The 48,831-nt window shown below is 71.9% G+C and carries 48 protein-coding genes and 1 pseudogene; 24 read left to right on the top strand and 25 right to left on the bottom strand.

All coding sequences use genetic code 11. The annotated features are described in order from the left end of the window. Positions 1-209, top strand: a pseudogene (locus ABFX51_RS37190) (histidine kinase); the annotation flags it as partial. Positions 210-227: 18 nt separating this feature from the next. Here ABFX51_RS37190 and ABFX51_RS37185 read toward each other — a convergent pair. The 3 genes from ABFX51_RS37185 to ABFX51_RS37175 all read right to left on the bottom strand — a co-directional run bounded on the left by ABFX51_RS37185 (position 228) and on the right by ABFX51_RS37175 (position 2,992). Then, positions 228-1,124, bottom strand: coding sequence for a universal stress protein (locus ABFX51_RS37185; protein WP_346056607.1), 897 nt, complete (start codon positions 1,122-1,124; stop codon positions 228-230). A gap of 91 nt (positions 1,125-1,215) precedes the next feature. Beyond that, entirely contained in the window at positions 1,216-2,055 is an 840-nt protein-coding gene (locus tag ABFX51_RS37180; RefSeq protein WP_346056606.1) for a universal stress protein, read from the bottom strand. Next, complete coding sequence (locus ABFX51_RS37175; RefSeq protein ID WP_346056605.1) at positions 2,045-2,992, bottom strand: Acg family FMN-binding oxidoreductase; 948 nt, start codon at positions 2,990-2,992, stop codon at positions 2,045-2,047. The genes ABFX51_RS37180 and ABFX51_RS37175 overlap by 11 nt, the downstream gene beginning before the upstream one ends. A gap of 179 nt (positions 2,993-3,171) precedes the next feature. Between ABFX51_RS37175 and ABFX51_RS37170 the strand changes: the two genes are divergently transcribed. From ABFX51_RS37170 to ABFX51_RS37155, 4 genes are all read left to right on the top strand, one after another. Further along, positions 3,172-4,161, top strand: a complete 990-nt coding sequence (locus tag ABFX51_RS37170; protein WP_346056611.1) for a zinc-binding alcohol dehydrogenase family protein — start codon at positions 3,172-3,174, stop codon at positions 4,159-4,161. Positions 4,162-4,268: 107 nt separating this feature from the next. Beyond that, positions 4,269-4,925, top strand: a complete 657-nt coding sequence (locus ABFX51_RS37165; protein WP_346056610.1) for a response regulator — start codon at positions 4,269-4,271, stop codon at positions 4,923-4,925. Positions 4,926-5,117: 192 nt separating this feature from the next. Next, the gene (locus tag ABFX51_RS37160; protein ID WP_346056604.1) at positions 5,118-5,717 is read left to right on the top strand and encodes a hypothetical protein; all 600 of its coding nucleotides are present in this window, start codon (positions 5,118-5,120) and stop codon (positions 5,715-5,717) included. Between the two features lie 110 nt (positions 5,718-5,827). After that, positions 5,828-6,220 carry a YkvA family protein gene (locus tag ABFX51_RS37155; RefSeq protein ID WP_091503866.1) on the top strand — a complete coding sequence of 131 codons (393 nt, stop codon included), beginning with the start codon at positions 5,828-5,830 and terminating at the stop codon, positions 6,218-6,220. On the opposite strand, the gene ABFX51_RS37150 is transcribed toward ABFX51_RS37155, so the two are convergent. Genes ABFX51_RS37150 through ABFX51_RS37140 form a run of 3 tightly spaced genes read right to left on the bottom strand, consistent with a single transcriptional unit; the run spans position 6,217 to position 8,110 of the window. Then, complete coding sequence (locus tag ABFX51_RS37150; RefSeq protein ID WP_346056603.1) at positions 6,217-7,218, bottom strand: SDR family oxidoreductase; 1,002 nt, start codon at positions 7,216-7,218, stop codon at positions 6,217-6,219. The two genes, ABFX51_RS37155 and ABFX51_RS37150, sit on opposite strands and share 4 nt — an antisense overlap. 15 nt (positions 7,219-7,233) lie before the next feature. After that, positions 7,234-7,677, bottom strand: a complete 444-nt coding sequence (locus tag ABFX51_RS37145; RefSeq protein WP_346056602.1) for a MerR family transcriptional regulator — start codon at positions 7,675-7,677, stop codon at positions 7,234-7,236. 40 nt (positions 7,678-7,717) lie between these two features. Further along, positions 7,718-8,110: a DUF5313 domain-containing protein gene (locus tag ABFX51_RS37140; RefSeq protein ID WP_425425782.1), complete on the bottom strand. Its 393-nt coding sequence runs from the start codon at positions 8,108-8,110 to the stop codon at positions 7,718-7,720. Positions 8,111-8,164: 54 nt separating this feature from the next. On the opposite strand from ABFX51_RS37140, the gene ABFX51_RS37135 reads away from it, so the two are divergent. Beyond that, entirely contained in the window at positions 8,165-8,623 is a 459-nt protein-coding gene (locus ABFX51_RS37135; RefSeq protein WP_346056601.1) for a MarR family winged helix-turn-helix transcriptional regulator, read from the top strand. Between the two features lie 66 nt (positions 8,624-8,689). Here ABFX51_RS37135 and ABFX51_RS37130 read toward each other — a convergent pair whose 3' ends face one another. Further along, positions 8,690-9,673, bottom strand: a complete 984-nt coding sequence (locus tag ABFX51_RS37130) for an aldo/keto reductase (RefSeq protein ID WP_346056600.1) — start codon at positions 9,671-9,673, stop codon at positions 8,690-8,692. A 193-nt stretch (positions 9,674-9,866) separates the two neighbouring features. After that, positions 9,867-10,472, bottom strand: a complete 606-nt coding sequence (locus tag ABFX51_RS37125; RefSeq protein WP_346056599.1) for a histone deacetylase — start codon at positions 10,470-10,472, stop codon at positions 9,867-9,869. 54 nt (positions 10,473-10,526) lie between these two features. Between ABFX51_RS37125 and ABFX51_RS37120 the strand changes: the two genes are divergently transcribed. The 7 genes from ABFX51_RS37120 to ABFX51_RS37090 all read left to right on the top strand — a co-directional run bounded on the left by ABFX51_RS37120 (position 10,527) and on the right by ABFX51_RS37090 (position 17,064). Then, on the top strand, positions 10,527-11,171 hold the full coding sequence (locus ABFX51_RS37120; protein ID WP_346056598.1) for a DUF998 domain-containing protein: 645 nt from the start codon (positions 10,527-10,529) through the stop codon (positions 11,169-11,171). Positions 11,172-11,268: 97 nt separating this feature from the next. Beyond that, positions 11,269-12,030, top strand: a complete 762-nt coding sequence (gene fabG / locus ABFX51_RS37115) for a 3-oxoacyl-ACP reductase FabG (protein WP_346056597.1) — start codon at positions 11,269-11,271, stop codon at positions 12,028-12,030. A 2-nt stretch (positions 12,031-12,032) separates the two neighbouring features. Then, positions 12,033-12,485: a MaoC family dehydratase gene (locus tag ABFX51_RS37110; protein WP_091503852.1), complete on the top strand. Its 453-nt coding sequence runs from the start codon at positions 12,033-12,035 to the stop codon at positions 12,483-12,485. Between the two features lie 71 nt (positions 12,486-12,556). Continuing rightward, entirely contained in the window at positions 12,557-13,576 is a 1,020-nt protein-coding gene (locus ABFX51_RS37105) for a phosphotransferase family protein (RefSeq protein WP_346056596.1), read from the top strand. A gap of 1 nt (position 13,577) precedes the next feature. Next, positions 13,578-14,786 carry an acyl-CoA dehydrogenase family protein gene (locus ABFX51_RS37100; protein ID WP_346056595.1) on the top strand — a complete coding sequence of 403 codons (1,209 nt, stop codon included), beginning with the start codon at positions 13,578-13,580 and terminating at the stop codon, positions 14,784-14,786. Continuing rightward, a complete protein-coding gene (locus ABFX51_RS37095; RefSeq protein ID WP_346056594.1) occupies positions 14,783-15,964 on the top strand; it encodes an acyl-CoA dehydrogenase family protein in 1,182 nt (393 codons plus the stop codon). The genes ABFX51_RS37100 and ABFX51_RS37095 overlap by 4 nt, the downstream gene beginning before the upstream one ends. Then, positions 15,961-17,064, top strand: coding sequence for an acyl-CoA dehydrogenase family protein (locus ABFX51_RS37090; protein ID WP_346056593.1), 1,104 nt, complete (start codon positions 15,961-15,963; stop codon positions 17,062-17,064). Before ABFX51_RS37095 ends, ABFX51_RS37090 begins: the two co-directional genes overlap by 4 nt. A gap of 4 nt (positions 17,065-17,068) precedes the next feature. On the opposite strand, the gene ABFX51_RS37085 is transcribed toward ABFX51_RS37090, so the two are convergent. Together ABFX51_RS37085 and ABFX51_RS37080 are read right to left on the bottom strand one after the other, a co-directional pair. Further along, complete coding sequence (locus ABFX51_RS37085) at positions 17,069-17,659, bottom strand: TetR/AcrR family transcriptional regulator (protein WP_091503844.1); 591 nt, start codon at positions 17,657-17,659, stop codon at positions 17,069-17,071. A gap of 9 nt (positions 17,660-17,668) precedes the next feature. Then, positions 17,669-18,571, bottom strand: a complete 903-nt coding sequence (locus ABFX51_RS37080) for a LysR family transcriptional regulator (protein WP_346056592.1) — start codon at positions 18,569-18,571, stop codon at positions 17,669-17,671. 61 nt (positions 18,572-18,632) lie between these two features. On the opposite strand from ABFX51_RS37080, the gene ABFX51_RS37075 reads away from it, so the two are divergent. After that, positions 18,633-19,457, top strand: a complete 825-nt coding sequence (locus ABFX51_RS37075; RefSeq protein WP_346056591.1) for a TIGR03619 family F420-dependent LLM class oxidoreductase — start codon at positions 18,633-18,635, stop codon at positions 19,455-19,457. A 7-nt stretch (positions 19,458-19,464) separates the two neighbouring features. Here ABFX51_RS37075 and ABFX51_RS37070 read toward each other — a convergent pair whose 3' ends face one another. After that, positions 19,465-20,250, bottom strand: a complete 786-nt coding sequence (locus tag ABFX51_RS37070; RefSeq protein ID WP_346056590.1) for an SDR family oxidoreductase — start codon at positions 20,248-20,250, stop codon at positions 19,465-19,467. Further along, the gene (locus ABFX51_RS37065; protein WP_346056589.1) at positions 20,247-20,999 is read right to left on the bottom strand and encodes an SDR family oxidoreductase; all 753 of its coding nucleotides are present in this window, start codon (positions 20,997-20,999) and stop codon (positions 20,247-20,249) included. The genes ABFX51_RS37070 and ABFX51_RS37065 overlap by 4 nt, the downstream gene beginning before the upstream one ends. 80 nt (positions 21,000-21,079) lie before the next feature. On the opposite strand from ABFX51_RS37065, the gene ABFX51_RS37060 reads away from it, so the two are divergent. The 5 genes from ABFX51_RS37060 to ABFX51_RS37040 all read left to right on the top strand — a co-directional run bounded on the left by ABFX51_RS37060 (position 21,080) and on the right by ABFX51_RS37040 (position 25,741). Further along, positions 21,080-21,691 (top strand): TetR/AcrR family transcriptional regulator, encoded by a 612-nt coding sequence (locus ABFX51_RS37060; protein WP_091503836.1) that lies wholly within the window; start codon positions 21,080-21,082, stop codon positions 21,689-21,691. Between the two features lie 102 nt (positions 21,692-21,793). Continuing rightward, on the top strand, positions 21,794-22,879 hold the full coding sequence (locus ABFX51_RS37055; protein ID WP_346056588.1) for an epoxide hydrolase family protein: 1,086 nt from the start codon (positions 21,794-21,796) through the stop codon (positions 22,877-22,879). A gap of 9 nt (positions 22,880-22,888) precedes the next feature. Further along, positions 22,889-23,341 carry a nucleoside deaminase gene (locus ABFX51_RS37050; protein WP_091503833.1) on the top strand — a complete coding sequence of 151 codons (453 nt, stop codon included), beginning with the start codon at positions 22,889-22,891 and terminating at the stop codon, positions 23,339-23,341. Between the two features lie 9 nt (positions 23,342-23,350). Continuing rightward, complete coding sequence (locus ABFX51_RS37045; RefSeq protein ID WP_346056587.1) at positions 23,351-24,304, top strand: isopenicillin N synthase family dioxygenase; 954 nt, start codon at positions 23,351-23,353, stop codon at positions 24,302-24,304. Between the two features lie 45 nt (positions 24,305-24,349). Next, positions 24,350-25,741 carry a purine-cytosine permease family protein gene (locus tag ABFX51_RS37040; RefSeq protein WP_346056586.1) on the top strand — a complete coding sequence of 464 codons (1,392 nt, stop codon included), beginning with the start codon at positions 24,350-24,352 and terminating at the stop codon, positions 25,739-25,741. 7 nt (positions 25,742-25,748) lie between these two features. Here ABFX51_RS37040 and ABFX51_RS37035 read toward each other — a convergent pair whose 3' ends face one another. The 8 genes from ABFX51_RS37035 to ABFX51_RS37000 all read right to left on the bottom strand — a co-directional run bounded on the left by ABFX51_RS37035 (position 25,749) and on the right by ABFX51_RS37000 (position 34,942). Then, positions 25,749-25,952, bottom strand: coding sequence for a hypothetical protein (locus tag ABFX51_RS37035; RefSeq protein ID WP_346056609.1), 204 nt, complete (start codon positions 25,950-25,952; stop codon positions 25,749-25,751). Between the two features lie 99 nt (positions 25,953-26,051). Beyond that, positions 26,052-26,714 carry a TetR/AcrR family transcriptional regulator gene (locus ABFX51_RS37030; protein ID WP_346056585.1) on the bottom strand — a complete coding sequence of 221 codons (663 nt, stop codon included), beginning with the start codon at positions 26,712-26,714 and terminating at the stop codon, positions 26,052-26,054. Between the two features lie 4 nt (positions 26,715-26,718). After that, entirely contained in the window at positions 26,719-27,876 is a 1,158-nt protein-coding gene (locus ABFX51_RS37025) for an acyl-CoA dehydrogenase family protein (protein ID WP_346056584.1), read from the bottom strand. Continuing rightward, positions 27,873-29,750: an acetyl/propionyl/methylcrotonyl-CoA carboxylase subunit alpha gene (locus tag ABFX51_RS37020; RefSeq protein WP_346056583.1), complete on the bottom strand. Its 1,878-nt coding sequence runs from the start codon at positions 29,748-29,750 to the stop codon at positions 27,873-27,875. The genes ABFX51_RS37025 and ABFX51_RS37020 overlap by 4 nt, the downstream gene beginning before the upstream one ends. A gap of 5 nt (positions 29,751-29,755) precedes the next feature. After that, the gene (locus tag ABFX51_RS37015) at positions 29,756-31,354 is read right to left on the bottom strand and encodes an acyl-CoA carboxylase subunit beta (protein WP_346056582.1); all 1,599 of its coding nucleotides are present in this window, start codon (positions 31,352-31,354) and stop codon (positions 29,756-29,758) included. Beyond that, a complete protein-coding gene (locus tag ABFX51_RS37010; protein ID WP_346056581.1) occupies positions 31,351-32,490 on the bottom strand; it encodes an acyl-CoA dehydrogenase family protein in 1,140 nt (379 codons plus the stop codon). The genes ABFX51_RS37015 and ABFX51_RS37010 overlap by 4 nt, the downstream gene beginning before the upstream one ends. After that, positions 32,487-34,163 carry an acyclic terpene utilization AtuA family protein gene (locus ABFX51_RS37005; RefSeq protein ID WP_346056580.1) on the bottom strand — a complete coding sequence of 559 codons (1,677 nt, stop codon included), beginning with the start codon at positions 34,161-34,163 and terminating at the stop codon, positions 32,487-32,489. Before ABFX51_RS37005 ends, ABFX51_RS37010 begins: the two co-directional genes overlap by 4 nt. Next, positions 34,160-34,942, bottom strand: a complete 783-nt coding sequence (locus ABFX51_RS37000; RefSeq protein ID WP_346056579.1) for a TIGR03084 family metal-binding protein — start codon at positions 34,940-34,942, stop codon at positions 34,160-34,162. The genes ABFX51_RS37005 and ABFX51_RS37000 overlap by 4 nt, the downstream gene beginning before the upstream one ends. 271 nt (positions 34,943-35,213) lie before the next feature. On the opposite strand from ABFX51_RS37000, the gene ABFX51_RS36995 reads away from it, so the two are divergent. From ABFX51_RS36995 to ABFX51_RS36985, 3 genes are all read left to right on the top strand, one after another. Continuing rightward, positions 35,214-39,014, top strand: coding sequence for a ribonucleoside-diphosphate reductase subunit alpha (locus ABFX51_RS36995; RefSeq protein WP_346056578.1), 3,801 nt, complete (start codon positions 35,214-35,216; stop codon positions 39,012-39,014). 5 nt (positions 39,015-39,019) lie between these two features. After that, positions 39,020-40,042, top strand: coding sequence for a ribonucleotide-diphosphate reductase subunit beta (locus ABFX51_RS36990; protein ID WP_428832536.1), 1,023 nt, complete (start codon positions 39,020-39,022; stop codon positions 40,040-40,042). Positions 40,043-40,111: 69 nt separating this feature from the next. After that, positions 40,112-41,536 (top strand): cytochrome P450, encoded by a 1,425-nt coding sequence (locus ABFX51_RS36985; protein WP_346056577.1) that lies wholly within the window; start codon positions 40,112-40,114, stop codon positions 41,534-41,536. On the opposite strand, the gene ABFX51_RS36980 is transcribed toward ABFX51_RS36985, so the two are convergent. Both ABFX51_RS36980 and ABFX51_RS36975 read right to left on the bottom strand, forming a co-directional pair. After that, positions 41,479-41,967 (bottom strand): WapI family immunity protein, encoded by a 489-nt coding sequence (locus tag ABFX51_RS36980; protein ID WP_346056576.1) that lies wholly within the window; start codon positions 41,965-41,967, stop codon positions 41,479-41,481. The two genes, ABFX51_RS36985 and ABFX51_RS36980, sit on opposite strands and share 58 nt — an antisense overlap. Before the next feature lie 11 nt (positions 41,968-41,978). Next, the gene (locus ABFX51_RS36975; protein ID WP_346056575.1) at positions 41,979-42,866 is read right to left on the bottom strand and encodes a LysR family transcriptional regulator; all 888 of its coding nucleotides are present in this window, start codon (positions 42,864-42,866) and stop codon (positions 41,979-41,981) included. A gap of 98 nt (positions 42,867-42,964) precedes the next feature. On the opposite strand from ABFX51_RS36975, the gene ABFX51_RS36970 reads away from it, so the two are divergent. Further along, positions 42,965-43,849, top strand: coding sequence for an NAD(P)H-binding protein (locus tag ABFX51_RS36970; protein WP_346056574.1), 885 nt, complete (start codon positions 42,965-42,967; stop codon positions 43,847-43,849). Positions 43,850-43,864: 15 nt separating this feature from the next. On the opposite strand, the gene ABFX51_RS36965 is transcribed toward ABFX51_RS36970, so the two are convergent. The 3 genes from ABFX51_RS36965 to ABFX51_RS36955 are packed head-to-tail and all read right to left on the bottom strand — an operon-like array spanning position 43,865 to position 47,777. After that, the gene (locus ABFX51_RS36965) at positions 43,865-45,403 is read right to left on the bottom strand and encodes a glycerol-3-phosphate dehydrogenase/oxidase (RefSeq protein WP_346056573.1); all 1,539 of its coding nucleotides are present in this window, start codon (positions 45,401-45,403) and stop codon (positions 43,865-43,867) included. 23 nt (positions 45,404-45,426) lie between these two features. Then, entirely contained in the window at positions 45,427-46,944 is a 1,518-nt protein-coding gene (gene glpK / locus ABFX51_RS36960) for a glycerol kinase GlpK (protein WP_091503811.1), read from the bottom strand. Between the two features lie 17 nt (positions 46,945-46,961). Next, positions 46,962-47,777 carry an MIP/aquaporin family protein gene (locus ABFX51_RS36955; protein ID WP_346056572.1) on the bottom strand — a complete coding sequence of 272 codons (816 nt, stop codon included), beginning with the start codon at positions 47,775-47,777 and terminating at the stop codon, positions 46,962-46,964. A 202-nt stretch (positions 47,778-47,979) separates the two neighbouring features. On the opposite strand from ABFX51_RS36955, the gene ABFX51_RS36950 reads away from it, so the two are divergent. Beyond that, complete coding sequence (locus ABFX51_RS36950; protein ID WP_091503808.1) at positions 47,980-48,744, top strand: IclR family transcriptional regulator; 765 nt, start codon at positions 47,980-47,982, stop codon at positions 48,742-48,744. Positions 48,745-48,831: the final 87 nt, after the last annotated feature.

Genomic DNA, 48,831 nt, shown 5'->3' with positions numbered 1-48,831 from the left:
CACGGGCGAACACGGTGACCATCACCATCTCCGTCGGCGACGACCTCGTCATCGACGTCACCGACGACGGCAGGGGCATGCCCGCCACGGTCGCCCGCAGCGGGCTGCACAACCTCGCCGCGCGTGCCGAGGAGGCCGGGGGCCGTTTCGAGATGTCGGCGGCCGAGACCGGCGGCACCAAGGTCGTGTGGAGCGCGCCGGTCTCCTGACGGCGAGTCCACTGTGGACTACGACGGCCGCACGACGGCGACCGGGCATTCGCTGTGGTGCAGCAGCGCCTGGCTCGTCGAGCCCAGCCCCATCCCGCTGAGCACGTGCCTGCCGCGGGAGCCGACGACGATCAGCTGGGCACCTTCGGCCCTGGCCAGCAGCCCGCGCACCGGCCGGTCGCGCACGACCTCCTGCCGGACCTCGACGTCCGGGTACTTCTCCCGCCAGCCCGCCATGCGCTCGGCCAGCAGCCTGCGCTCGTCCTGCTCGACGGCCTCCCAGTCGACGTCGAACGGCAACGCGGACCACGTCTCGGCGACGGACACGTCCACCCACGTGTGCACCGCGACGAGCGGTACCCCGCGCAACGCGGCTTCCTCGAACGCGAACGCGACGGCGGCTTCGCTGACCTCGGACCCGTCCACGCCGACGACCACCGGGCCGCTCTCGGGCGGCGGGTCCGCGGGCATCCGGCCCCGCACGACCACGACGGGGCTGTGCCCGTGCGCCGCGACGGCGGAGGACACCGAACCGACGAGCATGCCGCGGAACCCGCCGAGCCCCCGCGAACCCAGCACGACCATCAGCGCGTGCGCGGACTCGTCGATCAGCTCCCCCGCGGCGGGGCCGACGCGCAGCTCCGTCTGCAGCTCGACGCCGCCGTCGGCCTCCCACGCCTCGGCCCGCGCCTGCCGCAGCCAGCGGTGCCCCTGCTCGATCAGCGCCTCCAGGATCCCCGCCTCGGCCGAGCCTGCCACGTGCGGGCCGAGCGCGGGCAGGACGCACGCGTTGAACAGGTGCAGCGGGACGTGGCGGCGGACCGCCTCCCGCGCCGCCCACCGGGTCGCGTGCAGCGCCGGTTCGGACCCGTCGACACCGACGACGACCGCTTGCCGTGCTTTCGTCTCCACCATGGGTCCCAGCCTCCCGGGGCGCCGGTCACCCGGCACAGGGCCGCCCGTCCCCGCACGCGGGGCCGAAGGGCCTCAAGGGGTTCGCAGCGGCTCAGCCCCGCACGACGGCGACCGGGTACGGGGCGTGGCGCAGCACCCCGTGGCTGGTCGAACCGAGCGCCAGGCCCGCGAACCCGCCGCGCCCGCGGGAGCCGACCACGACGAGCCGCGCGTCCGCGGCCACCGTGACGAGCGCCCGCACCGGCCGCTCCTGCGTGATCCGCTCGTGCACCGGCACGCCCGGATACCGGCGCTGCGCGTCCTCGACCTGACGCCGGGCCTCGGGCGGCAGGCTCACTCCGGCTCGGTGCGCCGCGTGCACGACGACGAGGGGCTCGCCGGCGGCCGCGGCCATCTCGAAGGCGAACCCCACGGCCCGCGCGCACTGCGGCGAACCATCGGCACCGGCCACCACCGGCCCGGTCTCCGGCGGAGCCAAGTCCGGGGTGCGGCCGCGGACGAGGACCACGGGGCACGGGGCCTGCGCGGTGAGCTCCGCGGCCACCGACCCGAGGAGCGCGCCGGCCAACCCGCCGAGCCCACGCGAGCCCACGACGAGCAGTTCGGCGGACTCCGCGGCCCGCAGCAGGTGGTCGCGCGCCAGCCCGGTCCGTTGCGCGGTCTGGACACTGACCTGCGGTGCGGCCTCGTGCGCCGCCTTTTCCGCCTCCGCGAGCCACTCCGCGCTCAGTTCGAGCAACGTGTCGCCATAGGTCCGCGGCAGCCGGACCGGGGTGTAGGGCTCGGGCGAAGGCACGAAGCACGCGTGCAGCACCAGCAGCACCGCGTCCCGGCGGGCGGCCTCGCGGGCCGCCCACTGGACCGCTCGCAACGCCGAGGGCGAGCCGTCGATCCCCGCGACCACGGTGCGCCGCGACGGTTCAGTGGTCACCGCCGCTCCGTTCGGACAGCGCGGGCGCGGGACGGCTCACCGGGGTCGCGGTGACCGGGTACCCCAGCCGCAGGACCAGCTGCGGGTGCCCGGGCAGCAGCAGCCGTTCGGTCAGCCCGGCCCGCACCTCGGGCAGCCGCAGGGGCTGGGTCAGCACGGACCCGGCGAGTCCGCGCGTCACCGCCGTGAGCCACACGAGCTGCAGAGCGCGGCCCGCCAGCAGGTGGTCCGTGCGGGTGTCGCCGGGCGTGAGGACGATCAGCAGCCGTTCGGCCGCCAGGCGCTCGGTGAGCGTGATCGTGTCGGGCAGGTGCGTGGTGGCGCGGACCAGACCACCCCACGGCAGGGTCGGCTCGGCGGGCAGCGGGTGCCGGAACTGGTCCGACCACGCCTGCAGCTCACGCTGGTAGGCCCGGTCGTCCCGCAGCACCTGGCCGGCCTGGCCGAACAGCTCGGCCAGCACCGGGGATTCGAGGCGGGTGTCGACCGCCCGCAGTTCCGTGCCGGGCGTGTCGTTCGCGCGCACGAGGTCGCGCAGCACCGCGTCGGTGACCGGGTGCAGGCTGAACGGGGCGCGGTAGCTGCGCCGCCGGAAGATCGCCGAGTACCGCGCGACTTCGTCCTCCGTGGCTTCGCGGCGCCCGTCCGCCACCACGCGGGCGACGAGATCGGGGCGTGCCGCGTCGGGGAACAGCGTGACCCGCGCGTCCCAGCCCAGTGTGCGCACGGCCAGTTCCAGGTCGGCGAGCGCGGCACCACACGAGATCATCTGGTCGCGGCCCGCCGGGTCGTGCCGCGGCAGCCGCGCCTCGGTCCGTTCGAAGAGGTCCGCCCCGTCCGGGCGGACCTCGACCGTCCACGGCTGGCTGTTGTGCACGGACGGTGCCCTGCTGACAGCGCGCGCCAGCACGCTGACCTCGGTGGCCGACCACGTCATGGCCCCCGCCTCTCTGCTCTCGTGTTCCTGCCACCCAGGTTTCCCGTGCCGGTGCCGTCGGCGGTAGGGTCCGGCGTCCCGGCGACGAGGGCCTTTCGCCGCCGCGGGCCCGGGCGATCGAGGCCCTTCGGCCCTGTCTCCCGCCACGCGGAACCCCCAAGCTGCGGGTCGTGACCGAGATGCGTGTCTGGCGGGTGGACCGGCCGGGCCTGCCCGGGACCCGGAAGTTCGAGCTGCGCACCGAGGCCGTGCCCACGCCACGTGACGGGGAAGTGCTGGTGCGGGTGCGGGCGTGCGGCGTGTGCCGGACGGATCTCCATGTGCTCGAAGGGGATCTGCCCGTGCACCGGCGCGGAGTCGTGCCGGGGCACGAGGTCGTCGGCGAAGTGGTGCGGGCCGCCGCGGGGTTCGCCGAAGGTGACCGGGTGGGCGTGGCCTGGCTGCGCGGCACCTGCGGGCGGTGCCGGTACTGCCGTTCCGGCGCCGAAAACCTGTGCTCCGGCTCGACCTACACCGGCTGGGACGCCGACGGCGGCTACGCGGACTACACGACCGTGCCCGCCGCGTACGCGCACCGGCTGCCCGACGGGTACTCCGACGCCGAACTGGCCCCGCTGCTGTGCGCGGGCATCATCGGGTTCCGGGCGCTGCGGCGGGCATCCCTGCCCGCGCAGGGGCGCCTGGGCATCTACGGCTTCGGCGCCAGCGCCCACCTCGCCGCCCAGGTGGCGCTCGCCGAGGGCGCGACCGTGCACGTGCTCACCCGCAGCGCCGAAGCCCGGCGGCTCGCGCTGGAGCTGGGCGCGGCCTCCGCCGGTGACGCCGCGGACGAGCCGCCTGAGCCACTCGACGCCGCGATCCTCTTCGCCCCGGCCGGGGAGCTGGTGCTGCCCGCGCTCGCCGCGCTCGATCGCGGCGGGACGCTCGCGATCGCCGGGATCCACCTCACCGGCATCCCGCCGCTGGACTACCAACGGCACCTGTTCCAGGAACGCCAGCTGCGCAGCGTCACCGCCAACACCCGTGAAGACGCGCGGGACTTCCTCGCCTTCGCCGCCGGGCGCCACCTGCACGTCGTGACGAGCCCGTACGCCCTCGCCGACGCCGACCGCGCGCTCGCGGACCTGGCCGCGGACCGGGTGCACGGCGCCGCCGTGCTGCGCCCCTGAGCGGAAAAGATGACCTTGGTCCTCCGCCGTGGGGACCAAACGCCGCGACGGGGTACCCCGGGCGCGACCTAGCCTGGCCGAACCGACCGCGGGGAAAGGTGATGACCTTGATCAAGGTGTTCCTGGTGGACGACCACGAGGTCGTCCGGCGCGGCGTGGCCGACCTGCTGGAGGCCGACCCCGAGCTGACCGTGGTCGGCGAGGCCGCCACCGCGGCGCAGGCGCTGGCCCGCATCCCGGCCCTCCGCCCGGACCTGGCGCTGCTGGACGTGCGGCTGCCCGATGGCAACGGGGTGGAGCTGTGCCGGGAGCTGCGGTCGAAGCTGCCGGACCTCAACGTGCTGATGCTGACCTCGTTCACCGACGAGGAGGCCATGCTCAACGCCATCCTCGCCGGGGCGGGCGGCTACGTGATCAAGGACATCCAGGGCCTGCGGCTGGTCTCGGCGGTGCACGAGGTCGGGTCCGGGCGGTCGCTGCTGGACAACCGCGCGGCGGCGACCCTGATGGCGAAGCTGCGTGCCGACGCCGCCGACGAGGGCCCGCTGAACGGGCTCACCGAGCAGGAGCGGACGCTGCTGGGGCTGATCGGCGAGGGCCTGACGAACCGGCAGATCGCCGAACGGATGTTCCTCGCCGAGAAGACCGTGAAGAACTACGTGTCCCGCCTGCTGACCAAGCTCGGCCTCGAACGCCGCACCCAGGCCGCCGTCCTGGCCACCAGGATCAAGGACAGGCGCCGACACCTCCGCGACGCCGAGTGATCCGTCCATTGTGGATCCAGTCCACAATGGATCCGGCTGCTCCCCGGCGCAGACCCTCATCGAGAACCACCGTTTTCCGAAGAGCCGTTAGCCTGAAAACAACGGCCGCGCCGGGGACCTTGTGCTCTGGCGCGCCGCGGGCCGGTCCGGGCAGGCTCGCACTCCCGGACGAATCCAACGGAAGTGGATCGCATGTCCGCCACCACCGAACCAGCGGGGAACGGCTCGCGTTCCCTGCTCGACCACTACGCCCCGGAATGCGATTTCGGGTTCGCCGAACACCAGCTGGTCGCGGCGCCCGCCCGCGTCACCTATCTGACGGTCGGCCAACTGCGGAGCGCGCACCTGCGCTCCCCCGTGCTGGGTGCGCTGACCTGGGCACGCGGATTACCCGTCCGGTTGCGGCCCGACCAGGCCACGCCCGCGTTCGAGGAGCTCCTGCTCGGCGCGCGGTGGGTGCTGCTGGGCGAACGTCCCGGCCGGGAAATCGCGCTCGGTGCGGCAGGCCGGTTCTGGACACCGGAGCCCACCTGGCAACCCGTCACCGCGGCGGAGTTCGCCTGCTACGCCCGCCCGCGCACCGGCACCGTCGCGTTGTCCTTCGCTGTGCTGCCCTACGAACGCGACCAGAGCGTGCTGACGTTCGAAACGCGCCTGACCGTCCGGGACCCCGTCGCGCGGCGCTGGGCGGAGGCTTATTGGCAGGCCATCAAGCCCGCGGCGAGACTGATCGCCCGGCAGATCCTGCACGCCATCAACGACGAGGCGACAGGCAGGCGCGTGCGGCGGTGACCCGCGCCAGTCGCGTGTGGACACCTGACGCCGCTCGTGGTGCGGAGACCGGCGCGCGGAACCGGCGGCCTAAGCTGACGCGGTGACCCCACGCGACGAGGAACGCTGACGTGCCGGGGTGGCTGCAGGCCGTCCTGATCACCGCCGCCGTGGTGCTCGCGTCGTGGGCACTGCTGGTGGTGCTGGCCCGCACCCTGCCGCCGGGGCTGGCCAGGGACCTCGCGCGGTTCCTGCCGGACTGCCTCACCACCGCCCGCCGCCTGCGGCGCGATCCCCGGGTCCCCCGGCGGGCGAAGCTGGCGATCGCGTTCGCCGCGCTGTGGGTGCTGTCGCCGATCGACCTGATCCCCGAGTTCCTGCCGGTGATCGGCCCGCTCGACGACGTCGTCGTGGTCGCGCTCGCCCTGCGTTACGCCGGGCGCCGGGTGCCGAGGCAGGTCCTGCTCGACGCGTGGCCCGGCGACCCGGCGCTGCTCCTGCGGCTCCTCGGCCGTCCGCGCTAGTCCTTCAGCAAACCCCAGCGCGCCAGGCTTTCCGCGGTGTCGACGATCGTCGTCTCCACGTCGCGGGGTTGCCAGCCGAACACCTTCCGCGCCTTGGCCGTCGAGATCACCGGCACGCGGCCGTACTGCAGCTCGACGTCCTTGAGCGCCGGGTTCGCCCGGACCTCCTCCAGCGTCAGCTCGCGCGTGGGCACCCGCGCCGCCCGCTCCCCGAGCCGCCGGGCGAGCACTCGCGCGATCTCCAGGAAGCTCACGGCCCGCTCGCCGCTGGCGAGGAACCGCTCCCCCGCGGCGGCCGGTTCCGTCATCGCGCGGACGTGCAGGTCCGCGACGTCACGCACGTCCACGACGCCGAACCAGTACGGCGGCGCCACCGGCAGGTCACCGTCCAGCATCGCCTTGACGTGCCCGGGCGAGGCCGACACCCGCGGCACCAGCAACGGCCCGAAGATGCCCGTCGGGTTGATCACCGTCAGCTCCGGGCCGCCCTCCCGCGCGAAGTCCCACGCGGCGCGCTCGGCGATCGCCTTCGACCTGATGTACGCGCTGTTGTCGGCGGCGGGATCGGTCCAGTCGGTCTCGTCGTAGGTGTTCCCCGCCTTGCGGCCGTAGCCCACCGCGGCGAACGACGACGTCAGCACCACCCGCCGCACTCCCGCGTCGCGCGCGGCACGCAGGACGCGCAACGCTCCGTCGCGCGCGGGAACGATCACGTCCTCGTCGCGCTCGGGCGGCACCGCCGGGAACGGCGAGGCCACGTGCAGCACGTACGCGCAGCCCGCCACCGCCTCCGCCCAGCCCTCGTCCGACCCCAGCTCCGCGGCCACGAACTCGAGGTCGCCGTCCTCCGCGACCGCCTCCCGCACCTCCGCCGCCCGCTCCGGGGAGCGGACCGTCGTGCGCACCGCATACCCGTCCCGCAGCAACCGCGCCACGACGTGCGCGCCGAGGTAACCGGAACCGCCCGTGACGAGAACCGGCTCTTTCTGTTGTGCCATCGATCTTCCTTCGCGTCAGAACCGGGACACCGCGTCCCGGACCCCGTCGATGGCACGGCTTTCGGCTTCGGCGTCCCCGCGCACCCTGGCGTCCCACAGCTCGGCCTTGTGCCGCAGGTACTCCCGCCGCACGGCCAGGCGCTCGATCTCGGCGTCCAGCCGGGAGGCGTTGCGGCGGAACAGCTCGCGCAGGTGCGCGGCGGCTCCGTCGCCCAGGTGTGCCAGGTACTCGCGCAGGTCGCGCACGCTCATCCCGGTGTCCCGCAGGCAGCTCAGCGCCACAATGGTCTCGACCAGTTCGGGGTCGTACCGGCGGTGCCCGCTGCTCGGGTCCCGCCGCACCGGGCCGATCAGGCCGATCCGCTCGTAGTAGCGCAGCGTCGGTTCCGACAGGCCGCTACGCCGGGAGACCTCCTGGATCGTGCACCAGGTCACCTCGGCCGGATCCGCCATCGACATGACACGAGTCTCCGGAACTTGAAGCGCTTCAAGTCAAGCGCTACTCCTGTGGCGTGCGATACCGGGCGATGTAGCGCTGGCGCGCCGCCTCGTCCTCGTCGGCGTGGGCCTCTCGGCGCACCCGCTTCCCGGTGCCCCGCGGGTACCCGTGTTTGGCCAGCCGGTTCTCGGCCGCCTCCTCCATGTACACGAAGGAGTAGAAGTAGCCGACCAGCGCCGCCATCAGCACGAGCGCGAGCCGCAGCCCGAGCGGTGCCGGGAGCAGCAGCCACACGAGCATCAGCGGCCCGACGAGCACCGTGGAGCGCGCGGCGTGGCGCAGCACCCAGGTCTTCGACGTGGTGTCGTGCAGGACCCATTCGCGGCAGCGCTCGGGCAGGCGGCCGCCCAGGGCGTACCAGACCCACTGCACCGGGTTCGGACGTTGTCTCACCAGACCGATAGTAGACTAATTCTTAGCGTGCTAATCAATGGAGCGGGAGTGACCATGGCGACGATCGACCTCGGGGACGACCCGCTGGCGCTGGACCGGCAGGTGTGCTTCGCGCTGTCGGTGGCCTCCCGCAGCGTGATCGCGATCTACCGGCCGCTGCTCAAGCCCTACGGCCTGACCCACCCGCAGTACCTGGTGCTGCTGGCGTTGTGGGACCGGGCGCCGCGCACGGTGAAGGACCTGTGCGAGACGCTGCGCGCGGAGCCCGCGACGTTGTCGCCCCTGCTCAAGCGGCTGGAGGCGCTGGGGTACGTCAAGCGCGAGCGCAACCGCGCCGACGAGCGGGCGCTGCTGGTCGACCTGACCGACGCGGGACGGGAGTTCCGCAAGGAGGCGGAGAAAATCCCGTACCGCGTCGTCGAGGAGCTGGGCATGGACCTCGCCGAGCTGGAACAGCTGCACGCCGCGCTGGGCCGCGTGCTCGCGGCGACCGAGCGGCGGGGCGTGGTCTAGCCCACCAGCCGTCGTGCACCGGGCGGCGAATGCCGCGCCCGGGCCACGCCGTCCACAGCGTTCAGCTCACCAGCGGTCGTGCACCTGGGCGCGGATCCGCCGGTCGTACAGGTCGCGCACCGCCTCCAGCGTCGCGCCGGGCAGCGGGGCCAGCGCGGCCGCGGCGGCGTTCGCGCGGGCCTGCTCCGGCGAGCGGGCGCCCGGGATCACCGACGTGACGCCCGGCTGCTGCACGATCCAGCGCAGCGCGGTCTGGGCGGGCGTGGCCCCTTCCGGTGCCAGCTCGGCGAACTCCGCCGCCGCCTCGACACCCGTCGCGAAGTCCACCCCCGAGAACGTCTCGCCCTGGTCGAAAGCCTCACCGTGGCGGTTGAACGTGCGGTGGTCGTTCGCGGCGAACACGGTGTCCTTGGTGTAGCGCCCGGACAGCAGGCCCGACGCGAGCGGCACCCGCGCGATGATCCCGACGCCCGCCTCGGCCGCGGCGGGCAGCACGCGCTCCAAAGGCTTGAGCCGGAACGGGTTCAGGATGATCTGGACGCTCGCCGTGCCGGGCCTCGCGATCGCGGTCAGGGCCTCGTCGCACGTCTCGACGCTCACGCCGTACGCGGCGATCCGCTTCTCGGCCACCAGGGTGTCGAGTGCGTCGAAGACCTCGTCCGAGGAGTACACCGGCGTCGGCGGGCAGTGCAGCTGCACCAGGTCCAGCGTGTCGACGCCGAGGTTCGCCCGCGACCGGTCGGTCCACGCGCGGAAGTTGTCCAGCGTGTAGTTCGCCGGGTCGAGGCTGGCGCGGCGGCCCATCTTGGTGGCCACGAAGACGTCCGCGTCCGGCCGGCCGCGCAGGTACTCGCCGATGACCTGCTCACTGCGCCCGTCGCCGTAGACGTCCGCCGTGTCGAAGAACGTCACCCCGGCTTCGACGGCCGCGTCCAGCACCGCCTTCGCGTCCTCGACGCTCACGTCGCCCCAGTCCGCGCCCAGCTGCCACGTGCCCAGCCCGATCACCGACACGTTCCGGCCCGTCCGCCCCAACACCCGCTGTTCCATGGGATGGATCCTAGTAGTGGCTTGCGGGCGGGCGCGGGTGGCGGAACCTGAGGGGCTCCCTCGCTCCGGGACCGCCTCCTCATGACCGCCAGGTCACCACGGCGGCGCTGTCCTCGCGAGGAAGCCCCTCAGAACCCGCGGCGGTGCCGGTTGTGGGGTGGTGAAAGCGCGGCTCCGCCGCGTGGCCAACGCCCTAAGCCAGTGCCGCGATCCGCTCCGCGGTCCACGTCCCCGCGGCGCCGGGACGGGCCGCGAGGTACGCGCCCGCGCGGAGCGGGTCCCAGCCGTGGGCCTCCCGCAGTCCGGTCGCCAGCATCCGCAGGTACCGGGCCGAGGGGGCGAGCAGCTCGACGTCGGTCCACACCCAGGGCGCGGTGAAGGTCAGCAGCGGGTGCCCGTCGAGTTCTCCCGCGCACACCAGGGTTTCGTACCGGCCGGGCCCCAGCGTCGCGCGGCCGGTCTCCAGCGCCGCCGTCAGGTCGAGGTCCTCGCCGGGCTCCCGGTACATCTCCTGCGCCACGACGTCGGAGAACTGCTCCCCCGTGATCAGGTACGCGCGCGCCGCGGCGGTACCCGGCAGGCCCGGGTCGTAGAACGCCCGGCCGCCGCCCCAGACCAAGGACTCGGTGGCGAAGTAGATCCCGCCCGGCAGCTCGCACCCGCGTGTCCGCACCGGCTGCGCGGGGTCGCGGCAGCCGGGGAACGCCAGCCGCCCGCCGGAAGGCGTCCCGCCGGCGAGGTAACACCCGAACCGCGCGGCGTTCATGTTCGAGCCGTAGCTGACGTACCAGACGAGCACGGACCCGATTCTGGAGCACACGGCCCGCCCACGCGCCGTCCGTACGATCGGATCATGAGCCTGACCGTCTCCCCCGGCCGCGCCCCGGGCCTGCTCGGCGCGGGTGGCGTCGTCGCGATCGCGGCCGGTGCGCTGCTCGTGCTGCTGCTGCAGTTCCTGCCGCCCACCAACGAGATCAGCCCGCTGCGCCGCACGATCAGCGAGTACGGGCTGAGCGCCAACAAGTGGATCTTCAACGTGGCGCTGCTGCTCGTCGCGCTCGGGTCCGGGGTGCTGTTCGCCGTGCACGCGCTGCGCCGCACGCTGCCGGCGGGCGCGCTGCTCGCCGGTGCGGTGTGGACGGTGAGCCTGCTGGTGATCGTCGCGTTCCCGAAGACCGACTGGGCCGTCGGGCCGAGCGCGGGCGGGACCGTGCACCGGATCGCGAGCATCATCGGGTTCGTGTGCCTGCCGGTCGGGCTGCTCCTCGCGTCCGGCCCGGTGTTCGCCGACGACACCCCGTGGCGCTGGATCGCCCGCGTCCTCAGCATCGCGTCGCTGGGCTGGTTCGCGCTCATCCTCACCGGTGTCGTCGTGATGCTCGCCGGTGGCGGCCCGTGGTGGACGTTCGTGCCGCTCGGGCTCGTGCAGCGGCTGATGGCGCTCACCGAGCTCCTCGCCGTCGCGACGCTCGCCGTCCCGCTACTACGCTCACCGTGAAGTGACTTGGGTTACACGGGTGTTCAGCACGGCCCGATCCCGGTAGCTTTCTAAGCGCTCGCTTACCCATGCGCACTCAACGCCGAGGAGGAAGCACGTGACCGAATCCCACTCCCGCGTCGCGATCGTCACCGGGGCCGGCCGTGGCATCGGTGCCGCCGTCGCCCGGCGGCTGTCGGCCGACGGGTTCGCCGTGGGGCTGCTCGACCTGGACGAGGCCGCCGTCAAGTCCGGCGCCGAGGACCTCGCCGCCGCCGGTGGCCGGGCGATCGGGGTCGGCCTCGACGTCAGCAACACCGAGCAGGTCGAGGCGGCCGTCGCGAAGGTCGCCGAGGAGCTCGGCCCGCCGACCGTCCTGGTGAACAACGCCGGCATCACCCGCGACAACCTGATCTTCAAGATGACCGACGACGACTGGGACGCGGTGCTGAACGTGCACCTGCGCGGCTCGTTCCTGATGACCCGCGCCGTGCAGCGGCACATGACCGCCCAGAAGTGGGGCCGGATCGTGAACCTGTCCAGCACGTCCGCGCTGGGCAACCGCGGCCAGGTCAACTACGCCGCCGCGAAGGCCGGCATGCAGGGCTTCACGAAGACGCTGGCCATCGAGCTGGGCAAGTTCGGCGTCACCGCCAACGCGATCGCGCCGGGCTTCATCGCCACCGACATGACGGCGGCGACCGCGGACCGGCTGGGCCTCTCGTTCGAGGACTTCAAGGCGGCCGCGGCCAGGGAGATCCCGGTGCAGCGCGTCGGCACGCCGGACGACATCGCGCACACCGTGTCGTTCCTGGTGAGCGAGGGAGCCGGGTTCGTCTCCGGCCAGGTCATCTACGTCGCCGGCGGACCGAAGGACTGAGCATGCGCGTCTTCTCCAGCCTGGAAGAGTTCGCCGCGGCCGCCGGGGAACCGCTCGGCACCAGCGAGTGGCACACCGTCACGCAGGACCAGGTCAACACGTTCGCCGACGCCACGGGCGACCACCAGTGGATCCACGTCGACCTCGAGAAGGCCCAGCAGGGCCCGTTCGGCGGTCCCATCGCGCACGGGTTCCTCACCCTGTCGCTGCTGCCGTACCTGTCCGCCGAGACCTACCGCGTCGACGGGCTGAAGATGGGGATCAACTACGGCCTCAACAAGGTCCGGTTCCCCCAGCCGGTGCGGGTCGGCGCGAAGGTGCGGGGCTCGGCGGAGCTCGCCGAGATCACCGACGTGCCAGGCGGCAAGCAGGCGGTCGTGCGCTGGACGGTGGAGATCGACGGCGAGGCGAAGCCCGCCTGCGTCGCCGAGTTCGTCGTGCGCCTGCTCGCCTGAGGCGGGCAGGCCGCGGCGGTCGCTACGGTAGGACATACCGACTGGTCGGTACCGGAAGGCAGGGAGGCCACATGACCCAGCAGGACCCGCCGGGCCTGGATCTCGCGCGGCTGCGCGCGCACCTCGACGAGCAGGCACCCGGCCTGGTCACGGGTGCGCTGACGGCCGAGGTCGTGCAGGGCGGCCGGTCGAACCTCACCTACGTGGTCACGGACGGCCGGTCGCGCTGGGTGGTGCGCCGCCCGCCGCTGGGGCACGTCCTGCCGACCGCCCACGACATGGCCCGGGAGCACCGGGTGATCAGCGCGCTGCGCGGGACCGCGGTCCCGGTGCCGGGCACGATCACCCTGTGCCAGGACCCCGAGGTGCTCGGCGCGCCGTTCTACGTCATGGAGTACGTCGAGGGCACCCCGTACCGCTCCGCGGCCGAGCTCGAGGCGCTCGGCCCGGAGCGGACGGCGGGGATCGCCGACGCGCTGGTCGACACGCTCGTCGACCTGCACGCGGTGGTCCCCGAAGCGGTGGGTCTGGGCGATTTCGGCCGTCCGGAAGGGTTCCTGGAGCGGCAGCTGCGGCGGTGGAAGAAGCAGCTCGACGCCTCCCGCAGCCGGGACCTGCCGGGGGTGGACCAGCTGCACGAGCGGCTGGCCCGGCGGCTGCCCGCCTCCGGAGCCCCGGCGATCGTGCACGGCGACTACCGGCTCGACAACGTGCTGGTGAACCGCGAGGACCGGATCACCGCCGTGCTGGACTGGGAGATGTCCACGCTCGGCGACCCGCTCACCGACCTCGCGCTGCTCGTCGCCTACGCCGAGCGCGGCAAGGCCGACCTGGAGTTCGTCTCCAACGTCAGCAGCGCGCCCGGCTACCCCGGCACGGACGAGGTGATCGCCCGCTACGCGCGGCGGTCCGGCCGGGACATCTCCGCGCTCAACTGGTACATCGGGTTCGCCTTCTTCAAGCTCGCGGTGATCCTCGAAGGCATCTACTACCGCTTCAGCCAGGGCAAGACCGTCGGCGCGGGCTTCGACCAGATCGGCGACGGCGTCGCCCCGCTCGTCGCGCTCGGCAACGAGACACTCAAGGACTGACATGGACTTCGCATTCGACGCCCGCACCGAGGAGCTGCGCGGGCAGCTCCTCGAGTTCATGGACTCGCACATCTACCCCGCCGAACCAGTCTTCGAAGAGCAGCTGGCGGAGCGGGAGAACCCGTGGTCGCCGCCGCCGGTGGTCGACGAGCTCAAGGCCGAGGCCCGCAAGCGCGGGCTGTGGAACCTGTTCCTGCCGGGCGAACACGGCGCGGGGCTGACCAACCTGCAGTACGCGCCGCTGGCCGAGATCACCGGCCGCAGCCCGCACCTGGCGCCGGCCGCGCTCAACTGCGCCGCCCCGGACACCGGCAACATGGAGGTGCTGGCGCAGTTCGGCACCGAGGCGCAGCGCAAGCAGTGGCTGCAACCCTTGCTGGACGGGGAGATCCGCTCGGCGTTCGCGATGACCGAGCCCGACGTCGCCTCCTCCGACGCCCGCAACATCGCCACGAGCATCCGGCGCGACGGCGACTCCTACGTCATCACCGGGCGAAAGTGGTACATCACGGGGGCGATGAACCCGAACTGCGCGATCTTCATCGTGATGGGCAAGACCGATCCCGATGCGGAGCCGCACCGCCAGCAGAGCATGATCCTGGTGCCGCGCGACACCCCCGGCCTGACGGTCAAGCGCGGGATGAAGGTGTTCGGCTACGACGACAGCTCCCACGGCGGCCACGCCGAGGTCGTCTTCGACGAGGTCCGCGTGCCCGCGGAGAACCTGCTCGTCGAAGAGGGCGCCGGGTTCGCCATCGCGCAGGCGCGGCTGGGGCCGGGCCGCATCCACCACTGCATGCGCTCGATCGGCATCGCCGAGCGCGCGATCGAGGCGATGTGCCGCCGCACCCTGTCGCGCAGCACGTTCGGCAAGCCCATCGCGGAGCAGGGCGTGGTGCAGGACTGGATCGCGGAGTCCCGCGTGCGGATCGAGCAGCTGCGGTTGCTCGTGCTCAAGACCGCCTGGCTGATGGACACCATCGGCAACCGCGGCGCGCACACCGAGATCCAGGCCATCAAGATCGCCACTCCGCGGACCGTGGAGTGGATCCTGGACAAGGCGATCCAGGCGCACGGCGCGGGCGGGCTGTCGCAGGACTTCCCGCTGGCGGAGATGTGGGCGGGCATCCGCACCCTGCGGTTCGCCGACGGCCCCGACGAGGTGCACAAGCGGTCACTGGCCCACCGAGAGCTGAGGAAGTACAAGTGACGACAGCGGAAGACCTGCGGGCGCGGGTGGCGGAGTTCCTCGCCACCCACGACCCGGAAGACCTGGACCGCCTGGAGTTCCTGCGGGCGCGGTTCGACGCGGGCCTGGCGTGGGTGCACTACCCCGAGGGCCTCGGCGGGCTGGGCGCGCCCCGCGAGCTGCAGACCGTGGTGGAGGCCGAGTTCGCGAAGGCGGGCGCGCCGGACAACAACCCGCGCCGGATCGGCATCGGGCTCGGCATGGCGGCGCCGACGATCCTGCGGTTCGGCACGGAGGAGCAGAAGAGGCGCTACCTGCGTCCACTGTGGACCGGCGAGGAGGTGTGGTGCCAGCTGTTCTCCGAACCGGGCGCGGGTTCCGACCTCGCCGCGCTGGGCACCCGCGCCGTCCGCGACGGGGACCACTGGGTGGTCAACGGGCAGAAGGTGTGGACCTCGGTCGCGCACATCGCCCGCTTCGCCATCCTCGTCACGCGCACCGACCCCGACGTGCCCAAGCACCAGGGCATGACGTACTTCGTCTGCGACATGACCGATCCCGGCGTCGACGTGCGGCCGCTGCGGCAGCTGACCGGTGAGGCCGAGTTCAACGAGGTGTTCCTGTCGAACGTGCGGCTGCCCGACGCCAACCGGCTCGGCGCGGTCGGCGAGGGCTGGAAGGTCGCGCAGACGACGCTGATGAACGAGCGCGTCGCGATCGGCGGCAACGCGATGCCGCGTGAGGGCGGGCTGCTCGGCATGGTCGCGAAGACGTGGCGGGAGCGCCCCGAACTGCGCACGCCCGACCTGCACGAGCGGCTGCTGCGGCTGTGGGTGGACGCGGAGGCGGCGCGGCTGGCCGGGCAGCGGCTGCGCCAGCAGCTCGCGGTCGGCGCGCCGGGGCCGGAGGGCTCGGCGATGAAGCTGGCGTTCGCGAAGCTGCAGCAGGCGCTGTCGGGACTGGAGGTCGAGCTGGCGGGCGAGGACGGCCTGCGCTACGACGACTGGACGATGCGGCGGCCGGAGCGGGTCGACATGCTCGGCCGCGGCCCCGGTTACCGGTACCTGCGTGCCAAGGGCAACTCCATCGAGGGCGGCACCTCCGAGGTGCTGCGCAACATCATCGCCGAGCGCGTGCTCGGCCTGCCGTCGGAACCCCGCGTCGACAAGGACGTCGCCTGGAAGGACCTGCCCCGGTGAGTGATCTGCTGTACTCCGAGGTCGAAGAGGACCTGCGGGCGAGCGTCCGCGACCTGTTCACCGACCGCGCGCCCGCCTCGGCGGTGCTCGCGCGGACCGAAAGTGCGGAACCGTACGACCTGAAGCTGTGGCGCACCCTGGCCGGGGAGCTGGGTGCGGCGGGTTTGGCCGTCCCAGAGGAGCTGGGCGGGCACGGCGCGTCGGCGCGCGAGCTGGCCGTGGTGCTGGAAGAGGCCGGCCGGGCTGTGGCGCCGGTGCCGTTGCTGGGCAGCGCCGTGCTGGCGACGTCGGCGCTGCTGGCGTGCGACACGGGCGAAGCGGTGGTGGCCGAGCTGTTGCGGGCGCTCGCGAGCGGCGAGCGGACCGGTGCGCTCGCGGTGCCGTTGAGCACGTGGCCGGGTGCGGCGTTCCCCGAGACGGTGCAGGTGCGTGACGGTGTCCTCAATGGACGGATGGGTCTGGTCGCGGACGCCTCGGTGGCCGACGTGCTGATCGTGCCCGCGTCCGGTCCCGACGGTCCCGCGCTGTACGCCGTCGACGGAGCGACGTTCGCGGAAGCGACCTCGCTCGACCTGACCCGGCGCCTGGCCGACGTCACGCTGGAGAACGTGCCCGGCCGGCTGCTCGCGGGTCCCGAACGGGCCGCGGAGGCGCTGGAGCGGGCGCTGCTCACCGGCGCCGGGCTGCTGGCGTCCGAGCAGGTCGGGATCGCGCAGTGGTGCCTCGACGAGACGGTGGCCTACGTCAAGCAGCGCTACCAGTTCGGCCGCCCGGTGGGTTCGTTCCAGGCGCTCAAGCACCGGCTCGCCGACCTGTACCTGGAGGTCGTCAGCGCGCGGGCCACGGCCCGGAACGTGGCCGACGCGCTGGCGAACGGCACCGACGACCTCGGCATCGCGGTCGCCGTGGCGCAGTCGGCGTGTGCGGCGATCGCGGTGCACGCGGCCGAGGAGGCCATCCAGCTGCACGGCGGCATCGGGATGACGTGGGAGCACCCGGCGCACCTGTACCTCAAGCGCGCCAAGAGCGACGAGCTGGCGCTGGGCACGCCGGGCCGCCACCGCGCGGCGCTCGCGGGCCTGGTGGACCTGCCGCTGTGAGGAGCTACTCCGGCCGCAGCGCGGCCAGCAGCAGTCCGGCGTAGTGGTCGCCCACCTGGCGTGCGGAGAGCTCACCGTCCCCGCGGTACCACACGCTCAGGTGGTGCACCGCGCCGAAGAAGAAGTCGACGACGATGCCGGCGGGTTTGTCGGCGCGGAACACGCCCTCGCGCTGCCCTTCCTCGACCAGTGAGCGGAACCGCTCGTGGTAGCGCCGCCGCTCGGCCCTGACCGCCCGGTACTTCTCGGGGCCGAGCTGGTGCATCGACTGCAGGAAGATGGTCATGTCGTCGAGGTTGCCGATCGTGCTGACCACGACGTCCACCGCCGCCTGGCGCACCCGCTCGGCGACGGGCGCCTCGGTGGCGGCGACCTTCTCCAGCTGCTCGGTCTGCAGCCGCAGGATGCGGCCGTAGATCTCGGACAGCAGGTCGTCCTTGGAGTCGAAGTAGTGGTACATGGCGCCCTTGGTGACGCCGGCCGCCGCCACGATCTCCTGCACGGACGTGCGGTCGTACCCCCGCTGCGCGAACAGCTTCGTGGCGGCCGCGAGCAGGCGGCGCGGTACCGAGTCCTCGGCGGCGGGGCGTGCCATGGGCCAAGGCTAGCGCGCGCCGGGGGACGGCCGGTCGCAGAGACAGCGGCGGCACGCGTCGGTGAACACGCGGACCGCCTCGCGCGAGTCCCCCTCGTGCCACAGCACGGCCAGCTCGGCGGGTGGCAGCCCGGACACCGGCCGGGTCACCACGTCGTCCCGCCGGTACACCTCCGCGTTGCCCTCCGCGACGAGCATGATCCCGGTGCCCGCCGCGACGGCTTCGAACGCCTCCTCCGCGGTCTCCACCTCCACCGCCACCCGTGCCGGACCGGTGCGCTGTTCCGCCGCCAGCCAGAAGTCCCGCATCGGCCCGGCCGATCCCGGCAGCGCGACGAACGGCTCGTCCGCGAGCTCGCCGAACGGCACCACGTCGAGACCGGCGAGCCGGTGCCCGCGCGGCAGCCCCACCCACCGGTCCTCGGTGCTGACGACCTTGTGCTCGTACCCGGCCGGCGCGGGCAGCCACAGGACGGCGACGTCGGTTTCGCCGCTGCCGAGACCGCCGGTCGGGTCCTGCCACGACACCTGCCGGAACAGCAGCCGCCAGCCGGGCAGCACCTCCCGCATGCGCGCGGTCGTCCCGGGCACCAGCCCGCGCCCGATCGACGTGTGGAAGCCGATGGTGAGGGTGTCGCGCTCCCGCGCCGCGGCCTCGGCGACCTCACGCTGCCCGGCGGTCCAGGCGCCGATGACCTCCCGCGCCCGCGGCAGCAGGGCGTGTCCCGCCGGGGTGAGCGTCACCGCGCGGCGCTCCCGCTCGAACAGCTTGACGCGCAGCGCCGTCTCGAGCCTGCCGATCTGCTTGCTCAGCGCGGGTTGCGAGACGAACAGCGCTTCGGCGGCCCTGGTGAAGCTGAGTTCCTCCGCGACCGTGACGAAGTAGCGCAGGTCCTGGACCCGGACATCCATAACCCGAGGTTATGCGAACCGGTCTTGGACGGGGAGCGGCGCGGCGGGTCAGGATCGGGGCGTGGAAACAGGGATCTTCGGGCTCAACGCCAAGGCGGCGCACGCACGCGCCGAAACACTGCGGTTCGCGCGGCGCGCGGAGGAGCTGGGGTACGGGTCGTGGTGGGCCGGTGAGCACGTCGTCGTGCCGAGCCCGCGCACCCCGGACACCCCGATGGACCCGGCGGATCCCATCCTGGACCCGCTGGTGCACCTGGCTTTCGTCGCGGCGGTGACCGAGCGGATCGAGCTGGGCACGGGGATCGTCATCCTGCCGCAGCGCAATCCCGTCGTGCTGGCCAAGCAGGTCGCGAGCCTGGACGCGCTCAGCGGCGGGCGGCTGCTGCTCGGCGTCGGCGCCGGGTACCTGGAGCCGGAGCTGGCCGCGGTGGGCGTGCCGATGTCCGAACGCGGCCGACGCACCGACGAGTACCTCGACGCGATGCGGTCGCTGTGGCTCGACCCGCGACCCGCGTACGAAGGCGAGCACGTGTCGTTCTCGGGCGTGGACGCGCATCCGCGCCCCGCCCGCGAACCCCGCGTCGTCATCGGCGGGCACAGTCCCGCCGCGTTCCGGCGTGCCGTCGCGCGCGGGCACGGCTGGTTCGGCAACGGCTCGTCGCCGCGGGACCTGGAGCGGCACCTGACCGGGCTGGCGAAGGCCGCCACCGAGGTCGAGCGGCCCGCCCGCCTGGGCAGGCTCGAAATCACGTTCATGCCGATCGGCACGACGGGACGGCCCGCGGACTACGAGAGCCTCGGGCTCGACCGTCTCCTGCGCTACCCGCTGCCGCTGGAGGACCCGGCCGAGATCATGGCGTTCCTGGAGCGCCACGCCCCGCGCTGACCCGCGTTCACTCCCCCGTCGCCTGCTCCACCTTCCGCTGCAGCTTGTTCATGCCGGCCAGCCAGCGGTCGGTGTCCGTGGCGCGCGCCGCGTAGTACCCGGCGACCTCGGGGTGCGGCAGGATCAGGAACCGGTCGTCGGTGAACGCCTCCAGCACCGCGTCCGCGACCTGCTCGGGCTCGATCGCCGAGGCACCCATGATCAGCTCGCCCGCGCGGCCGGTGCTCGCGAGCATGTTCGTGCGCACGCCCTGCGGGCAGATCGCCTGGACGGTGATGCCGCGGTGCCGGTAGGTGGCGCTGAGCCACTCGGCGAACGCCAGCGCGCCGTGCTTGGTGACCGCGTACGGCGCGGAACCGAGGACGGTGAGCAGCCCCGCCGCCGACACGGTGGCCAGGAAATGCCCCTTGCCGCGGTCGAGCCAGTCGGGCAGCAGCAGCTTCGCGGCCCGCACGTGGGCCATGACGTTGACGTCCCACGCCCGCGCCCACACGTCCTCGGGCGCGTCGGCGCCGCCGTGCGGGGCGATCCCGGCGTTGGCGCAGAACAGGTCGATGGTGCCCAGCTCCGCCTTGGCCGCGGTGATCAGCTGCCCGACCCCGGCCTCGGACGCGGCGTCCACGCCGAGCGCCACGCCACCGACCTCCGCCGCGACGGCCGCGGCGGCGTCGCCGTCGAGGTCCGCGACGAAGATCCGCGCGCCCTCGGCGGCGAACCGCCGGGCCAGCGCGCTCCCGATCCCGCCGCCACCGCCGGTGATGACGACACCGGCACCGTTCAGTTCGGTGCTCACAGGCCACCGACCAGGGTCACGCCGCCGTCGAGCACGAGGGTCTGGCCGGTGATCCAGCTCGCCTCGTCCGACAGCAGGAACGCCACCGCGCCCGCGATGTCCTCCGGGACACCGAGGCGCTTCATCGGGTAGCTCGCCGTGACCTCCTCCTCGCGGCCCTCGTACAGCGCTGTCGCGAACTGGGTCTTCACGACCGCGGGCGCCACGGCGTTGACGCGGATCCCCGGACCCAGCTCGGCACCCAGCTCGGTGGTCAGGCGGATCAGGGCCGCCTTGCTCACGCCGTACATGCCGATGCCGGGCGAGGCGTGCAGGCCCGCGATGGACGCGATGTTGACCACCGCTCCCCCGTGCTCGCCCATCCACGCGTCGCGGGCGAGCCGGATCCACGACAGCGGCGCCAGCACGTTGACGCCGAGGATCTTCGCGGCCGCCGCCGGGTCGATATCGGTGATGGGGCCGAAGACGGGGTTGATCCCGGTGTTGTTGACGAGCAGGTCGAGGCTGCCGAACGCCTCCACGGTCCTGGTCACGGCCTCCTGCTGGTGCGCGGCGTCGTCGGCCTTGCCGGGCACGCCGATCGCGACGCCGGGACCGCCCAGCTCCCGCACGGCCTCGGCCAGCGGCTCCGGCTTGCGGGCGGTGACGCAGACCTTCGCGCCCCGCCGCACCAGCTCGCGGGCGATGCCGAGGCCGATGCCCCGGCTCGCCCCGGTGACGATCGCGACGCGGTCCTTGAGAGAGTTCACTGACCAACTCCTGTTCGAAACTCCCGGGCACTAAGCGCCCGCTTACACTAGTCGCGGTCCGATCCTGGGAGGATCAGAGAATGACAGTCTCGTTGTCCGCCGAACTGTGGCCCGAGGTCCAGCCCGACGCCGCACGCCGGCTCATGCTGGCCGCCGTCGAGTCGTTCGCCGACCGCGGTTACCACGCGACCACGACCCGCGACATCGCCGCGGCGGCCGGGATGAGCCCGGCCGCGCTGTACGTGCACTTCGCGTCGAAGGCCGCGCTGCTGTTCGCGATCAGCAAGAGCGGGCACGAGCAGACGCTGACCCTCGTGGAGAGCGTCGCCGCGCGCCCGGACAGCCCGCGGGAGCGCATGCGCAGCATCGTGGAGGACTTCGTGGCCTGGCACGCGCGGCGGCACACCGTGGCGCGGGTCGTGCAGTACGAACTGCAGGCGCTGCCGCCGCAGCAGTACGCCGTCGTCGCGGACCTGCGGCGGCGCATCGAGCACCTGGTGCGCGACGTGATCGCCGACGGCGTCAAGGCGGGCGAGTTCACGGTGAGCGACCTGCGGACGGCCGCCCGCGCGGTGCTGTCGCTGGGCGTGGACGTGGCGCGCTGGTACAGCGACCGCGCCGGCAAGACGCCGAAGGCGCTCGGCCGCGAGTACGCGGACCTGGTGCTGCGCATGCTCGGCGCGACGGTCTGAGCCGCCACTGCCTGAGCCGGGGAGCACCACTGCCACGACGGACACGGTACAGCACATACTAAGCGGTCGGTAACCTCTGGCGCGGGGATCTACGGTAGGCCCATGGACCCCTTCCGCATCGACGTCCCGCAGGAGCAGCTGGACGACCTGCACACCCGCCTCGACCTGACCCGCTGGCCCGCCGGGCTGCCCGGCTCCGGGTGGGGCTCCGGGGTGCCGCTGGGCTACCTGAAGGAGCTGGCGCACCACTGGCGGCACGGCTACGACTGGCGGCGGCACGAGTGCGAGCTCAACGAGTTCCCGCAGTTCACGACCGAGATCGACGGGCAGCGCGTGCACTTCCTGCACGTGCGCTCCGGCCGCACGGACGCGCTGCCGCTGCTGCTCACCCACGGCTGGCCCGGCTCGGTCGTGGAGTTCCTGAAGGTGCTCGGCCCGCTGTCGGCGGACTTCCACGTCGTGGTGCCGTCGCTGCCCGGCTACGGCTTCTCCGGTCCCACCACCGAGCCCGGCTGGGGCGTCCACCGCATCGCGCGCGCCTGGGCGGAGCTGATGCGGCGCCTGGGCTACGGGCGCTACGCCGCGCACGGCGGTGACTGGGGTGCGCTCATCACGCGGGAGCTGGGCAGGCTCGACGCCGAGCACGTCACGGCCGTGCACCTGACGATGCTGCCCGGCGGCCAGCTCGACCCGGCGGAGCTGACCGAGGACGAGCGGCGCCGGTTCGAGACGCGCCTGCGCTACCAGCGCGAGCTGTCGGGGTACTCGGTCCTGCAGTCCCAGCGCCCGCAGACGCTGGCCTACGCCCTGCACGACTCCCCCGTCGGCCAGCTGGCCTGGATCACCGAGAAGTTCCGGGACTGGACCGACTCGGCGGACTCGCCCGAGGACGCCGTCGACCGCGACCAGCTGCTGACGAACGTCATGCTGTACTGGCTGACCGGCACCGCGGGCTCCTCGGCCCGGCTCTACCAGGAGTCCGGCGCGCTCTGGCGCACGCCGCTGGAGCCCTCCCCCACGCCGACCGCGGTTTCGGTGTTCCCCAAGGACATCACGCTGCCCATCCGCCGCATCGCCGAGCGGGACAACAACATCGTGCGTTGGACCGAGCACGACCGCGGCGGGCACTTCGCCGCGATGGAGCAGCCGGACCTGCTGGTGGCCGACATCCGCGCGTTGTTGCTCTAGGGTGAGCGGATGGATCTCGACCCCGCCGCCCTGCTCGCCGTCGCCCGTGAGGAAGCCGTCCTCGGCAAGGCCGAGGGCGGCGTGCCCATCGGCGCGGCACTGTTCACTGTGGACGGTCAGCTGCTCGGCCGCGGCCACAACCGGCGGGTGCAGGACGACGACCCGTCGATGCACGCCGAGACCAGCGCGTTCCGCAACGCGGGGCGGCGGCCGCACTACCGCGACACGATCATGGTGACCACGCTCTCGCCGTGCTGGTATTGCAGCGGACTGGTCCGGCAGTTCACCATTCCCCATGTGGTCATCGGGGAGGCGCAGACCTTCTCCGGCGGCCACGAGTGGCTCGCGGAGCACGGCGTGCGGGTCACGGTCCTCGACGACGCGGACTGCGTCGCGCTCATGACGGAGTTCATCGCGCAGCGCCCCGAACTGTGGTTCGAAGACATCGGCACCTCTTCCTAGGAGCGGCACATGGGCTCGGTTCCGCTGATCGACCTGTCCCCCTGGTTCGCCGGCGACGACCGGGCCGGTGTCGCCGCCCGCGTCGACGCCGCACTGCGGGACTCCGGCTTCCTGCTGATCACCGGGCACGGCGTCCCGGACGAGCTGCGGGCACGGACACGGGAGTACTCCCGTGCCTTCTTCGCGCTACCGAAGGAGGTCAAGCAGCGGTACGCGGTCACGGTCGGCGGCCGCGGCTGGCTGCCCCCGGGCGTGGAGGCCAACGGCTACGCCGAGGGCACCGAGACCCCGCCGGACCTCAAGGAGTCCTATTCGGCCGGTGCGGACGACCCGGTGGGCGTGCCCGCGGTCGACGAGTTCTGGTTCCAGCCCAACGTGTGGCCCGCGGAGGTGCCCGGGCTGGCCGCGGCGGCCCGCGAGTACATGGCGCGCATGCGGGCGCTGTCGGACGAGCTGCTCACGATCTTCGCCGCCGCACTGGACCTCGAAACCGGGCATTTCACCCGCCACACCACGCATCCCACGTACACCTTCAACATCAACTGGTACCCGCCGATGACGCACGTCGGCGAGCCCGCGCCGGACCAGTTCCGCATCGGCCCGCACACCGACTTCGGCACGGTCACGGTGCTGGACCGGGAAGCGGGTGTGGGCGGGTTGCAGGTGTACACGGCCGAGGGCGAGTGGGAGGATGCGCCGTACGACCCGGCGGCGTTCACCGTCAACATCGGCGACCTGATGGCCCGCTGGACGGGCGACCGGTGGCGCTCCACCCGGCACCGCGTCCTGCCGCCCCACGCCACCGCGCCGGACGAGGACCTGGTGTCGCTCATCTTCTTCTACGAGACCGATCACGACGCCCTGATCGAGTCGCTCGCGCCGCCGCTGGGCCGCCGCGAGTACCCGCCGGTCGTCGCATCGCAGTACCTGCACGAAAAACTGGACGTGATCACCGTTGCCTGACGGCGGCGCAACGCGGCCGAAACATCCGGCACCTACGGTGCTCGCATGGCAGCGACCCGACCAGTGACCCCAGCATCGGCGGAAGTGCGGCCCGGTGAGTACGGCGACCGGGTCGTGGCGGTGGAACCCGGCGGCATCGAACCGGTGGCGGCGGCGGACCGGCACGGCAGGCCGCGCCAGCTGTTCTGGACGTGGTCCTCGCCGAACCTCGAGTTCGCCACGATCTTCGTCGGCGTGCTCGGGGTTTCGGCGTTCGGGCTGAGCTTCTGGCAGACGCTGCTGGCGGCGGCGCTCGGCAACGCGCTCGGCGCGCTGTCCCACGGCGTGCTGTCCGCGCGCGGGCCGAAGCACGGCGTGCCGCAGATGGTGCTGAGCAGGCTGGGTTTCGGCTACTGGGGCAACCTCGTGCCCGCCGCGCTGATGTCGGTGACGGCGGGCATCGGCTGGTTCGCGGTCAACAGCGTCAGCGGCGCGTTCGCGCTCAACACGCTCACCGGGCTGCCCGTGCTGGCTTGCCTGGTGATCGTCGTGGTGCTGCAGATCGGCATCGCGTTCTTCGGGCACAACCTCGTGCAGGCGTACGAGAAGTACATCTTCGGTGTGCTCGCGGTGATCTTCCTCGTGGCGACCGTGTACACGTTCACCCAGGCCCACCCGGGTGCCGCCGGTGGCGGCGGGGGCACGGGCGGTTTCCTGCTCACGATGGGCGCCGCGTTCGGTTACGCGGCGGGCTGGAACCCCTACGCGGCGGACTACACGCGGTACCTGCCGTCGACGGTGCGTGGCCGCGCGGTCGGCTGGTACGCCGCGCTCGGGCTCTTCCTGTCGTGCACGGTGCTGATGGCCGCGGGCGCGGCGTCGGCGACGATCGGCGGCGCGGGCGGGGACGAGAGCCCGACGGCGGCGTTCACCGGGCACATGCCGGGCTGGCTCTCGGCGGTGACCCTGCTGGCGATCGCGCTCGGCGCGGTGGCGGCGAACGCGCTCAACGTGTACTCGGGGGCGCTGGCGTTCCTGTGCCTGGGCATCCGGCTGCCGCTGGCGTGGCGGCGCGCGATCGTCGCGCTCGGCTTCGGCGCGGTCGGGTTCGCGCTCGCCTGGGCCGGGCTGTCGGACGCCGGGGCGGCGTACGAGCACTTCCTGCTGGTGATCGCGTACTGGATCGCGCCGTGGCTCGGCGTCGTGTTCGCCGACCAGTACCTGCGGCGCGGGCGGGAGACCGCCGGACTGCTCGCGGACCGCAGCCGCCGCGGCTGGGCGGGGCTCGGCGCGTTCCTCGTCGGCGCCGTCGTGTCGATCGCGTTGTTCGCGAACCAGTCGCTCTACACCGGGCCGGTGCCGAAGGCCGTGCCGGCGATCGGGGACATCACGTTCTTCGTGGGCTTCGCGCTCGCCGGCGGGCTCTACGCCGTGCTGGGCAGGCGCAGGCTGGTCTGAACCAGGCTCAGGCGGCGACGGTCACCGAGAGCGCGGAGCGCCCGGCGGGCGTCAGCTCGGCGGTGCGGCCGTCGGCGCCCACCGCGAGGTAACCCCGGTGCGCCAGGGTGTGCGCGGTCATCTGGTCGCAGCACGGGACCCCGTCGATGAACAGGTCCGGCTCGCAGCTGCTCGTCATCACCGCGCGCCCCTCCGCGACGGCCCGCAGCATCGCCAGTGCGCGATGGGACAACTCGTCTTCGGCCACCGGTATCAACCCCCTCGGGAAGAAACTGTGTACACCAGGTTATCGCGCGCTGCTCCATTCGTGTTAGCGCGCGGCCCCGGATATTTTTCGTGTCGCGTCACCTGGTTCAGCGCTACCCGGTTCCGGGAGGGTCGAATCCAGTACCCGCGCCCACTGATGGATGATCCTTTCGCGGCGGCGGCTGTCGTCGCTGAGCAGGTTCGCCAGGCCCAGCCCGCGGGCGAGGTCGAGGGTGGCCTGGACCATCTCGCGCACTCCCCGCTGGTCCTCGCTCACGCCCAGCAGTTCCAGCGCCACCCGGTGCGCTTCCCGGCCCACCCTGGCCTCCAGCGGGACCAGTGCGGCCCGCAGGGCGTCGTCGGTCGAGGCGGCGACCCACAGGTGCAGCGCGGCGCGGAACATCGGCCCGGTGTAGAGGTTCAGCAGCATGTCCACGACCGCTTCGATGCGTGACTCCCCCGGCGGCAGCTCGTCGGCACGCTCCCTCAACTGGGTGAGCTGCACCTCGCCGAGGTACTCGACGGCGGCGGTGACCAGGTCCTCGCGGGTGCGGAAGTGGTGCTGCGCCGCGCCCCGCGACACCCCCGCCCGCTGCGCCACGACCGCGACGGTCGTGCCGCTCCACCCGAGCTCCCCGATGCAGGCGACGGACGCCTCCAGCAACCGCCGCCGGGTGGTGCGGCTCCGCTCCTGCTGCGGCTCACGCCCAGGCGTACTCAGGACCATCCTCCTAATAGGACTTCGGCAGGCCGAGGGAGTGCTGTGCGACGAAGTTCAGCACCATCTCCCTGCTGACCGGCGCGATGCGGCCCACGCGCACGGCCCCGAGCAGCGTACCCAGGCCGTACTCCGACGCCAGCCCGTTGCCCCCGTGCGTCTGGATCGCCGTGTCCACCGCCTTGATCGCGACCTCCGCACCGGCGTACTTCGCCATGTTCGCCGCCTCGCCGGCACCGAAGTCGTCACCCGCGTCGTAGCGGGCCGCGGCCTTCTGCGTCATCAGGCGGGCCAGCTCCAGCTCGATCTTGACCTGCGCCAGCGGGTGGGCGAGCCCCTGGTGGCTGCCGATCGGCGCACCCCAGACGCTGCGCTGCTTCGCGTACTCGACCCCCTTGTCCAGCGCGTACCGCGCGACACCGGTCGAGAACGACGCGGCCATGATGCGTTCGGGGTTGAGCCCCGCGAACAGCTGCGCCAGCGCCGCGTCCTCGGACCCGACCAGCGCGTCGTACGGCAGGCGAACGTCGTCGAGGAACAGGCCGAACTGCTTGTCCGCCGAGACGAGGTCCATCTCGATCTGCCGGTACTCGAACCCGGGCGCGTCGGTGGGGACGATGAACAACGCGGGCTTGAGCTTGCCGGTCTTCGCGTCCTCCGTGCGCCCGACGACGAGCACCGCCTCGGCCTCGTCCACGCCCGAGATGAACACCTTCCGCCCGGACAGCAGCCAGTCCCCGCCGTCACGCCGCGCGGTCGTGGTGATGCGGTGCGAGTTCGACCCGGCGTCGGGTTCGGTGATGGCGAAGGACATCCGCGCCTCACCGGTCGCGAACCTCGGCAGCCAGCGGCTCTTCTGCGCGTCCGTGCCGTACCGGGCGATGACCGTGGCGCAGATCGCCGGGGACACCACCATCAGCAGCATCGGCGTGCCCGCGGCGCAGAACTCCTCGCACACCGCGGCCAGGTCACCGATTCCCGCGCCTCCGCCGCCGTACTCCTCGGGCACGGCGACCCCGAGGTAACCCAGCCGCCCGGCCTCGTTCCACAGTTCCGTGGTGTGCCCGCCGCTGCGGGCCAGCTTCGTGTAGTACTCGTGGCCGTAGCTGCGGCCCAGTTCGGCGACGGCCTTGCGGAGCGCCTGCCGTTCCTCGGGTTCTTCGAAACTCACTGCTGCTCCTTCACTACCGCCAGCACGGCCCCCACCTCGACCTGCTGTCCCACGGACACGGGCAGTTCCGCCACCACGCCGTCGGCCGGCGCGGTGATCCGGTGCTCCATCTTCATCGCTTCCAGCCACAGCAACGGGTCCCCGGCCGACACCGCGGCCCCCGGTTCGACCGCGATCCGCAGCACCGTGCCGGGCATGGGCGCGACGAGCGAACCCGCCACCAGCGCAGAACCGGGTTCGGTGAAGCGCGGCACCGGCGTGAGCGAGACCGGGCCGACGCACACCAGCCCCGGGTACCGGCCCACGGAGAAGCTCCGCCGCACTCCGGAGACGTCCAGCACCACCCGCTCCGGCGTCGCGTGGACGAGCGTGATGTCCTCGCCTCCGACGCGGTTGCCGGTGTACGCGACCTCGTACTCGCGGCCGCCCACGGCGTAGCGCTTGCGCTGGGGCGCCGACCGGACGTTGCGCCAGCCGCCGGGAATGCGCTTTCCGGCGCGGTTCGCGGCCGCGTCGGCGAAGGCCGCCGCGACGGCGGCGAGGCGCTCGTCGCCCAGCGGGGCCGCGAGCGTGTCCAGCCCGTGCCTGCCGAAGAACGCGGTGTCGGTGTTGCCCGCCAGGAACTCCGGGTGCCGCAGCACGTTCACCAGCAAGTCGCGGTTGGTGCGCACGCCGTGGATCTCCGCCCCGGCCAGCGCCGCCGCGAGCTTGCGGGCCGCCTCCGCGCGCGTCGGTGCCCACGCGATGACCTTCGCCAGCATCGGGTCGTAGTGCACGCCGATCGCCGAGCCGTCCTCGACGCCGCTGTCCACGCGCACGTCGCCCGGCACCGCGAAGTGGTGCAGGGTCCCGGTCTGGGGCTGCCAGTCGGCGGCCGGATCCTCGGCGTAGAGCCGCACTTCGATCGCGTGGCCATTCGGCGACGGCGGTTCGGGCGGCAGGGCCGCGCCCTCGGCAATGCGGATCTGCCACGCCACCAGGTCCAGCCCCGTCGCCAGCTCGGTCACCGGGTGCTCGACCTGCAGGCGGGTGTTCATCTCCAGGAAGAAGAACTCGCCGTTCTCCGTAGCGAGGAACTCGACCGTGCCGGCACCCACGTAGTCGATCGCCTGCGCGGCCTTGCGCGCGGCCTCGAACAAGGCCGCTCGCATCGGCTCGTCCACCAGCGGGGACGGCGACTCCTCGACGACCTTCTGGTGCCGCCGCTGGATCGAGCACTCCCGCTCGCCGACCGTCCACACGGTACCGTGCGTGTCCGCGAGCACCTGGACCTCGATGTGCCGCCCGGTTTCCAGGTACCGCTCGCAGAACACCGTCGGATCGCCGAACGCCGACGCCGCCTCGGCCTGCGCGCTCGCGACCGCGCCGGTCAGCTCGTCCAGCTCCCGCACGACGCGCATGCCGCGTCCGCCGCCCCCGGCGGAGGCCTTGATCAGCACGGGCAGGTCGGCCTCGGTGACGCGATCCGGGTCCAGCTCCGCCAGCACGGGCACCCCGGCGCCGGCCATGATCCGCTTGGCCTCCACTTTGGAGCCCATCGCCTCGATGGCGGCCGGTGGCGGCCCGATCCACGTCAGCCCCGCGTCGAGCACGGCCCGCGCGAACACCGCGTTCTCCGACAGGAAGCCGTAGCCGGGGTGCACGGCGTCCGCGCCCGCCGCCTTCGCGGCCTCGACGAGCAGGTCCGCCCGCAGGTACGTGTCCGACGGAGCGTCGCCGGGCAGGCGCACCGCGGCGTCCGCCTCCCGCACGTGCGGGGCGCCGGCGTCCGCGTCGGAGAACACCGCGGCCTTGCCGAGCCCCAGCTCCGCGCAGGTGCGGAACACGCGGCGGGCGATCTCGCCCCGGTTGGCGACCAGAATCGTGGTGAGCATCGGCCTCACATCCGGAAGACGCCGAAGCCCTCGGCGCCCTTGATCGGTCCGTTGGCGATGGCGGACAGGCTCAGCCCGAGCACCGTCCGGGTGTCGCGGGGGTCGATGATGCCGTCGTCGTAGAGCATGCCGGACAGGAACATCGGCATCGACTCGGCCTCGATCTGCTGTTCGACCATGGCACGCATGGCCTTGTCGCCGTCCTCGTCGTAGGCCTGGCCGCGGTTCGCCGCCGCCGCGCGGGCGACGATCGACAGCACGCCCGCCAGCTGCTGCGGCCCCATCACCGCGGATTTGGCGCTGGGCCAGGCGAACAGGAAGCGCGGCCCGTACGCCCGGCCGCACATGCCGTAGTGGCCGGCGCCGTAGGAGGCGCCCATCAGGATGGAGATGTGCGGCACCTTCGAGTTCGACACCGCGTTGATCATCATCGCGCCGTGCTTGATGATGCCGCCCTGCTCGTACTCGCGGCCCACCATGTAGCCGGTGGTGTTGTGCAGGAAGATCAGCGGCGTGTCGGTCTGGTTGGCCAGCTGGATGAACTGCGTGGCCTTCTGCGACTCCTCGCTGAACAGCACGCCCTGCGCGTTGGCGAGGATGCCGACCGGGTAACCGTGCACGTCCGCCCAGCCGGTCACCAGGCTCGGCCCGTACAGCGGCTTGAACTCGTCGAAGTCCGAGCCGTCGACGACGCGGGCGATCACCTCACGCGGGTCGAAGGGCACCTTCAGGCCGCCGGGCACGATGCCCACCAGGTCTCCGGGGTCGTAGCGCGGTTCTTCGTAGTCGGGCTTGGGCGCCGGGCCTTGCTTGTGCCAGTTGAGCCGTTTGACGATGCTGCGGCCGAGCCGGATCGCGTCCTCCTCGTCGACCGCCAGGTAGTCGGCCAGGCCGGAGGTGCGGGCGTGCATCTCCGCGCCGCCCAGCGACTCGTCGTCGGACTCCTCCCCCGTCGCCATCTTCACCAGCGGCGGGCCGCCGAGGAACACCTTCGCGCGTTCCTTGACCATCACCACGTAGTCCGACATGCCGGGCAGGTACGCGCCACCGGCGGTGGAGTTGCCGAACACCAGCGCGATCGTCGGGACGCGCTCGGCGGAGGAGTTCGTCAGGTTGCGGAACGTCCGCCCGCCGGGGATGAAGATCTCCTTCTGCGTGGGCAGGTCCGCGCCGCCGGACTCGACGAGGTTGATCGTCGGCAGGCGGTTCTCGGCGGCGATCTCGGCCGCCCGCAGGCCCTTCTTCAGGCTCGACGGGTTGCTCGCGCCGCCCTTGACGGTCGGGTCGTTGGCGACGATCAGGCATTCGACGCCCTCGACGGTGCCGATGCCGGTGACGACGCTGCCGCCCACGTGGTAGTCGGTGCCCCACGCGGCGAGCGGGGACAGCTCCAGGAACGGCGAGTCCTCGTCCAGCAGCAGCTCGATCCGCTCGCGCGCGAGCAGCTTGCCGCGCTTGCGGTGGCGTGCCACGTACTTCTCGCCGCCCCCGGCGATGGCCTTGGCGTGCTCGGCCTCGATCTCGGCGAGCTTGGCCAGCATCGCCTCCTTGTTCGCCGCGAACTCCTCGCTCGCGGTGTCCACAGCGGACCTGATGACGCTCAAGCGGTGTACCCCAATCGTTTCGCGGCCAGTCCGGTCAGGATCTCGTTCGTCCCGCCGCCGATGCCGAGGATGCGCACGTCCCGGTAGTGCCGCTCCACTTCGGACTCGCGCATGTACCCGAGCCCGCCGTGCAGCTGCACCGCCTCGTTGACGACCCACTCCGCGGCCTCGACGGCACTGTTCTTGGCGAAGCACGCCTCCGCGATGACCTCCTCCCCCGCCACGTGCCGTTCGGCGACGTGCCGGGTGTAGACGCGGGCGAGGTCCGTGCGGCGGGCCATCTCGGTGAGCTTGTGCTGGACGAGCTGCCGGGAAATCAGCGGGCGGCCGAACGTCTCCCGCAGGCGGCACCACTCCAGCGTCAGGTCCAGCGCCCGCTGCGCGGTCGCGTAGGCCTGGACGGCGAGCGACAGGCGTTCGACGACGAACTGCGTGGCGATCTGGACGAACCCACTGTTCTCCTGACCCACCAGGTTCGCGGCGGGCACGCGAACGTCCACGTAGGACAGTTCCGCGGTGTCCGAGCAGTGCCAGCCCATCTTCTCCAGCTTGCGGGACACGGTGAACCCGGGCGTGCCGCGCTCGACGACGAGCAGGGAGATCCCGTGCGCGCCCGGGCCTCCGGTCCGCACCGCGGTGGTGACGAAGTCGGCGCGGCAGCCGGAGGTGATGTAGGTCTTGGCGCCGTTGACGACGTAGTGGTCCCCGTCCCGGCGCGCGGTCGTGCGGATACCCGCCACGTCCGACCCACCGTCCGGTTCCGTGATCGCCAGGGAACCGATCAGCTCGCCTTCGAGCGTAGGCCACACCCACCGCTCGATCTGGGCGGGGTCGCCGGCTTCGACGATGTGCGGCACGGCGATCCCGTTGGTCAGCAGCGACGCGACGAGCCCGCCCGAGCCGCCCGCGTACAGGATCTCCTCCGCGACCACGAGCGCGTCGAGGTAGTTCCCGCCGCCACCGCCCGCGCTTTCCGGGAACGACACGCCGAGTAGCCCGATCGCCCCCGCCTTGCGGTGCAGCTCGCGCGGCAGCTCACCGGCGCGCTCCCACTCGTCGAGGTGCGGCAGCACTTCGGTCTCCACGAACCGGCGGACGGTCTTGCGCAGTTCTGCGCGTTCCGGGGTGTCGATCATGCCGGGACCTCCGTGTGCCGGGCCCGCAGCCATTCGCCGAGCGCCTTGGCCTGCGGGTCGAACCGCGCCTGGGAAGCGACGCCCTCACCGAGCAGCCCGGTGACGACGAAGTTGAGCGCGTACAGGTTGGGCAGCGCGTACCGTTTCACCGGCAGTTCCGCGGTTTCGGGCAACAGCCGCCGGAACTCCTCGACGGTGAGGGTGTTCGCGAGCCAGCGCCACTGCTCCTCGGACCGCACCCACACGCCGAGGTTCGCGTCGCCACCCTTGTCGCCGCTGCGCGCGCCCACAACGGCACCCAGCGGTGCGCGACGGGTCGGACCCGTGTACGGCTTGGGAAGCGCGGGTTCCTCCACATCAGACAGTTCCAGGGTCTGTTCCGAATGCGGGATTTCGACCCGGTCACCCTTGGGCAACACCGCGGTGTGGTGCACCTCCGAAGCGTCCACATAGGACGCGGCGTACACGCCGTACGGCGACGCGTCCGACGGTGGTGCTGTCACGTGGAACCCGGGATAACTGGCGAGCGCGAGTTCGATCGCGGCACCGCTGAAGGCGCGTCCGGCGACCTTCGGATCCTGATCCTTGACCGCGCACCGCAGCAGCGCACTCGCGCCCTGTTCGGTGTCGGCGTCCTCGCGATCGGTCCTGGCCAGCGTCCAGCGGATCTCCGCGGGCGGGCGGTCCTTCAGCGACCGTTCCAGCTGCTCCCGGACCAGCGCGGCCTTCGCGTCGATGTCCAGTCCGGTGAGGACGAACGTGGTCTCGTTGCGGAAACCGCCGAGGGTGTTGAGGCAGACCTTCAGCGTCGGCGGCGGCGGTTCGCCCTTCGCGCCGCTGATCCGCACCCGGTCCGGCCCGGCTTGTTCCAGCGCAACGGTGTCGAAGCGGGTCGTCACGTCCGGTCCGGCGTACCGCGGTCCCGCGATTTCGTACAGCAGCTGCGCGGTGACCGTGCCGACCGTGACGGCTCCCCCGGTGACGGGGTGCTTCGTGATCACGCTCGATCCGTCGGCCTCGATCTCCGCGATCGGGAAGCCGGGCGTGCCGAGGTCGTGCTCGGTGAAGAACGCGTAGTTCCCGCCCGTGGCCTGCGCACCGCATTCGAGGACGTGCCCGGCGACGACCGCACCGGCGAGCCGGTCGTAGTCGTCGCGCCGCCAGCCGTAGTGCGCCGCGGCCGGGCCGACGACGAGCGACGCGTCCGTCACGCGGCCGGTCACCACCACGTCGGCGCCGGCCTTCAGGCACTCCGCGATTCCCCACGCACCGAGGTAAGCGTTGGCGGTCAAGGGTTTTCCCAGCCCCAGGCGTTCGGCTGAGGGCAGCAGCTCGTCGCCCTCCACGTGGGCGACGGCGATGTCCAGCCCGAGCTTCGCGGCCAGGTCGCGGATGGCGTCGGCGAGTCCGGCGGGGTTGAGGCCACCCGCGTTGGTGACGATCTTGACGCCCTTTTCCTGGGCCAGCCCGAGGTTTTCCTCCAGCTGACGCAGGAACGTCTTGGCGTACCCGCGTGAAGCGTCCTTCAGCCGGTCGCGGCCGAGGATCAGCATGGTCAGCTCCGCGAGGTAGTCCCCGGTCAGGACGTCGAGCGGCCCGCCGGTGAGCATCTCCCGCACCGCCGAAAAACGGTCACCGTAGAAACCGGACGCGTTGCCGATGCGCAGGGTCACGCGAACTCCCCCGGCTTGCGGCCCTTTCCGGGCGGGCCGGCGAACGCCTGGGCGATCTCCAGCCACTTCGCCGCGTCCGCCCCCTCGGCCACCAGATCGGTGTCCGCGGGATGCCGCCGCTGCGTCACCACCAGGCAGAAGTCCAGCGCGCTGCCCGTGACCCGCTGTTCGGCGTCCTCTGGCCCGTATGTCCACAATGTACCGTCCGGGGCGCGCAACTCCACGCGGAACTCGACGGGCGGTGGCGCGAGCGAATGGACCGCGAAGGCGAAGTCCCTGGTGCGGACGCCGAAGCGCGCGATGTGCCGGATGCGGTCCGTCGGCTCGTGCGGGATCCCCAGCGCGTCGTACACGTCCTGCGCGTGCGCCCAGGTTTCCATCAAGCGGGCCGTCGCCATCGAAGCGGCGCTCATCGGCGGGCCGTACCAAGGGAATTTCGTGCCTGCCGGAGCCGTTTCCAGCGCCGCGGAAAGCGCTTCCCGTCCGGTCCGCCACTCCTGGAGCAGTTGGTCGCGCGGTTTGCCCGCCTCGTCCACGGCCCCCGCGTCGACGTAGCCGTCGCCCGCGGCGAGCGCGCGCTGGACCTCCGCGCCGAAGTCGTCCGGCGTGCGCACCGCGAGCAGCGCCTTCGCGTCGGTCCACGCGAGGTGCCCGATCTGGTGGGCGATCGTCCAGCCCTCGGCCGGTGTCGGCGTCGCCCAGTCCGCCCCGGCCACGATGTCGTCGAGCGCCTGGCTCTCGGCCGCCAGATCGCTCAGGATCGGTCGCAGGTCCACCACCGCATTCGCCTCCTCGCGCCTGTCACGGAGCCTGGCACCGGTCACCGGAAAAATCAAGCACGCTTGATTGTTTCTCTGCGGACCCCGCTAGCACGACCCGCCGACACGCCCGCATATTGGGGTGCTCGCGGAGAGACACCCCTAGATGTAGTCTTCGATCACCGGCAGCGCCCAGCGACGGGAGACGCTGGCTGCCGGGCGAAGCCTGTCCTCCAGCACGTCGTCCCCCGGGCGGCGTGCCGATCCCACGCGCCCATTTTTGGAGTGATGCATGTCTGTGGAGACCACCTCACGGCCGGCGCGCACCGCCGTGCAGGTCATCCGCCGCGACGGCAGTGTGTCCCCCTTCGACGCGGGCAAGATCTCGGTCGCCCTGACCAAGGCCTTCCTCGCGGTCGAAGGGGACGGCGCCGCGGCGTCCTCGCGCATCCACCACGTCGTGACCGAGCTGACCGGCCAGGTCGAGACGGCTCTGCTGCGCCACGCCACCCCCGAGGCCGCGCTGCACATCGAGCAGATCCAGGACCAGGTGGAGCTCGCGCTCATGCGCGGCGGGCACCACAAGGTCGCCCGCGCGTACGTGCTCTACCAGGAGGAGCACGCGAAGGCCCGCGAACAGCCCGCCGAGCCGGACGCCTCCGCGCACGTCGACTGGGCCCGCGTCGAGCACGTCGTCGGCGAGGCCGTCGCGGGGATCGACGACGTGTCGGCGGAGCCGGTGCTGGCCGAGACCAAGCGGAACCTCTACCAGGGCATCACGGCCGACGAGCTGGGGACGGCGCTGATCATGGCCGCCCGCACGCTCGTGGAGAAGGAGCCCAACTACTCGTTCGTCACGGCCCGCCTGCTGCTGGACAAGCTGCGGGGCGAGGCGCTGGGCTACCTGGCCGGCGAGCCGCGCCAGGCCAGCCACGACGAGCTCAACTACCCCGGCTACTTCCGCGACTACCTCGCGCGGGCGATCGAGCTGGAGCTGGCCGACCCCGAGCTGGCGAAGTTCAACCTGAAGAAGATCACCGCGGCGATCCGCCCCGAGCGCGACCTCGACTTCGGCTTCCTCGGCCTGCAGACCCTCTACGACCGCTACTTCCTGCACCACGACGGCACGCGGTTCGAGCTGCCGCAGGCGTTTTTCATGCGGGTCGCGATGGGCCTGGCACTGCGCGAGGACGACCGCGAGAAGCGCGCGATCGAGTTCTACGAGCTGTTGTCGAGCTTCGCGTTCATGGCCTCGACGCCGACGCTGTTCAACTCCGGCACGACGCGCCCGCAGCTGTCGTCGTGCTTCCTGACCACGGTCGACGACGAGCTGGACTCGATCTTCCAGTCGTACAAGAACAACGCACTGCTGGCCAAGTACTCCGGCGGCCTCGGCAACGACTGGACGCCGGTCCGCGGCCTCGGCGCGCACATCAAGGGCACCAACGGCAAGTCGCAGGGCGTGGTCCCGTTCCTCAAGATCGCGAACGACACCGCGGTGGCCGTGAACCAGTGCTTCGCACCGGAGACGGGCATCTACACCGCGGACGGGGTCAAGGCGATCCGGGACGTCCGCGTCGGTGACCTGGTGCTCGGCTCGAGCGGCAGCTACCGCGAGGTGACCGACGTACTCGCCTACGACCAGACCGACCCGATGGTCGAGGTGAACGTCAAGCACTCCGCCGAAACCCTGAAGGTCACGTCAGGACACCCGTTCTACGCCATCCAGGGCGTGCCGCTCGGGCAGGAGAACCAGCGGACCCTCAAGTGGCTCGCGGACGGCAAGGTCCGTCCGGAGTGGGTCGACGCGAGCCACCTGACCAAGGGCGACTACGTGGCCCAGGTCGTGCCGAAGGAGGTCGTGCCCCTGCCCGGCTTCACCGAAGAGGACGCGCGTCTGTACGGCATCCTGCTGGGCGACGGTCACCTGTCCAAGGACGGACAGCAGTGGGGCGTCTCCGGGAATCCCGAGCTGGACACCCATCTGGACTTCGTCCGGAAGTACCTCACCGAGCGCGGCATCCACTTCTGGGAAACCGGACGCGGCGACAGCTACGCACAGATCCACTGGGCCGCGGAACCGCTCACGGGAGCGCGCGAGCCATCCCTGCCGTTCACCGCTGCGGACCTCTACGACGGCGAACACAACAAGCGCATTGCTCGCAGGCTGGCGCACCTGCCCAGGCCGCAGACCCTGGCTCTGCTGCAGGGTTTGCTGGAGACCCATGGCGGCGTGTCGCGGGGTGTCGAGGTCTACTTCACCACGACCTCGCGCCACCTCGCGGCCGCAGTGCGTTACCAACTGCTTCGCCTGGGGATTCCGTCGGATGGGAAGACCCTCGACATCCGGGTCCCCGCGGTGCCGGAGATCGCGCAGTTGCTCGGCTGCCGTCCGGCGGTGAAGCGGAACTGGATCGAGTACCAGGGGATGGTCTTTTCCCGCGTACGCGACGTGCGCGAGATCGATGTGGTGCCCACCGTGTTCGACCTCAAGGTCGAGGGCGACCAGTCCTACATGACGGTCGCGGGCCTGGTGCACAACGGCGGGAAACGGAAGGGCGCCGCCTGCGCCTACCTCGAGACCTGGCACATCGACGTCGAGGAGTTCCTCGACCTGCGGAAGAACACCGGCGACGACCGGCGGCGCACCCACGACATGAACACCGCCAACTGGGTGCCCGACGAGTTCCTCCGCCGCGTCGAGGCCGACGGGGCGTGGACGCTGTTCTCCCCCGACGAGACGCCCGACCTGCACGACCTCTACGGCGACGCGTTCGCCCAGCGCTACCGCGAGTACGAGGCCGCCGCCGACCGGGGCGAGATCAAGGTGTTCAAGCGCGTGCGGGCCGTGGACCTGTGGCGGCGCATGCTGACCATGCTGTTCGAGACCGGGCACCCGTGGATCACGTTCAAGGACCCGTCGAACCTGCGCTCGCCGCAGCAGCACGCCGGCGTCGTGCACTCGTCGAACCTGTGCACCGAGATCACGCTCAACACCAGCACCGACGAGGTCGCCGTGTGCAACCTCGGCTCGGTGAACCTCCTCCAGCACGTCACGCCGGAGGGGCTGGACACCGCGAAACTGGAGCGCACCGTCCGCACCGCCGTCCGGATGCTGGACAACGTCATCGACATCAACTTCTACACGATCCCCGAGGCACGCCGGTCCAACCTGCGGCACCGCCCCGTCGGGCTGGGCCTGATGGGCTTCCAGGACGCGTTGTTCGAGCTCGGCCTGCCGTTCGCGTCCGAGGAGGCCGTCGAGTTCGCCGACCGCAGCATGGAGCACATCAGCTACTACGCGATCTCCGCCTCCGCGGACCTCGCCGCCGAACGCGGGCGGTACGAGTCCTTCGAAGGATCCCTGTGGAGCCAGGGCATCCTGCCGATCGACTCGCTGCGCCTGCTGGAGCAGGCCCGCGTCGGCGACGGGCTGGAGGTCGACCACTCGTCCACATTGGACTGGGGCGGCCTGCGGGAACGCGTCCGCACCACCGGGATGCGCAACTCCAACGTCATGGCGATCGCGCCCACCGCGACGATCTCCAACATCTGCGGCGTCGGCCAGTCCATCGAGCCGCTGTTCCAGAACCTGTTCGTCAAGTCCAACATGTCCGGCGACTTCACCGTCGTCAACCCGCACCTGGTGCGCAGCCTCAAGGAACGCGGGCTGTGGGACGAGGCGATGGTGTCGGACCTGAAGTACTTCGACGGCAGCCTCGCCCGGATCGACCGGATCCCCGCCGACCTCAAGCGGCTGTACGCCACCGCGTTCGAGATCGACAGCCGGTGGCTGGTGGACGCCGCGTCCCGGCGGCAGAAGTGGATCGACCAGGCGCAGTCGCTCAACCTGTACGTGGACGCGCCGAGCGGCCGCAAGCTCGACGAGCTGTACCGCTACGCGTGGCACAAGGGCCTGAAGACCACCTACTACCTGCGGGCCCGCGCGGCCACGAGCGTGGAGAAGAGCACCCTGCGCGGAACGGACGGCAAGCTCAACGCCGTGCCCGCCACCGTGCCCTCGGTTCCGGTCGCCGCACCGGAACCCGCCGCCTGCCGGATCGACGACCCCGACTGCGAGGCCTGCCAGTGACCGACGTGAGCCCCCTGATCGACCGCGACGCGGGACGCGTCAGCATCGACGACAAGGCGATGCTCAACGCCCGCGCCGACGTGAACCAGCTGCTGCCGCTGAAGTACCGCTGGGCCTGGGAGAAGTACCTGGCGGCGTGCAGCAACCACTGGATGCCGACCGAGGTGTCGATGCAGGCCGACATCGCGCTGTGGCGCTCCCGTGACGGCCTGACCGAGGACGAACGCGTGATGCTCAAGCGCAACCTGGGCTTCTTCGCGACCGCGGAATCCCTGGTGGCCAACAACCTCGTGCTCGCGGTGTACCAGCGGATCACCAACCCCGAGTGCCGGCAGTACCTGCTGCGCCAGGCGTTCGAGGAGGCCGTGCACACGCACACCTTCCAGTACATCTGCGAGAGCCTCGGCCTCGTCGAGGGCGAGCTGTTCAACGCCTACCGCGAGGTCCCCTCGATCACCGCGAAGGACGCGTGGGCGCTGAAGTACACCCGCGGCCTGGAAAACGCCGCCGACGACCAGGACTTCCTGCGCGACCTCGTGGCGTTCTACGTCGTGTTCGAGGGCATGTGGTTCTACACCGGGTTCGCGCAGATCCTGTCGCTGGGACGGCGCAACAAGATGGTGGGCATCGCCGAGCAGTACCAGTACATCCTGCGGGACGAGTCGATCCACCTGAACTTCGGCATCGACTGCATCAACCAGATCAAGATCGAGAACCCGCACCTGTGGACTCCGGAGTTCGCCGACGAGGTGCGCGGGATGCTGATCGAGGCGTGCGAGCTGGAGGTCGCCTACGCCCGCGACACGATGCCACGCGGGATGCTCGGGTTGTCGGCGGAGCTGTGCGAGCAGTACATGCACTTCATCACCGACCGGCGGGCGCAGCAGATCGGGCTGGCGCCGATCTTCGGCGCGACGGAAAACCCGTTCCCGTGGATGTCGGAGGCGATGGACCTGAAGAAGGAGAAGAACTTCTTCGAGACCCGCGTGACCGAGTACCAGACCGGCGGCTCGCTCGACTGGGACTGACAACGGGTCTTGCCAGTTGGGGGAAGGGGCGGCACGCTGGGGGCAGTGCGCACGTGCCGAGGAGGTCTCGTGACGATCCGCGACCGCGTTCCGCCCCTCACCTCGCTGCCGCTGCCCGCGGCCGTCGACCGGCGGCTGCTGGGCAAGCGGTGGCCGGTCACCGAACTCGCGCCACCGCCGCCCGGCAGCGGCCTGGCCCCCGTACTCGGCGACGCGGGACCGCCGGTGATCGGGCACGCGCTGGACTCGATGCGGTTTGGGCCGGCGTTCGCGTTGCGGCGGTTCGAGACGTTCGGGCCGGTGTCGTGGATGGGTTCGTTCGGGCAGCGGTTCGTCGTGCTCGGCGGCCCGGAGGCCACGCAGCAGGCGCTGGTGAACAAGGACAAGGCGTTCTCGCAGGAGGGCTGGAAGTTCCTCATCGAGCGCTTCTTCCACCGCGGGCTGATGCTGCTGGACTTCGAGGAGCACCACCTGCACCGGCGGATCATGCAGGAGGCGTTCACGCGCGACCGCCTCGCCGGGTACTCGCGGCAGTGGGGTCCGGTGCTGCGGGAAGGTGTCGGGGCGTGGGGCCGGCCGGGGCGGCCGCGGTTGTACTGGGCCCTCAAGCGGCTCACCCTCGACGTGGCGTCACGCGTGTTCATGGGCATGCCGAGCGGGAACGACGCCGCGCGGCTCAACCGGGCGTTCGTGGACTCGGTGCGCGCGGCGACGTCGCTCGTGCGGTTCCCGGTGCCGGGCGGCCGGTGGGCGGCGGGCCTGGCGGGACGGCGCACGCTGGAGCGGTACTTCGGCGAGAACCTGCCCGCGAAACGGCGTGCGCCGGGGCCGGACCTGTTTTCCGTGCTGTGCCAGGCGACCGGCGAGGACGGCGCGCAGTTCAGCGACGCCGACGTCGTGAACCACATGATCTTCCTGATGATGGCCGCCCACGACACCACGACGATCACCAGCACGGCGGCGGCATACCACCTCGCGAAGCACCCGGAGTGGCAGGAGCGGGCCCGCGCGGAGTCACTGGCGCTCGGTGACGACTACCCGGACCTGGCCGCGCTGGACGAGCTGAAGACGCTGGACCTGGTGATCAAGGAGTCGCTGCGGCTGACCGCGCCGGTGCCGTCGTTGCCGAGGAAGACGGTGAAGGACGTGGCGGTGCTCGGTCACCACGTGCCCGCCGGGACGCTGGTCACGTTGTCGCCCAGCACCAACCACTTCTCGCCGGACCACTGGACGAACCCGCACGCGTTCGACCCGGAGCGCTTCGCGGAGGACAGGCGGGAGGACCGCTCGCACCGGTTCGCGTGGATGCCCTTCGGCGGCGGGGCGCACAAGTGCATCGGGCTGCACTTCGGGATGTTCGAGGTGAAGGCCGTGCTGCACGAGATGCTGCGCGCGCACCGCTGGACGGTGCCGGAGCGCTACCGCGTGCGGTGGGACTACGTGTCGCTCCCCGTGCCGGTGGACGGCTTGCCGGTGACGTTGACGCCACGCTGACCGTGTTCGCCGAGCACGGGGAACGCTTCCCCGATCGCGGTGAGCGCGTCGATGATCGGCGGCAGGTCGGTCTGGTCGAGGTCGTCGAGGAGGAACGTCAGCGTGTTCGCGCTGCCTGGCTGGTCGCGGGCCACGCCCCGGACCTCGATCCGGCCGGAGCGGTGCACCGTCGCGGTCAGGCTGAGCCACTCCTCCAGCGACTCCAGGCGCGCGACGCCGCCGAAGTCCTCGTACGCCTTCACCAGCTCCTCGCGGAAACCACGCAGCTCTTCCGCCCGCAGCCCGGCGGGAATGTGCCCCTTGAACCCGCCCACCACGACGTCGACGGGGCTGTACAACCAGTTCCCGTCGTCGAAATCCGTCGCTCCGGGGTGCATGCGGCCCAGCACCGTGATCTCCACCCGGTCACCCAGCGGCGACCCGATCAGCACCGGCGACACCATCACCCCGCCACGGGTGCCGGCGACGCGACCTCCGCCGCGACCGCGGTGGCCGCCCGCACGAACGCCGCCACAGCCGGGGAACGGGAATCCTGCGGCCAGGCCAGGAACAGCGTCACCGGCGGGAGGTCCGTCACCGTGCGGTACGCGATGCCCGGCCGCGGATGGCGCCGCGCCAGGGAATCGGGCACGAACCACACCAGGCCGCTCACCTCGACGAGGTTGAAGATCTGCGCCAGGTCCCGCGTCGACCGGCGGATCGCCTCCGGACCGAGCACCAGGCCACCGTCCTCCGCCGCACCGCCGTCCGGCAGCGTCCGCCCCCGCAAATCGGCCAGGCACAAGGAAGAACGGGCGGCGAGCGGGTCGTTCGCCGCGATCGCGAGCAGGCGCGGTTCCGTCAGCAGCGGCTCGCTGTCCAGGCCCCGCGGCTCGAACGGCTCCGGCAGCAGCGCGACGTCCGCCCTGCCCTCGCGCAACGCCGGGGCCTGCTCGCCCCGGCCGCCGAGCAGCAGCTCCACCGGCACGGCCTCGTCCTCCTGCTCGAACGCGCTGAGGATCCGCGGCAGCAAGCCGGCGTCGTAGTCCGCCTTCAGCGCCAGCCGCAGCCCCGGCGCCGGCCGCCCCGCGTGCTGCGCCCTGCGGCCCGCGGCGGAGACGGCCTCGATCGCGGTGCGCGCGTCCCGCAGCAGCACCTCCCCCGCCGGTGTCAGCCTGACCTGGCGCGTCGTGCGCTCGAGCAGCCGCACGCCCAGCTGCCGCTCCAGCTCCCGGATCGCCCGCGACAACGGCGGCTGCGCCATCCCGAGCCGCTCCGCCGCGCGGCCGAAGTGCAGCTCCTCGGCGACCGCCACGAAGTACCGCAGCTGCCGCACCTCCAGATCACTCATATTCCCACGGTATCAATGCCGACTGGATCGGTCCTTCACCTCCGCCCCGGCCCGCAGTTGACTCGGCAGCGGCAAAAGGGAAATCCCAGGAGGTCCTCATGATCGTCGTCACCACGCCCACCGGCGCCATCGGCCGCCAGGTCGTCCGCAACCTCCTCGACCGGGACGAGCGGGTCCGCGTCGTCGTGCGGGACCCGGGCAAGCTGCCCGACGACGTCCGAGAACGCGTCGAGGTCGTGCCGGGCTCGCACGGCGACCTCGACGTCGTCACCCGCGCGTTCGAGGGTGCCGACGCCGTTTTCTGGCTGGTGCCACCGGATCCGCGCGCGGAGACCATCGAGGCCGCGTACGTGGACTTCAGCAGGCCCGCGTACGAAGCCATCAAGACCCAGGGGGTCGGCCGCGTCGTGGGCGTCTCGTCCGTCGGCCGCGGCACGCCGGTCGTCGGCAACGCCGGGCACGTCACGGCGTCCATCGCGATGGACGACCTGCTCGCGAGCACCGGCGTGCCGTACCGCTCCCTCGCGAACGCCACGTTCATGGACAACCTGCTCCGGCAGGTCGCCTCGATCCGCGACCAGGGCGTCTTCTACGACATCATCGCGGGCGACACCAAGGCGCCGACGTGCGCGACGCGTGACATCGCCGCCGTGGCCACCGGGCTGCTGACGGACCCGACGTGGAGCGGGTACGACAGCGTGCCCGTGCTCGGCCCGGAGGACCTGTCCCAGGAGGACCTCGCGCGCACCATGTCCGAGGTGCTCGGCAAACCCGTGCGGTACCAGCGGATCCCCGCGGCGGACCTGAAGGCGATGATGCTCGGCCGCGGCACGTCCGAGGCCGTGGCGCAGGCCCTGATCGACATGATGACCGCCAAGGACAACGGCCTCGACCTCGGCGAGCCGGACGCCGACCGCAGCGGCACGCCGACGACGTTCCGGCAGTGGTGCGAGGAGGTGCTCAAGCCCGCCGTCGAGTCCTGAGCACCTCCCCGGGCCTCAGACCAGCGCGCCCTGGAGGAGCTCCGCGACGCGTGCGCGGATCTCGGGGGTGTCCAGGCCGCGCACGGTCAGCGTGGTGCGGCGGCGCAGGACGTCGTCGGGCTCGCACGCCCACTCCCGTTCGATCGCGTACACCACCTGGGCCCAGATGTCGGGTCCATCGGGGTGCACGCGCTCGAGCAGGTCGGGGTTTTCGAGCCCGAGCGCGAGCAGCTCGTGGCTGACCGAGCCGTAGTGCCGCGCCAGGTGGGCGGCGACGTCCTGCGGCAGCTCCGGGGCGGCACGCAGCAGCACGTGCTCCACCGCCTCGGGGCTCGCCGCGCCGGGCAGCGGCGCGTTGACCGGACCGGGCGTGGCCTGGGGCAGCCGCGTGCGCAGCTGCTTGAGCACCTTCCGGCCGATGTCGCGGAACGTCGTCCACTTGCCGCCCGCGATGCTGATCATGCCGCCGCGCCCGACGCTGACCACGGTCTCGCGCTTGGCGTGCTGGGTGTCGCCCTCGCCGCCGGGCAGCACGCGCAGCCCCGCGAACGAGTACACGATGTCCGACCGGCGCAGGTGCTCCTCCCCGATCGACAACCCGGCCTCGCCGAGGATCTGGTCCACGTCGGCGTCCGTGGGGCGGACGTCGCCCGGGTCGCCCCGGTACTCCTCGTCGGTGGTGCCCAGCAGCAGCCGGCCCTCCCACGGGATGGCGAAGGACACGCGGCCGCCGTCGAGCGGGGTGGTGACCGCCGCGTCCCACGTGCCGTGCCGCCGCAGCACGAGGTGCGTGCCCTTGGACAGCCGCATGCTGGGCCGTGCGGCCGGGTCCTCCAGCCGCCGCAGGTGGTCGACCCACGGCCCGGCCGCGTTCACGACGACCTCGGCGTCGACGCCGAACTCCTTGCCGGACAAGGTGTCCCGGACGTCCACACCGGACACCTGCCCGCCGGTGGTGCGCAGGCCGAGCACCTCGGCGTGGTTGAGCAGCACGGCACCGGACGCGGCGGCGGCACGCGCGGTGGTGACCGCGAGCCGGGCGTCGTTCATCTGGTGGTCGTGGTAGATGCCGCACGCCGTCAGCGCGTCGGCACGCAGGCCCGACACGTACTGCTGCGCCCGGGCGGGCGAGATGATGTGCCCGATGCCGTCGGCGAAGCCGGACAACGCCGTGTAGGCGAGCATCCCGGCACCGATCGTCACCGGCCCGTGCGGGCCGCCGCGGCGCAGTGCCACGAGGAACGGCAGCGGGCGCACGTGGTGCGGGGCCACCGTGGTGCCGAGCGCGCGGCGTTCACGGTGGTTCTCCCGCACCAGCTTGACGTTGCCCATCGCCAGGTACCGCAGGCCGCCGTGCACGAGCTTCGACGAGGCGCTGGAGGTGGCCGACGCGAAGTCGCCCTTCTCGACCACCGCCACGCGCAGCCCGGCCCTGGCGGCCTCCCACGCGGTCGCGAGCCCGACGATGCCGCCGCCGATCACCAGCACGTCGAACCGGCCGGTGGTCAGCAGCTCCGTGGTCCGGGCCCGTTGCCCGGCAAGGGATTCGTGCACGTGTCCTACTTCCTTCGCTTCCGTCAGTCCGCGTCGATCCAGCCGACCGTGCGGGAAACCGCTTTCTTCCAGCCCGCGTAGCCCTCGGCCCGCTGCTCGTCGCTCCACGTCGGCTCCCAGCGGCGGTCCTCCTGCCAGTTCTGCTCCAGCTCGTCCGTGGAGCCCCAGAACCCGACCGACAGGCCGGCGGCGTAGGCGGCGCCGAGCGCGGTGGTCTCGGCGACCACCGGCCGCGACACCGGCACGCCGAGGATGTCCGCCTGCAGCTGCATGCACAGCTGGTTCGCGGTCACCCCACCGTCCACCCGCAGCACCTCCAGCTCGACGCCGGAGTCCGCGGTCATCGCCTCCACCACGTCGCGGCTCTGGTAGCAGATCGCCTCCAGCGTCGCGCGGGCCACGTGCGCGTTGGTGCTGTAGCGGGACAGGCCCAGCAGCGCGCCGCGCGCGTCGGAACGCCAGTACGGCGCGAACAGGCCCGAGAAGGCCGGGACGAAGTAGACGCCGCCGTTGTCCTCGACCTGGCTCGCCAGCGCCTCGCTCTGCGCGGCACCGCTGATGATGCCGAGCTGGTCACGCAGCCACTGCACGGCCGAGCCCGTGACGGCGATCGAGCCCTCCAAGGCGTAGACCGGCTTCTCCTCGCCGAACTGGTAGGCGACCGTGGTGAGCAGCCCGTGCTGCGAGCGCACCAGCTCGTGACCGGTGTTGAGCAGCAGGAAGTTGCCGGTGCCGTAGGTGTTCTTGGCCTCGCCGGGCCGGAAGCACAGCTGGCCGACGGTCGCCGCCTGCTGGTCGCCGAGCACCCCGGCGAGCTTCACCTCGCCGCCGAACGGCCCGTTCGCGCGGGTCACGCCGTGCAGCTCCGGGTTCCCCGACGGGAGGATGAACGGCAGCATCTGGCGCGGGATGTCGAAGAAGGACAACAGCTCGTCGTCCCAGTCCCACGTCTCCAGGTTCATCAGCATCGTGCGGCTGGCGTTGGTGGGATCGGTGATGTGCACCCCGCCGTCGACGCCGCCGGTGAGGTGCCACAGCAGCCAGGTGTCCATCGTGCCGAAGATCGCGTCGCCCGCCTCGGCCGCGGCACGCACGCCGTCGACGTTCTCCAGGATCCACTGCAGCTTGCCCGCGGAGAAGTACGTCGCGGGCGGCAGGCCCGCCTTCTGCCGGATCACGTCGCCGCGGCCGTCCGCGTCGAGCGCGGCGGCGATGCGGTCGGTGCGCGTGTCCTGCCAGACGATCGCGTTGGTGTAGGGCCGGCCGGTGCGCCGGTTCCACACCACGGTCGTCTCGCGCTGGTTGGTGATGCCGACCGCCGCGAGGTCGCTCGCCCGCAGGTCGCCCTTGGTGAGCGCGCTTTCGATGACCGCGCGGGTGCGTTCCCAGATCTCGGTCGGGTTGTGCTCGACCCAGCCGGGCCGCGGCAGGATCTGGTCGTGCTCCAGCTGGTGGCGCACGATCTCATTGCCCCCGTGGTCGAAGACCATGAACCGGGTGCTGGTCGTGCCCTGGTCGATCGCGCCGACGAACTCGCCCATTGTCGTCACCTTCCTGCTCAGGCCTTGGCCTCGACGGGGATCCGCCCGGGCTCGGCCGGCCCGGCGGTGGGGAGGAACCGGCCGACGAGCAGCCGGTAGAGAGCGATGCCGACGATGCCGCCGATCAGGGGACCGACGATCGGCACCCAGAAGTAGAGATCGCCGTACTGGTCGTGCCACGCGCCGTCGTAGCCGGTGAGGAAGGACGCGAGCCGCGGGCCGAAGTCACGGGCGGGGTTGATCGCGTACCCGGCGTCGGTGCCCCACGCCATGCCGATGCCCACGACGACGGCGCCGACGATGATCGGCGAGGCCCACTGCGGGGGCACGAGGTTGCGCGCGTCGGTGATCGCGGCGACGAGGAACAGCAGGATCGCGGTGCCGATGATCTGGTCGCGCAGCGCGCCGAGATCGCTCACGGGCAGCGTGCCGTTGCCCGGCAGGGTCGAGAACACGCCCTGGGTCTTGATGGTGTGCCCCGGGTCCGCGGCCGACAGGACCTCGCTGTAGTTCCACCGCACGAGCAGCGCGGCGACGAACGCGCCCGCGGTCTGGGCGAGCACGTACGGGGCGACCTTGCGCCACGAGAAGTCGCGGAACACCGCCAGCGCCACCGTCACCGCGGGGTTGAGGTGTCCGCCGCTGATGCGGGCGGAGACGAACACGCCGAGCACCACGCCGAGACCCCAGGCCCACGCGATGCTGTCGTGGTCACCGATACCGGCGGCCGCGACCTGCGCGACCACGCCCACGCCGAACAAGATCAGGATGAGGGTGCCGGCGAATTCCGCCAGCACCTCGCCGGCGAGCCCGCCGGCCTTGAGACGCTCCATTGCCACCTCCGAACCCAGTCCCGCCACGCCACCGGGGCGGGTGCCGGGGACGTTAGGAAGCGATCACGGGGGCGACAACGGGCACCGTTCGGCATCGTCGAACGCCCGATCTCGCGCACGGGGGTGGCCCGCGCCGAACGGCAGCTCGGGCGCGGGAGGTGCGGTCGGCATTGTCGAACGGAAAGGGGTTAAGGTTCGCGTCGTGCCGGGCCCCATCCAGTCCATCGAACGCGCCGCCGCGATCCTGCGGCTGCTCGCGCGCGGGTCGGGCAGGCTCGGGCTGGCCGACATCGCCGCCGGGCTGGGGCTGGCGAAGGGCACCGCGCACGGGCTGCTGCGCACCCTGCAGGGCGTGGGCTTCGTCCACCAGGATCCCGTATCCGGCCAGTATTCACTCGGGGACGCGTTGTCGCACCTCGGTCCCGGCTACCTCGACGCCAACGACCTCCGCTCGCGCGCGAGCAACTGGGCCGACGCGCTCGCCGCCCGCAGCGGGGAGGCCGTGCGGCTCGGCGTGCCGGACGGCGGCAGCGTGCTGGTGGTGCACCACGTGTTCCGGCCGGACGACACGCAGCAGTCGCTCGACGTCGGCAGTTCCCAGCCCCTGCACGCGACCGCGCTCGGCAAGGTGCTGCTCGCGTTCGACGCCGACCTCGCCCAGACCGTGCTGTCGGGTGCGCCCGAGCCCTACACCCGCCGCACCCTCACCACGGGCGCGGCACTGAGCGGTGCGCTGGCGCGGATCCGCGAGGCGGACTGGGCGGCTGAGGTCGAGGAGTTCGTGCCCGGCGAGGCCGGTGTCGCCGCGCCGATCCGCTCGTTCGGCGGGCTTGTCGTCGGCGCCATCGGCATCACCGGCGCGGTGGACCGGCTCTGCGACACCCGCGGCAGGCCGCGCCCGGCGCTCGTGCAGAGCGTCCGGGACGCGGCACTCGCGGTGAGCCGCGATCTGGAGACGGACCGCTAGTGTCCTGAGTCGTTAGTTCAGCGCCAGACTAAGAGGTCCTAACAGATTGAGTGTTTCTTGAGTCGGCGCCAGCAGATGATGCTGCAG

The sequence above is a fragment of the Amycolatopsis dongchuanensis genome (assembly GCF_039542405.1).
Lineage (GTDB): Bacteria > Actinomycetota > Actinomycetes > Mycobacteriales > Pseudonocardiaceae > Amycolatopsis_E > Amycolatopsis_E sacchari.
The sequence above is the reverse complement of the archived record's forward strand: the minus strand, read 5'-3'. Positions and strand labels throughout refer to the sequence as shown.

What these genes read in the sequence shown, in the direction of transcription:
- ABFX51_RS37060 (WP_091503836.1), top strand. Translation starts at nt 21,080, where the DNA reads ATGACAGTCTCGTTGTCCGCCGAACTGTGGCCCGAGGTCCAGCCCGAC.
- ABFX51_RS36970 (WP_346056574.1), top strand. Translation starts at nt 42,965, where the DNA reads ATGATCGTCGTCACCACGCCCACCGGCGCCATCGGCCGCCAGGTCGTC.
- ABFX51_RS37130 (WP_346056600.1), bottom strand. Translation starts at nt 9,673, where the DNA reads ATGGAACAGCGGGTGTTGGGGCGGACGGGCCGGAACGTGTCGGTGATC.
- ABFX51_RS36955 (WP_346056572.1), bottom strand. Translation starts at nt 47,777, where the DNA reads ATGGAGCGTCTCAAGGCCGGCGGGCTCGCCGGCGAGGTGCTGGCGGAA.
- ABFX51_RS37145 (WP_346056602.1), bottom strand. Translation starts at nt 7,677, where the DNA reads ATGTCGATGGCGGATCCGGCCGAGGTGACCTGGTGCACGATCCAGGAG.
- ABFX51_RS37120 (WP_346056598.1), top strand. Translation starts at nt 10,527, where the DNA reads ATGAGCCTGACCGTCTCCCCCGGCCGCGCCCCGGGCCTGCTCGGCGCG.
- ABFX51_RS37045 (WP_346056587.1), top strand. Translation starts at nt 23,351, where the DNA reads ATGGGCTCGGTTCCGCTGATCGACCTGTCCCCCTGGTTCGCCGGCGAC.
- ABFX51_RS37170 (WP_346056611.1), top strand. Translation starts at nt 3,172, where the DNA reads ATGCGTGTCTGGCGGGTGGACCGGCCGGGCCTGCCCGGGACCCGGAAG.
- ABFX51_RS37105 (WP_346056596.1), top strand. Translation starts at nt 12,557, where the DNA reads ATGACCCAGCAGGACCCGCCGGGCCTGGATCTCGCGCGGCTGCGCGCG.
- ABFX51_RS37020 (WP_346056583.1), bottom strand. Translation starts at nt 29,750, where the DNA reads ATGCTCACCACGATTCTGGTCGCCAACCGGGGCGAGATCGCCCGCCGC.
- ABFX51_RS37085 (WP_091503844.1), bottom strand. Translation starts at nt 17,659, where the DNA reads ATGGCACGCCCCGCCGCCGAGGACTCGGTACCGCGCCGCCTGCTCGCG.
- ABFX51_RS37160 (WP_346056604.1), top strand. Translation starts at nt 5,118, where the DNA reads ATGTCCGCCACCACCGAACCAGCGGGGAACGGCTCGCGTTCCCTGCTC.
- ABFX51_RS37030 (WP_346056585.1), bottom strand. Translation starts at nt 26,714, where the DNA reads ATGGTCCTGAGTACGCCTGGGCGTGAGCCGCAGCAGGAGCGGAGCCGC.
- ABFX51_RS36995 (WP_346056578.1), top strand. Translation starts at nt 35,214, where the DNA reads ATGTCTGTGGAGACCACCTCACGGCCGGCGCGCACCGCCGTGCAGGTC.
- ABFX51_RS37050 (WP_091503833.1), top strand. Translation starts at nt 22,889, where the DNA reads ATGGATCTCGACCCCGCCGCCCTGCTCGCCGTCGCCCGTGAGGAAGCC.
- ABFX51_RS37080 (WP_346056592.1), bottom strand. Translation starts at nt 18,571, where the DNA reads ATGGATGTCCGGGTCCAGGACCTGCGCTACTTCGTCACGGTCGCGGAG.
- ABFX51_RS37055 (WP_346056588.1), top strand. Translation starts at nt 21,794, where the DNA reads ATGGACCCCTTCCGCATCGACGTCCCGCAGGAGCAGCTGGACGACCTG.
- glpK (WP_091503811.1), bottom strand. Translation starts at nt 46,944, where the DNA reads ATGGGCGAGTTCGTCGGCGCGATCGACCAGGGCACGACCAGCACCCGG.
- ABFX51_RS37040 (WP_346056586.1), top strand. Translation starts at nt 24,350, where the DNA reads ATGGCAGCGACCCGACCAGTGACCCCAGCATCGGCGGAAGTGCGGCCC.
- ABFX51_RS37035 (WP_346056609.1), bottom strand. Translation starts at nt 25,952, where the DNA reads ATGCTGCGGGCCGTCGCGGAGGGGCGCGCGGTGATGACGAGCAGCTGC.
- ABFX51_RS37150 (WP_346056603.1), bottom strand. Translation starts at nt 7,218, where the DNA reads ATGGCACAACAGAAAGAGCCGGTTCTCGTCACGGGCGGTTCCGGTTAC.
- ABFX51_RS36975 (WP_346056575.1), bottom strand. Translation starts at nt 42,866, where the DNA reads ATGAGTGATCTGGAGGTGCGGCAGCTGCGGTACTTCGTGGCGGTCGCC.
- ABFX51_RS37185 (WP_346056607.1), bottom strand. Translation starts at nt 1,124, where the DNA reads ATGGTGGAGACGAAAGCACGGCAAGCGGTCGTCGTCGGTGTCGACGGG.
- ABFX51_RS37175 (WP_346056605.1), bottom strand. Translation starts at nt 2,992, where the DNA reads ATGACGTGGTCGGCCACCGAGGTCAGCGTGCTGGCGCGCGCTGTCAGC.
- ABFX51_RS37135 (WP_346056601.1), top strand. Translation starts at nt 8,165, where the DNA reads ATGGCGACGATCGACCTCGGGGACGACCCGCTGGCGCTGGACCGGCAG.
- ABFX51_RS37110 (WP_091503852.1), top strand. Translation starts at nt 12,033, where the DNA reads ATGCGCGTCTTCTCCAGCCTGGAAGAGTTCGCCGCGGCCGCCGGGGAA.
- ABFX51_RS37010 (WP_346056581.1), bottom strand. Translation starts at nt 32,490, where the DNA reads ATGATCGACACCCCGGAACGCGCAGAACTGCGCAAGACCGTCCGCCGG.
- ABFX51_RS37100 (WP_346056595.1), top strand. Translation starts at nt 13,578, where the DNA reads ATGGACTTCGCATTCGACGCCCGCACCGAGGAGCTGCGCGGGCAGCTC.